Source organism: Paenibacillus sp. MT86, from assembly GCF_058792535.1.
Genome location: NZ_CM179499.1, coordinates 3,540,144 through 3,597,814, shown reverse-complemented (window position 1 = coordinate 3,597,814; position 57,671 = coordinate 3,540,144). Strand labels below are relative to the sequence as shown.

At 51.4% G+C, this 57,671-nt stretch carries 45 protein-coding genes (2 of these 45 cut by a window edge); 40 read left to right on the top strand and 5 right to left on the bottom strand.

Annotated elements, in window-relative coordinates; translation table 11 throughout:
- From AC3RCL_RS15905 to AC3RCL_RS15870, 8 genes are all read left to right on the top strand, one after another.
- Window positions 1-466: the 3' portion of an alpha/beta hydrolase gene (locus AC3RCL_RS15905; protein WP_492530606.1), read on the top strand. The gene continues 314 nt to the left of window position 1, outside the view; only the last 466 of its 780 coding nucleotides appear in the window; its start codon lies off the left edge, out of view; its stop codon occupies window positions 464-466.
- 104 nt (window positions 467-570) lie between these two features.
- On the top strand, window positions 571-2,838 hold the full coding sequence (locus tag AC3RCL_RS15900) for an ABC transporter ATP-binding protein (RefSeq protein ID WP_492530604.1): 2,268 nt from the start codon (window positions 571-573) through the stop codon (window positions 2,836-2,838).
- Entirely contained in the window at window positions 2,835-3,365 is a 531-nt protein-coding gene (locus AC3RCL_RS15895; protein WP_304146093.1) for a DUF1854 domain-containing protein, read from the top strand. Before AC3RCL_RS15900 ends, AC3RCL_RS15895 begins: the two co-directional genes overlap by 4 nt.
- A 23-nt stretch (window positions 3,366-3,388) precedes the next feature.
- Window positions 3,389-5,602, top strand: a complete 2,214-nt coding sequence (locus tag AC3RCL_RS15890; protein ID WP_492530601.1) for an ABC transporter ATP-binding protein — start codon at window positions 3,389-3,391, stop codon at window positions 5,600-5,602.
- A gap of 391 nt (window positions 5,603-5,993) precedes the next feature.
- Window positions 5,994-6,281, top strand: coding sequence for a hypothetical protein (locus tag AC3RCL_RS15885; RefSeq protein WP_492536381.1), 288 nt, complete (start codon window positions 5,994-5,996; stop codon window positions 6,279-6,281).
- A 37-nt stretch (window positions 6,282-6,318) separates the two neighbouring features.
- On the top strand, window positions 6,319-8,187 hold the full coding sequence (locus tag AC3RCL_RS15880) for a beta-L-arabinofuranosidase domain-containing protein (RefSeq protein WP_492530599.1): 1,869 nt from the start codon (window positions 6,319-6,321) through the stop codon (window positions 8,185-8,187).
- Between the two features lie 283 nt (window positions 8,188-8,470).
- Window positions 8,471-10,282 (top strand): family 43 glycosylhydrolase, encoded by a 1,812-nt coding sequence (locus AC3RCL_RS15875; protein WP_145036819.1) that lies wholly within the window; start codon window positions 8,471-8,473, stop codon window positions 10,280-10,282.
- 352 nt (window positions 10,283-10,634) lie between these two features.
- Window positions 10,635-12,026 (top strand): ABC transporter substrate-binding protein, encoded by a 1,392-nt coding sequence (locus AC3RCL_RS15870; protein WP_036660567.1) that lies wholly within the window; start codon window positions 10,635-10,637, stop codon window positions 12,024-12,026.
- Window positions 12,027-12,121: 95 nt separating this feature from the next.
- Here AC3RCL_RS15870 and AC3RCL_RS15865 read toward each other — a convergent pair whose 3' ends face one another.
- Window positions 12,122-12,904, bottom strand: a complete 783-nt coding sequence (locus tag AC3RCL_RS15865; RefSeq protein WP_051425300.1) for a helix-turn-helix domain-containing protein — start codon at window positions 12,902-12,904, stop codon at window positions 12,122-12,124.
- A 133-nt stretch (window positions 12,905-13,037) separates the two neighbouring features.
- Between AC3RCL_RS15865 and AC3RCL_RS15860 the strand changes: the two genes are divergently transcribed.
- The 10 genes from AC3RCL_RS15860 to AC3RCL_RS15815 all read left to right on the top strand — a co-directional run bounded on the left by AC3RCL_RS15860 (window position 13,038) and on the right by AC3RCL_RS15815 (window position 24,855).
- Window positions 13,038-13,862: a sugar phosphate isomerase/epimerase family protein gene (locus AC3RCL_RS15860; protein WP_492530595.1), complete on the top strand. Its 825-nt coding sequence runs from the start codon at window positions 13,038-13,040 to the stop codon at window positions 13,860-13,862.
- 86 nt (window positions 13,863-13,948) lie between these two features.
- Complete coding sequence (gene xynC / locus AC3RCL_RS15855; RefSeq protein WP_492536379.1) at window positions 13,949-15,217, top strand: glucuronoarabinoxylan endo-1,4-beta-xylanase XynC; 1,269 nt, start codon at window positions 13,949-13,951, stop codon at window positions 15,215-15,217.
- Between the two features lie 348 nt (window positions 15,218-15,565).
- Window positions 15,566-17,881 carry a helix-turn-helix domain-containing protein gene (locus AC3RCL_RS15850; protein WP_015735510.1) on the top strand — a complete coding sequence of 772 codons (2,316 nt, stop codon included), beginning with the start codon at window positions 15,566-15,568 and terminating at the stop codon, window positions 17,879-17,881.
- A gap of 274 nt (window positions 17,882-18,155) precedes the next feature.
- Window positions 18,156-19,130: an ABC transporter permease gene (locus AC3RCL_RS15845; protein WP_492530592.1), complete on the top strand. Its 975-nt coding sequence runs from the start codon at window positions 18,156-18,158 to the stop codon at window positions 19,128-19,130.
- A 24-nt stretch (window positions 19,131-19,154) separates the two neighbouring features.
- Window positions 19,155-20,075 (top strand): carbohydrate ABC transporter permease, encoded by a 921-nt coding sequence (locus AC3RCL_RS15840; protein WP_145036617.1) that lies wholly within the window; start codon window positions 19,155-19,157, stop codon window positions 20,073-20,075.
- Window positions 20,076-20,128: 53 nt separating this feature from the next.
- Window positions 20,129-21,787 carry an ABC transporter substrate-binding protein gene (locus AC3RCL_RS15835; protein WP_145036615.1) on the top strand — a complete coding sequence of 553 codons (1,659 nt, stop codon included), beginning with the start codon at window positions 20,129-20,131 and terminating at the stop codon, window positions 21,785-21,787.
- Between the two features lie 208 nt (window positions 21,788-21,995).
- Window positions 21,996-22,187, top strand: coding sequence for a hypothetical protein (locus AC3RCL_RS15830; RefSeq protein WP_492530589.1), 192 nt, complete (start codon window positions 21,996-21,998; stop codon window positions 22,185-22,187).
- A gap of 54 nt (window positions 22,188-22,241) precedes the next feature.
- Window positions 22,242-22,367 (top strand): hypothetical protein, encoded by a 126-nt coding sequence (locus tag AC3RCL_RS15825; protein ID WP_267132967.1) that lies wholly within the window; start codon window positions 22,242-22,244, stop codon window positions 22,365-22,367.
- Window positions 22,368-22,411: 44 nt separating this feature from the next.
- Window positions 22,412-22,555 carry a hypothetical protein gene (locus AC3RCL_RS15820; RefSeq protein WP_192571796.1) on the top strand — a complete coding sequence of 48 codons (144 nt, stop codon included), beginning with the start codon at window positions 22,412-22,414 and terminating at the stop codon, window positions 22,553-22,555.
- 32 nt (window positions 22,556-22,587) lie between these two features.
- Window positions 22,588-24,855: a glycoside hydrolase family 95 protein gene (locus tag AC3RCL_RS15815; RefSeq protein WP_492530586.1), complete on the top strand. Its 2,268-nt coding sequence runs from the start codon at window positions 22,588-22,590 to the stop codon at window positions 24,853-24,855.
- A 35-nt stretch (window positions 24,856-24,890) separates the two neighbouring features.
- On the opposite strand, the gene AC3RCL_RS15810 is transcribed toward AC3RCL_RS15815, so the two are convergent.
- Window positions 24,891-25,814, bottom strand: coding sequence for an AraC family transcriptional regulator (locus tag AC3RCL_RS15810; protein WP_492530584.1), 924 nt, complete (start codon window positions 25,812-25,814; stop codon window positions 24,891-24,893).
- A 172-nt stretch (window positions 25,815-25,986) separates the two neighbouring features.
- Here AC3RCL_RS15810 and AC3RCL_RS15805 point away from each other — a divergent pair, with 172 nt between their 5' ends.
- The 4 genes from AC3RCL_RS15805 to AC3RCL_RS15790 are packed head-to-tail and all read left to right on the top strand — an operon-like array spanning window position 25,987 to window position 31,970.
- On the top strand, window positions 25,987-26,862 hold the full coding sequence (locus tag AC3RCL_RS15805; protein ID WP_277745911.1) for a fumarylacetoacetate hydrolase family protein: 876 nt from the start codon (window positions 25,987-25,989) through the stop codon (window positions 26,860-26,862).
- A gap of 25 nt (window positions 26,863-26,887) precedes the next feature.
- Entirely contained in the window at window positions 26,888-28,354 is a 1,467-nt protein-coding gene (gene gucD / locus AC3RCL_RS15800; RefSeq protein ID WP_492530581.1) for an alpha-ketoglutaric semialdehyde dehydrogenase GucD, read from the top strand.
- 16 nt (window positions 28,355-28,370) lie between these two features.
- Window positions 28,371-30,347, top strand: coding sequence for a YjhG/YagF family D-xylonate dehydratase (locus AC3RCL_RS15795; protein WP_492530579.1), 1,977 nt, complete (start codon window positions 28,371-28,373; stop codon window positions 30,345-30,347).
- A gap of 48 nt (window positions 30,348-30,395) precedes the next feature.
- Window positions 30,396-31,970 carry a glycoside hydrolase family 43 protein gene (locus AC3RCL_RS15790; RefSeq protein ID WP_492530577.1) on the top strand — a complete coding sequence of 525 codons (1,575 nt, stop codon included), beginning with the start codon at window positions 30,396-30,398 and terminating at the stop codon, window positions 31,968-31,970.
- A 222-nt stretch (window positions 31,971-32,192) separates the two neighbouring features.
- On the opposite strand, the gene AC3RCL_RS15785 is transcribed toward AC3RCL_RS15790, so the two are convergent.
- Window positions 32,193-33,680 (bottom strand): alpha-N-arabinofuranosidase, encoded by a 1,488-nt coding sequence (locus AC3RCL_RS15785; RefSeq protein WP_492530575.1) that lies wholly within the window; start codon window positions 33,678-33,680, stop codon window positions 32,193-32,195.
- A 279-nt stretch (window positions 33,681-33,959) separates the two neighbouring features.
- Between AC3RCL_RS15785 and AC3RCL_RS15780 the strand changes: the two genes are divergently transcribed.
- The 11 genes from AC3RCL_RS15780 to AC3RCL_RS15730 all read left to right on the top strand — a co-directional run bounded on the left by AC3RCL_RS15780 (window position 33,960) and on the right by AC3RCL_RS15730 (window position 46,366).
- Entirely contained in the window at window positions 33,960-35,669 is a 1,710-nt protein-coding gene (locus AC3RCL_RS15780) for an extracellular solute-binding protein (protein ID WP_096773828.1), read from the top strand.
- Between the two features lie 88 nt (window positions 35,670-35,757).
- Window positions 35,758-36,660 carry an ABC transporter permease gene (locus AC3RCL_RS15775; protein ID WP_015735498.1) on the top strand — a complete coding sequence of 301 codons (903 nt, stop codon included), beginning with the start codon at window positions 35,758-35,760 and terminating at the stop codon, window positions 36,658-36,660.
- Window positions 36,661-36,672: 12 nt separating this feature from the next.
- A complete protein-coding gene (locus AC3RCL_RS15770) occupies window positions 36,673-37,551 on the top strand; it encodes a carbohydrate ABC transporter permease (RefSeq protein WP_492530572.1) in 879 nt (292 codons plus the stop codon).
- 152 nt (window positions 37,552-37,703) lie between these two features.
- Window positions 37,704-39,323: a sensor histidine kinase gene (locus tag AC3RCL_RS15765; protein WP_249732721.1), complete on the top strand. Its 1,620-nt coding sequence runs from the start codon at window positions 37,704-37,706 to the stop codon at window positions 39,321-39,323.
- A gap of 3 nt (window positions 39,324-39,326) precedes the next feature.
- On the top strand, window positions 39,327-41,045 hold the full coding sequence (locus tag AC3RCL_RS15760; protein WP_492530569.1) for a response regulator transcription factor: 1,719 nt from the start codon (window positions 39,327-39,329) through the stop codon (window positions 41,043-41,045).
- Window positions 41,046-41,691: 646 nt separating this feature from the next.
- A complete protein-coding gene (locus AC3RCL_RS15755; RefSeq protein ID WP_492530567.1) occupies window positions 41,692-42,957 on the top strand; it encodes an FAD-binding protein in 1,266 nt (421 codons plus the stop codon).
- Window positions 42,958-43,532: 575 nt separating this feature from the next.
- Window positions 43,533-44,084 carry a dihydrofolate reductase family protein gene (locus tag AC3RCL_RS15750; protein ID WP_277745904.1) on the top strand — a complete coding sequence of 184 codons (552 nt, stop codon included), beginning with the start codon at window positions 43,533-43,535 and terminating at the stop codon, window positions 44,082-44,084.
- Between the two features lie 145 nt (window positions 44,085-44,229).
- Window positions 44,230-44,793: a dihydrofolate reductase family protein gene (locus AC3RCL_RS15745; protein ID WP_492530564.1), complete on the top strand. Its 564-nt coding sequence runs from the start codon at window positions 44,230-44,232 to the stop codon at window positions 44,791-44,793.
- 459 nt (window positions 44,794-45,252) lie between these two features.
- Entirely contained in the window at window positions 45,253-45,393 is a 141-nt protein-coding gene (locus AC3RCL_RS15740) for a hypothetical protein (RefSeq protein ID WP_492530562.1), read from the top strand.
- An 18-nt stretch (window positions 45,394-45,411) separates the two neighbouring features.
- Window positions 45,412-45,798, top strand: a complete 387-nt coding sequence (locus AC3RCL_RS15735; RefSeq protein WP_192571805.1) for a DUF1259 domain-containing protein — start codon at window positions 45,412-45,414, stop codon at window positions 45,796-45,798.
- Window positions 45,799-46,078: 280 nt separating this feature from the next.
- Window positions 46,079-46,366 (top strand): hypothetical protein, encoded by a 288-nt coding sequence (locus AC3RCL_RS15730; protein ID WP_492530560.1) that lies wholly within the window; start codon window positions 46,079-46,081, stop codon window positions 46,364-46,366.
- 73 nt (window positions 46,367-46,439) lie between these two features.
- Here AC3RCL_RS15730 and AC3RCL_RS15725 read toward each other — a convergent pair whose 3' ends face one another.
- Window positions 46,440-47,282, bottom strand: a complete 843-nt coding sequence (locus AC3RCL_RS15725; RefSeq protein ID WP_277749045.1) for an AraC family transcriptional regulator — start codon at window positions 47,280-47,282, stop codon at window positions 46,440-46,442.
- A 116-nt stretch (window positions 47,283-47,398) separates the two neighbouring features.
- Here AC3RCL_RS15725 and AC3RCL_RS15720 point away from each other — a divergent pair, with 116 nt between their 5' ends.
- The 6 genes from AC3RCL_RS15720 to AC3RCL_RS15695 all read left to right on the top strand — a co-directional run bounded on the left by AC3RCL_RS15720 (window position 47,399) and on the right by AC3RCL_RS15695 (window position 56,683).
- Window positions 47,399-49,651: an FAD-dependent oxidoreductase gene (locus tag AC3RCL_RS15720; protein ID WP_492530557.1), complete on the top strand. Its 2,253-nt coding sequence runs from the start codon at window positions 47,399-47,401 to the stop codon at window positions 49,649-49,651.
- A gap of 54 nt (window positions 49,652-49,705) precedes the next feature.
- Window positions 49,706-51,250: a response regulator gene (locus AC3RCL_RS15715; RefSeq protein ID WP_277745899.1), complete on the top strand. Its 1,545-nt coding sequence runs from the start codon at window positions 49,706-49,708 to the stop codon at window positions 51,248-51,250.
- Between the two features lie 41 nt (window positions 51,251-51,291).
- Complete coding sequence (locus tag AC3RCL_RS15710) at window positions 51,292-53,073, top strand: sensor histidine kinase (RefSeq protein ID WP_192571808.1); 1,782 nt, start codon at window positions 51,292-51,294, stop codon at window positions 53,071-53,073.
- Window positions 53,074-53,355: 282 nt separating this feature from the next.
- Complete coding sequence (locus tag AC3RCL_RS15705) at window positions 53,356-54,258, top strand: ABC transporter permease (RefSeq protein WP_228468989.1); 903 nt, start codon at window positions 53,356-53,358, stop codon at window positions 54,256-54,258.
- The gene (locus AC3RCL_RS15700; RefSeq protein WP_096773818.1) at window positions 54,252-55,112 is read left to right on the top strand and encodes a carbohydrate ABC transporter permease; all 861 of its coding nucleotides are present in this window, start codon (window positions 54,252-54,254) and stop codon (window positions 55,110-55,112) included. The genes AC3RCL_RS15705 and AC3RCL_RS15700 overlap by 7 nt, the downstream gene beginning before the upstream one ends.
- Window positions 55,113-55,144: 32 nt before the next feature.
- Window positions 55,145-56,683 carry an extracellular solute-binding protein gene (locus tag AC3RCL_RS15695; RefSeq protein WP_213578706.1) on the top strand — a complete coding sequence of 513 codons (1,539 nt, stop codon included), beginning with the start codon at window positions 55,145-55,147 and terminating at the stop codon, window positions 56,681-56,683.
- Between the two features lie 50 nt (window positions 56,684-56,733).
- On the opposite strand, the gene AC3RCL_RS15690 is transcribed toward AC3RCL_RS15695, so the two are convergent.
- Window positions 56,734-57,531 (bottom strand): AraC family transcriptional regulator, encoded by a 798-nt coding sequence (locus tag AC3RCL_RS15690; RefSeq protein ID WP_015735483.1) that lies wholly within the window; start codon window positions 57,529-57,531, stop codon window positions 56,734-56,736.
- A 120-nt stretch (window positions 57,532-57,651) separates the two neighbouring features.
- Here AC3RCL_RS15690 and AC3RCL_RS15685 point away from each other — a divergent pair, with 120 nt between their 5' ends.
- A protein-coding gene (locus tag AC3RCL_RS15685; protein WP_492530554.1) for a phytanoyl-CoA dioxygenase family protein crosses the window boundary here: on the top strand, window positions 57,652-57,671 show its start. Its footprint extends 784 nt past the window's final position; the window shows 20 of its 804 coding nt (coding positions 1-20); its start codon is at window positions 57,652-57,654; the stop codon falls past the right edge of the window.

Here is a 57,671-nt window from a genome sequence, read left to right as displayed (position 1 = left end):
GGCTGAAGGGGACCTGTTTGATCCGGACAAAGTGAAAGCATTCGAGACGTTCGAATTCGATTTGCTAAACGATCTGATTCCCTTTATCGAGTCGCGTTATTCGGTATCGACAGGTCGGGAAAACCGTGCGATTGCGGGGTTGTCCATGGGCGGGGGGCAATCCTTGAATATCGGCTTGAAGCACCTCGACCGTTTCGCATGGATCGGCGCTTTTTCCCCGGCTCCCAATACGAAATCTCCTGAACAGCTCGTCCCGCATCCGGAAGAAGCGTCGGCCAGGCTCAAATTGCTGTGGCTTTCATGCGGCGACGAAGACAGTCTTAAGCCGATTAGCGACCGGACGCATGCGTATTTGGCGGAGCACCAGGTTCCACATATTTGGTTTGAGGAACCTGGCGGACATGATTGGTCCGTATGGAAGAGCGATTTGTATCATTTTTCTCAGCACCTTTTTAAAGATAGCTAATGTGCAAGGAAGCCTTGTCCGTTTATGGCCGGGCTTTTTACTTTCAGCCAAAATGACCGAAAGGCGAAAAGATCATGACGTTACTGCCGAAGGAAATCATGTCCATGTTGGACAGAAAAGGTACAAAAGCCGCTGATCTGGTGCACTGGATGGAGTGTGACCGGTTGCCGGACGGCGGCTATACGGACGGATATCTCGTCTTGTCCCGGGAATATCTTCACATCTTTCGTGGCAGCGTCACTTCGAAGGAGAAGACGTTTTCGAGTGATGCAGCCCGCCGGAGCAAGGACGCTGGCAAGCCGGGGAGAGACCGTTCCGTCGATTGGGCATGGGAACGCATTCCCGTCGAACGATTGGAATCCCTGGTCATCGTTAATCTGGTCGCTTCCGGCATGGTCGTGGCCAAGGAGCGGGAAGAGCGAGTGATCGGCGCATTCACGAGCGGTCAAATGAAACAGGCCGTCCGATTTGCGGGAGCCTTCGACAAAATGAAGAAAAACGAGCGGTTGCAGGCCTTCGAACAAAACGAGGAATCGGAAGGGGCTTCCTGTCCGACATGCGGATTGATGTACCCTGAAGAAGGCAGGCCATTCTGCCCGAAATGCATGAAGAGGCATGCCGTCTTCGCACGTTTGCTGTCGTTTGCGGGCAAGTATAAGCTGTCCATCTTCTTTATCGTGTTGTTTATGCTGCTCAACTCGGCGACCGGTCTCGTCATTCCTTATTTTCAAGGCACGGTGCTCTTTGATCAGGCGCTTGCCGGAAGTGGCGCTTTCGCGGGGAAGATCGGTCTTGTCATTGTGATCATTCTCGCATTCCGAACGCTATCGCTGTTATTCGGGGTCTTGTTCGGCACCATTATCGCAAAACTGGCGGCAAAGGTCGCATTCGATTTGAAATCGGCCGTATTTACCGCGTTGCAGCGGTTGTCGCTCGATTTTTTCATGCGTAGGCAGACCGGTCATCTCATGACCCGAGTGAATAACGACGCACAGGAACTGCAATATTTATTCGTAGACGGGCTTTCTTATTTCATCGTAAATGCGTTGAACATCATCGGCATCACCGCCGTGCTTCTTTGGATGGATTGGCGGCTTACGCTGATTTGCCTGCTGCCGATGCCGCTGGTCCTCTGGCTTGTCCGGAGCGCGTTTCCGAAGCTGTGGCGCTTGTCCTGGCGAAGGCACCGCAGGGTGAGCGCCCTGAATTCAATCATCAGCGATTCGGTTCGCGGCTCGCGGGTCGTCAAGGCATTCGGTAAAGAAAAGGTGGAGATCCGCCGCTTTCAGCGGGCGAACGATGCATTCTCCGGGGCCGAACAGCGTTTCAACAAATTGAGCGGAACCGTGTTCCCGGTGCTCAATTTTCTGACGCAGGCGGGCGGGATCTTGATCTGGGCGTTCGGCGGTTGGTACGTGATGCAAGGCCGGATGTCGTTCGGCGCCGTGCTGACGTTCGTCAACTATATGATGATGCTGTACGGGCCGATTCAGTTCATGAACAATATCGTCGGCTGGTGGTCCAATTGCATGGCGGCGGCGCAGCGTATCTTCGAGATCCAGGATGCCGTGCCGGATGTAGCCGAGCGTCCTGGCGCCGTTCATTTGCCGGCGATGAAAGGCGATATCGTGGTCGATAACGTTTCGTTCGGCTACGAGCCGAACAAACCGATTTTGAAGCAGGTGTCCTTGTGCGCGAGACCGGGGCAGATGATCGGCGTCGTCGGCCATTCGGGTGCGGGGAAATCGACGCTTGTCAATCTGGTGTCGCGATTGTACGACGTAACCGAGGGGGAAATCCGGATCGATGGCGTCAATGTCAAGGATCTTTCGACAGCTTCACTACGGCGTCATATCGGGATCGTATCCCAGGATGTCTATGTGTTCTCGGGCAGCATCGCCGAAAATATCGCGTACGCCGATCCCGATTGCCAGGCGGAGGACATTCTGCATGCGGCCAAAATCGCGAATGCGCACGATTTCATCGAAAAGCTGCCGGACGGCTATGATACCCAGGTCGGATCGGGCGGTTACAGCTTGTCCGGCGGGGAGAAGCAGAGGCTGTCGATCGCCAGGGCCATGCTGCACAACCCAAAGGTGCTCATTCTAGACGAGGCGACCGCCTCGCTCGATACGGAGACGGAGCTGCAAATTCAGCAGGCGCTCGATTCGCTTGTCAAAGGACGGACGACGATCGCGATCGCCCACCGGCTGTCCACGTTAAGGCAAGCCGATTTCTTGGTTGTGATGGATAAAGGCGTCATCGTCGAAGCGGGCACACACGACGAGCTGATGGCGATGGAGGGCGTCTATAGGGAACTGGTCCGCAAACATGACGAAGCGCTCAGAATGAAGGGGGAGATCATCGCATGACGACGATGGACGAACATCGGGGGACAGAGCTGGCGGATGCGGCAGGCATCCGATATTTGACCCCGGGCAATACGGATTTTACGGAGACGAACGGACGTATGCTATCGGTCTGTACCGGGGGCGAAGTGCATTCGCCGGTTTACGTGCATTGTTCCTTTCCGCATACGAACCAGCGCTCATTCTTGTCGATTCGTACGGCGGATAACAAGGAGATCGGCATGATCCGCCATCTTGACGATTTTCCCCAAGGCACGGCCTCCCTGATTGAAAGGCAGATGATAATCCGCTATTTCACGCCGGAAATAACGAAGGTTATTGCCGTAACCGAGGAGTTCGGCTATTCCTATTGGGAAGTTGCAACGACTGCCGGACTGTGCAGGTTTACGGTGCGAAACGGCAGCGGCAACGTCAAGTTCGCGGCGGAGAACCGCCTGCTGATTATCGACGTCGACGGAAACCGATTCGTCATCCCTCAGGTGGACCGTCTGAGCGAAAAGGAATACCGAATGGTCGAAATGAGATTGTAAACGGCGGTAACGGAGGACAATCGATGAATTTGAATTTCACGCTTTCAGAGCAGGATCTAGCGGCGGTGCGGCAAGTCGTCGGAGCGGAGATCGCTTATTGCGTCCCGGCCGACCTGTCGCTGGAAGGGCGGCGGGTGGAAGGCTATCTTGCGATCGGCGGTGGCAGGTGGGCCTATGTGCAAGACGGCCAGGTGCGAGACGAGGGAAACATCGCGGACGCCAGCGATTATAAGCTGGTGCCGTTCGTTGGCAATGCAGTGCTCGAAGCCACGGAGAACGAGACGAAGCGAATCGTCGTCCGAGTGACGATGCAGCATGCGGCCAGGTACGGCTATATCGCCCAAATCTTGAATGACATGGCTGCCAATCGCCCCATCCGTATTTATCATGATGAAGCGGATCCGGTTTGTGCAGCTTGCGGACGATCGCTCGTCCCGGGTACGCGGGTGTGTCCCCGATGCATGAGCAGAACAGCCGCTTTCAAACGACTGTTTCTCGTGTCGAGAAGGCACTGGCGAGGCTTAATGCTTGGGCTTGGCGTTCTGATCGTCGCTTCGGGACTGGCGATGGCTGGACCCTATTTCCAGAAGCTACTCGTCAACGCTGCGCTGCTGCCCCCCGCCGGGCAAGAAGCGAACGTTAGGGTGTTCTTCCTTGCCCTCGCAGGGATGCTGTTCGCCCTGGCCTTCGGCGAGCTGCTCGGCATCGCCAAAAACCGGATCATGGCCAGCGTCAGTACGGGCATTGCGGCCGATTTGCGCAAAACGGTATTCGATCGGATTCAGAACATGTCGCTCGGATTTTTGACGTCCCAGCGGGCAGGAGACCTGATGAACAGGGTGACGGCCGATACGGACCGCATCCGTCATTTGATTCAGGAGATGTGCACAACGGCCATCTACCAACTGATCATCCTGGTCGCGTCAGCGGCGCTGCTCTTTACCGCCGATTGGCGGCTAGCGCTGGTCGTGCTCCTTCCCGCTCCGTTCGTTGCTTATCTGCACTACTATATTTGGAGACGCGTGCTGCACAAGCTGTTTCACAAGCAGTGGCGAATCTCCGATAAGGCGAACTCATTCCTTCACGACGTTATAAGCGGCATCCGGGTCGTGAAGGCGTTCGGCCAGGAAGAGCGGGAAATCCGCAGATTCCGGAAATACAACGGCGAATTTGCCGCAGCCGCGATCAAGAGCGAGAAATTGTACAGCGTTTTATCGCCGATCTCGAATTATTTGATTCAGATCGGCCAATATCTCGTCCTCATGATCGGCTGCTACATGATTATCGGCCGGGAAATGAACGTTGGCGAACTGATTCAGTTCAGCGCTTACGCCGCAATGATATTCGGGCCGATCTCCTGGTTGATGTTCATGCCGCGCTGGATCGCGAATGCCGTCATATCTATGCATCGTGTATTCTCGGTGATCGACGAGCAGCCGGAAGTCATCGATGCAAAGAACGCGGTGGGCCACCGGATTCGGGGCTCGATCGAGTTCCGCGACGTTTTTTTCGGTTACCGATCGTATGAGCCTGTTCTGAAGGAAATCAACCTCACCGTGAAGCCGGGGGAGATGATCGGACTCGTCGGCCATTCCGGATCGGGCAAATCAACGACGATCAATCTGATTTCCCGTTTTTATGATGTGAACGAAGGGGAGATTCGGATCGACGATATCGATATCCGGATGATCCGGCAGGAAGATTTGCGCTCGCAGATCGGAGTCGTGCTGCAGGAGACGTTCCTGTTCAGCGGGACGATTGCGGAGAACATTCAGTATTCGAAGCCGGGCGCGAAACCGGAAGAAGTAATCGAGGCGGCCAAAATCGCGAACGCGCATGATTTTATCATCAATTTGCCCGATGGTTACGATACGAGGCTCGAAGAGAACGGGAACAATTTGTCTGGTGGCGAGCGTCAACGCATAGCGATCGCACGGGCCGTGCTGAACGATCCCCGAATCCTCATTCTGGACGAGGCAACGGCTTCGCTTGACATCGAGACGGAAGCGACCATCCAGGAAGCGCTGAAACGGGTGACGAAGAATCGCACGACGATCGCTATCGCGCATCGTCTATCCACGCTGCGAAATGCCGACCGACTTATCGTCCTTGATAAGGGGCGGATCGCCGAAATCGGCACGCATCGAGAATTGATGAAAAAGCAGGGGATCTACTACAATCTGATCTCCGCCCAGCGCGGCATGTCCCGCAAGAGCGACCCTTCCGTGGTGGTATGACGCCGCCAGAAGCTTACTGTGAAATAGACGATATGGAAAACACAAAGATGGATCTTTATGAACGTTGGAGAAATTGAGCCAAGTTTCCTATTCTGAGCTGCTGCCCGACATAGTAAAGATTACACTGAACTGTTCATCCGGGTGACCCTTAGTCTGCAAGATAGCTGTGAAAAAACACGCTGTCGACCGGAGACAGGCTGGAACGGTTTAAGGGAGGGCTGAGAGGATAAGGGGCTGATCGAACCTATTTTCAATTCGGCCGATATTTACTTATTACCTCCAGCCAGCCGGGAGTGGATGGATGATTATGAGAAAGCGGTGCCGGGTCATCGCATAGAACGATCCCCCAAATGACGAAGCAGCTCTTGTTGACGGAGAAGGTTATTTTTACATTTTCACGCATGTTATTTTTCCTTTATCCAAATCGGCCGTCATTGTGGTTGCGCTGTTTCAGTTTCTGGGTGTGTGGAACGATTTTTTGGGCCCTCTTGTTTACATCAACAATGAATCTAAGTTCACGCTGGCGCTTGGCCTGCAGCAATTTATTGGCTATTACACAGCTCAATGGGAGTTGTTGATGGCGGCGGCCACGTTGGTTCTCGTTCCGCCTATTATGCTGTTTATGTTAGGACAAAAGTACTTTATTAAAGGCATTGCGGTATCCGGGCTGAAAGATTAAAAGCTCGTTCTGCCGACATATCGAAGGGAGGAACTCAATGAAAGCATTGAGAGGCAAACAGGTCATTTTGAAAGAGCAAGAACTGATTCGCAGGGAACGAGCGAACAGAAGCTATCTGATGAAGCTGGACAGCGGTCATCTGTTGTTTAATTATCATTTGGAGGCCGGAAGATTTCATGGAAGAACGATTCCCGAAGGTGCGCACGGCGGTTGGGAAACGCCGGTCTGCCAATTGCGCGGCCATTTTCTTGGTCATTGGTTGTCTGGTGCGGCGTTGCATTATGAAGAAAGCGGCGACATCGAATTAAAGGCCAAACTGGATGCTATTGTGCATGAATTGCATGAATGCCAACGCGATAACGGCGGTCAGTGGGTCGGTCCGATACCCGAAAAATATCTGCACTGGATTGCAAGCGGAAAAAGCATCTGGGCGCCCCAATACAATTGTCACAAAATATTAATGGGGTTGGTCGATGCCTGGCAATATGCCGGAAATCGGCAGGCCCTGGATATCGTGGATCGGTTCGCGGACTGGTTTGTCGAATGGAGCGGCACATTCACAAGAGAGCAATTCGACGATATTCTCGATGTGGAGACAGGCGGAATGCTTGAGGTTTGGGCCGATCTGTTGCACATAACCGGAGCGGACAAATATCGTGTGCTGTTAGACCGGTATTATCGCAGTCGGCTGTTTCAACCCTTGCTGGAGGGCAAGGATCCGCTTACGAATATGCATGCTAACACTACGATACCGGAAGTGCTCGGCTGTGCGAGAGCTTATGAGGTTACCGGAGACGACAGGTGGCTGTCCATCGTCCAAGCGTATTGGAATTGCGCTGTAACGGAAAGGGGAAGCCTTGCGACAGGCGGTCAAACCGCTGGAGAGGTCTGGATGCCGAAGATGAAGATGAAGGCCCGCCTAGGTGACAAAAATCAGGAGCATTGTACTGTCTATAACATGATCCGACTAGCAGATTTCTTATTTCGTCAATCTGGCGACCCTACCTACGCGCAATATATCGAGTACAATCTATACAATGGCATTATGGCGCAAGCCTATTATCAGGAATATGGTTTGACTGGTAGTCAGCATAACTATCCTAGAACCGGCCTGCTGACCTATTTCCTCCCCATGAAGGCCGGTCTGCGCAAGGAGTGGAGCACGGAAACCGACAGCTTCTTCTGCTGCCACGGCACGATGGTTCAGGCGAATGCGGCCTGGAACATGGGAATTTATTATCAGGACGGGGATATCGTCTATATCAGTCAATATTTCGATTCCGAGTTGGACGCAAGTATCGCTGGAACCCTCATACGGATCGTACAGACGCAGGACAAAATGAGCGGTAGCCTCCTATCCTCGTCTAACACGGCCGGGTACCAAGCTATTAATGATACAGCGTCGATAAATGAAAATATACCTACTTTTCGCAAATACGATTTCATTGTATCTGCTGCCGCACCGACAACGTTCACGCTCCGCTTCCGCATACCTGAGTGGATCATGGCGGGAGCATCCGTGTACGTCAATGACGTTCTGCAGGGGACGACTCTGGACAGCGAGAACTTCTATGACATTCACAGAGCATGGAAGGAAGGCGATACCGTCTCGATCATGCTGCCAATCGGCATTCGGTTTGTTCCGCTACCGGACGACGAACGAATAGGTGCCTTCCGATACGGTCCAGAAGTGTTGGCAGGCTTGTGCGAATCAGAACAGCAGCTCTATATGAGGGATGAGGATATTGCGTCCGCTATCGAGAACGAAAATGAACGTGAATGGGGGAGTTGGCGGTATTTCTTCAAGACAGTCAACCAGGAACCTGCCATCACGTTCAAACGAATTCGGGATATCGGGTACGAACCTTATCAAATTTACTTCAAAGTAACGCGTACAAAATTATAGTGAAGAGAGAAAAATAAAATATTCTGTGTGTCCAGCTGATCAACATCCATTCCTGCGATAGATCTAGGCTGATGACTAGTACGATCAAACAGGCGGATACTGAGATCGGTAAAAATGCCATTTCCGTAATGGAGATTTGAGAGATGTAAGCTGTCGGAGGTCTCATATAACGTTCCTGTTCGGCGGGACGATCGGAGTGAATATTCATTACTCGAAGCCGAGTGCAAAGCTGGAAGAGATTATTCTTGAAAAGCCTTATCCGTTAGGAGGGAAGGAGCAGCGTATGGAAAATGAAATTCTCAGCGTTCTCTGCTATACGAGAGAACCGCTTGAACCGGAAATCTATTCCCCGAAGCTTGCATATAGCATGCATCTCGCTTACACCGAAGACGGGATGAGTTATCGGGAGCTTAATCACAACTCGGGGGTGCTGTTCGCTAAAGCCGCCGAGCTCTCAAACGCCACGCTGTCCGCCAAGAGTTTGAAGAATCCGTACCTGTTCCACATGGCTGACGGAAACTTTGGCGTACTGGCCATTCGGACGGAAGCGGACGGTTCTCCCGATCAGCAGAGCAAGGGCTCAGTGCTTTTGTTCACTTCCCCGGACTTGCTGCAGTATCGGGAGCTCGGTCTGTTGAACCTAACGAACGGGCTTCATGTACAAGATATCATGTGCGAATATGAACATGCTTCCCGAAGGTATATCCTTCGTTGGCGTGAAGAAGACGGAAGGTATTATCAAAGGGAAATGGCGGATGTGACATGCCCGGACGACGCTGCCAAGCCGAAGCCGTGCGAAGCTTTCACGCTAAGCCCGAGACGCGTCGACATTGAAGGAGCAGTGCCCCGCAATGCGATACGTGTATCGCGAGGCGTGGCTCAGAGGCTGATTCATAAGCTTACGGTACCGGTTCATGTGCGTAATGAACTGCCGGAGCGTGTGGCCGTTACGTCCAAAGAACAGTTACAAGCCGTTAAAGTGACGGCGATATACAGTGATGGCACAACCACGATCAAGCCGATTGAGTGGGATGCGTCCGAGATCGATTGGAGCCGTCCCGGAACTTATCGCATTTCTGGAAGCATTCGGCAGGATCGCTATACGTTTCCGATGGCGACGAACCGTGCCGACCCTTGCATTGCGCAGTGGGACGGAAGGTATTATTTTGTCGCGACCAATGATGCCGACGGCAACCATACGATATCGATCCGGGAGGCGGATTCCATATTCGGTCTGGTCTCGGCAGAAGAAACCAAAATCCTGGATACAGGCATGCATGATCATCTGAAGCGATTTCTGTGGGCGCCTGAACTTCATGGCATCGGCGGCGATCTGTATATTTTTCTTGCCGGCTGCAGCGGCGAATTCAAAGACATTCAATCGCATGTTATGCGGTTAAAGAATGGCGGCAATCCGAGAATGGCTGCGGATTGGGGGACCCCAATCCGGGTCGCCAGGAATGACGGAAGCCCGCTGTTTCAAGCCGGCATAACGCTGGACATGACCGTATTAGAGCGGAAAGGCCGTTTATATGTGCTCTGGGCGCAAAGGGAATTGGTACCGCATGACCTGGGCTCGTGGATCTATATCGCCGAGGCGGATCCGAGGGAACCGTGGAGACTGTTATCGGAGCCTGTCCTGCTGTCCAAGCCCGATTACGGCTGGGCGAACAATCAAACGTTCGTGGAGGAAGGGCCCTTTGCACTCATGACAGACCGGAAGATCTTCGTGACGATATCCGGTGCTCTGGTCGATGCCACGTATTGCGTCGGCATGCTCAGCGTCAATTCTGACGCTGATTTGCTTGACCCGAACCAATGGACGAAGCGAAATTACCCGCTGCTAACCTCCAGAAGCGTGCCGGGCGAATACGGGCCAGGACACAATTCTTATGTGAAGGACGAGGAAGGAACGATCTGGAGCGTATATCACGCTCGTCCAGGCATCGGCCAACCCCGCTGCTCGGGTCTCCGTCGCGTGCATTTCGACGTTGACGGTGAACCGATGCTGGGCTTGACGGAAGAGAAGGACCTGAATCCAGCGCTTGCGTCCGTATACCTGGATGTGCAGGTGGAAGCATTGGTGGAAGGCTGACGGAACAACAACTTTTCTGGGTTTGTGCGAATTGTTGAACATGAAGAACAAAAGAAGCGCCGTGTTCCCGTGTGCGGGTACGCAGCGCTTCTTTTGCGTTTTGACGACGTGAACCCGAGGTTAATCCTTTGCCAATGATGAATTCAGTTTGGGCACACCGTATAGCCGATGCTCAAGCGCTTTCCACTTTCTGGCCCTTTGCGTTGCCCAGAGCATCAACACTTTTAGAATTTACAAATCATGTTTAGTTTCTCTCTGGTCCGTTAACGCAAGCAGTTATATGATCTTGGTAGCTACAAAATGTAAGCGCTGCAACATGAATGCAGCCATGACCAAGGGAGGGGAATAACGCATGTGGATGCGAAAGATCAGCCTGCTGTTCTGCAGTCTGATTCTGGTGTTCATGATGGCATGCAGCAGCGGTTCGGGCGGTGATCTGAAGTCGAGCGAACCCGGCATAGCGAATGAGGCCGTCAACGAGCCTGCAGTGAAAGACGAGGAACCGGCAGACGAACCAAGCGGCCAGGAAGACATATCCGGTTCGCCGGAAATGGATTTTGATATGGGCGGCAGCACCATCAAATGGGTGTCCTGGTATGACGAGTCCATTCAGGAAGACAACCCTGACAACATTAATCGGAAACGAAATTTGGAAGAGTTAATGGAAAAGCATAATTTTAAAATGGAATACGTAACCGTGGATTTCGGCGAGTATCAGGACAAGGTGACAGCTTCGCTGGTAGCGGGCGAACCGATCGGCGATATCATCCGGGTTGCAAGGCCATGGATGATTCCGACGCTGGTCAATCAAGGTTTGTTCGCGCCAGTGGATGAATATACCAAGAATGAGAAGGTATTCATACAGCAGTACACGAACGAGTACTCCCAATACGAAGGAAGAGGCTACGGATTTCGGACCGGCATCAACGGCGCATCATCCGGCATTTTCTATAATCGCACGCTAATGAATCAATTGGGCATAAAGCCGTTGCAGGAATACGTCAACGAAGACAACTGGAACTGGGACACATTCATTCAAGTCGCGAAAGAAGCGAACAAAGATTCAAATAACGACGGCAAGTTGGATATTTGGGGGCTTGCAACCGCTTCCCTTCTGGTTCCTGCCATGGCTTCGAACGAGGCGAATCTGGTCATTCTCGATCAGCAAGGACTCGAGGATCCAAAAACCTTGGAAGTATTGAACTTCTTATCGCGACTTGCAACCGAGGCGGTTGGCAGGCCTACGGAAGGAGGGGACTGGACTGAGGCGGGCCAATTTTTCCGCCAAGGCAACACATTGATGCTTGCCGGCAGCGACTATGAAATGGAGAACTTCAAGCAGGACATGCCGGATTACGATATCGGCTTTCTTCCATTCCCGAAAGGGCCAAGCGCCACAGGGTATCATTCGCATAATACGATCCCGAACTATCTGACGATTCCAAGCGCGGTAGAACACCCCGAACGCCTGGTTTACATTTACGAGAAAATCAACGATATCGACTCAATCTACGATTATCCGAAACAATCCACGCTGGAAACACTATTCAGCAATGAGGACGATATTCAAAATGCCAAGATGGCCGGTGAGAGCATCAAAGTAGTTGATACCAACGCCGGGTATCCATCGATGCCTTATTACGAATTTACAGGGGAAATTCAGGAAGGCATCCCGGTATCAACGGTTGTCGAGAAATACAAAGCGCCGTTCCAGGCCGCGATTGATACAGTTTGGAAAAAGTGAGCAGGGATCGTCAACCATAACAGCTGCCCTCGCATCCTCTTTCGATTAGGAGGGCGGCTTCAGGTAAAGCCATTCGTGTTGGAAAGCGATTTCGATTAATGCCTCTTAATGGCAGAGGGAGGATAGCCTTTCGATTCCTTGAACACTTTGCTGAAATAGGAAAGGTCATAAAAACCGCAGCATTCCGCGGCTTCCGTAACAGTACAATTGCCCGTCGCCAGCATGATTTCAGCATTATTTACGCGAACGCGCTGCAGGTATTCCTTGTAGGTCGAACCGGTGTTCAGCTTGAATAGCTTTCCAAGGTAGACGGGGTGGAGATTGAGCTGCTCGGCAAAATCGTTTAACGTCAAGTCTTCCGCATAGTGCTCTTCGATGAATGCTGTCAGTTTCTTGATCCGCGGATCCATCAGCATCGTCGTTTGGCGATGCATGCAGCGGAGCAGCCGATGGAGAATGAGTTCGAACAATGCGCGCGCATGGATCATATAAAACGGTTGTTTATTCATCCACACGAGGTTGAACTCACGGATGTAGGAAAGAATCTCCTTGGTGATCAATTTCTTTGTGACCACGCCAAACGGAAGCCGGATATAATTATGCGGCTCGGCCCAGAAAAAATTGAACGGATACGCATGCATGGGCGACTCCTTACATGTATGGGCTTCTCGTACGCTTCCTCCGGGAACGTATACCAGGTCGCCTGCTTCAACTGCAAATTTTTTGCCGTTAATGTAGTAGTTTGCCCGGCCCTCAACAACGAACGTCAAATCATGAAATCCGATTCGGGACTTCTGAATTTTCCAATCCGGATAACATTTACGGTCTACGAACAGAAAGATATTCGGTACGAGATGAGGGTGATATTCAAGCTCCATGCGAAAATCGCCTCCTTTTAAAAAAATTGTAACGTCCTAATGAACTTTTACAACCTGTGATTGGATTGTAATTTTACCATGGAATCGCCGCTTGCTATTATCGAAATTTTCAGCTAAGAAAGGGAATGATTGAATGATCACGTTAACCGGGTTTGCGGATGAGATCTCCCAGGATTTAAAGGAACAGCTGGATGTCCTTGAATCCGAAAGCATCCGTTATCTTGAGCTTCGAGGCGTATGGGGGAAAAACGTGCTGCAGTTGAGGGAAGAAGAGTTGTCTGGCATAAAAGAACGATTATCGCAGCGGGGGGTCGGAGTCTCCTCAATCGGATCGCCGATCGGGAAAATCCAAATCACCGACGACTTTGAACCTCATCTCGAACATGCCAAGCATGCCGTTCGTTTGGCTAAGTATTTCCAAGCGCCTTATGTCCGCGTGTTTTCCTTTTACATTCCCGACGGAGACCACGAGAAGTATCGGCCAGAGGTAATACGGCGCATGCTTCGGCTCGCTCAGTTGGCAGAGCAGGAAGGCATTGTACTGCTTCATGAGAACGAAAGCCATATTTACGGAGACACCGGCGAGCGATGCTTGGAGTTGCTTCAATCAGTTTCGTCCCCCCATTTGCGGGCGGCGTTCGATCCTGCGAATTTCGTGCAGTGCGGCGTGAAACCCGTAGGCGAGGCCTACCCATTGGTCGGCGACTATACGGCGTATATCCATGTCAAAGACGCCATAATGGGGAAGGGGATGGTCGTGCCCGCAGGCGATGGAGACGGCGAACTACGTCTGCTCCTTCAAGAGCTTTGCCGCAGGCGGTATTCCGGCTTTCTGTCTTTGGAGCCGCATCTGCGGGCCGCCGGAAGGTTCGAGGGATTCACCAATCCCCAACTATTCGTCGAGGCTTCCAAAGCGATAAAGCGATTGCTAGCTGTGGAAGGGATGGAGTGGAATTGAAAGGTCGGATATGAATTCAACCGAGTGCATCCTGACACGAATCCAAAAAAAAAATTTTTGGGAGGAGCAGTCTCATGAATCGTTTCTTGATTTCACGTTATAAGAAAGCCATAAGTGCATGTTTGGCCCTTGTCCTTGCGTTGTCCCTTTTGCCGGCACCTGGCGATGTTGCCGCAGCCAGCGACGCCGTTGTGAATGTATCGTCGGAGAAACAAGTGATACGCGGTTTCGGAGGCATCAACCACCCGGCATGGATCGGAGATTTGACGGCAGCACAGAGAGAAACCGCATTCGGAAACGGAAACAACCAGTTAGGATTCTCGATATTAAGAATCTACGTGCACGAAGACCGAAATCAGTGGTACCGTGAACTGGATACGGCCAAACGAGCGATTGCCCTTGGAGCTATCGTATTCGCTTCGCCATGGAATCCGCCAGCCGACATGGTCGAGACCTTCAACCGCAACGGCGATACGTCGGCAAAGCGACTTCGCTACGACAAGTATGCCGCGTATGCCCAGCATCTTAACGATTTCGTAACCTACATGAGAAACAATGGCGTGAATCTTTACGCGATTTCCGTCCAGAACGAGCCCGATTATGCGCATGACTGGACGTGGTGGACGCCGCAGGAAATGCTTCGCTTTATGAAAGAAAATGCCGGATCGATCAACAGCAGAGTGATCGCACCGGAATCGTTCCAATATCTGAAAAATATGTCGGACCCGATTCTAAATGATCCCCAGGCGCTTGCCAATATGGATATTCTTGGCGCTCATCTGTACGGTACCCAAGTTAGCAATTTCGCGTATCCACTATTCAAACAAAAAGGAGCGGGAAAAGACCTCTGGATGACCGAGGTGTATTACCCGAACAGCGACAACAACTCGGCGGATCGCTGGCCAGAAGCCTTGGATGTGTCTTACCATATCCACAATGCGATGGTAGAGGGAGATTTTCAAGCTTACGTATGGTGGTATATCCGCAGATCCTACGGTCCGATGAAAGAGGACGGCACGATCAGCAAACGCGGCTACAATATGGCTCATTTCTCCAAGTTTGTCCGTCCCGGCTATGTCAGGGTGGATGCTTCGAAAAATCCACAAACGAACGTTTACGTATCCGCCTATAAAGGCGACAACAAAATCGTTATCGTTGCCATAAACCGGAACAACTCCGGGGTCAATCAGAACTTTGTCCTTCAGAATGGATCCGTTTCGCAGGTATCAAGGTGGATCACGAGCAGCAGCAGCAATCTCCAGCCAGGAACGTCTCTCAATGTAACAGGGAGCAATTTCTGGGCTCATCTTCCCGCGCAAAGCGTTACGACTTTTGTGGGTGAACTCGGGCGGTAACACATCGTCTACGGTACTGTTAACAAAGCGTATGATAAGGGCTGTCTTCAAGTCACAAGGGTGACTTGGAAGGGCAGCTCTTTGTTCTGGGCTGGTAATCAGTAAGGAAATCCACGAAGTGCCGACACACAGCTCGCAGTGGTTCCTGCCAAACCCCTTAATGTTTATATTAACTCCGATTGATCATATTGCCTCGTAAAGGAATTTGCGTCCTTTCGCTCCTAGCCTATTCCCATATCGTATGCAATTGTACTCCGAGGAAGGAATTGTACCTTTTTCTTGCGAACAGTCAAGTGTATCATCGAATTGCTTCATATTTGAAAACGCTTTCTATTGAGGAGGGTACATATGCAGCGTTTATGGTCCAAGTTCTCCCCGGTGTTCCGCAGATTTCTGATTTCCTACCTGATTGTGCTGTTAATCCCCCAAATCGCAGGTTATGCATCGTACAGGGCTTCGATTGAAGTAGCAAAATCAAGCTCGATCGAAAACAGTCTGAGTTCATTGAATCTGGGAAAAGAGATCATCGAGCGGCATCTGGTGGAGGTGGAAGCCTTCACGAAGCAGCTTGCGATCAATCAGGATTTATATCGTCTGATCGCCGATCCCAAGCCGCTCGACAGCAACAACGTTTACGGCTTGGGGAGGATGCAGCGCAGTCTGTCCATGTACAGCAGCACGAACGATTACCTGTCTAATTTCTTCATCTACATACGCAATTATAACGCCATTATTACGCCGAGCACCGTCTATTACCGGCCTGAGCATTATTACGAGGCGAATCGGCTTGAAGGAATGACGTTCGAGGAATGGGAAGAGGCCGTATTAAAGAAACCTCATCTAAATGAGTTGATTCCGCTTAAGAAATATAGGCGGGAAATCCGCGATACGGTGTTTGTCGAAATGCCGGCAGTCACGTTTCTGCAGTCGATACCGCTTAACAGCTTCAACAATCCACAGGCGATGATCGGCGTTATGATCGATGAAGATCATATGGGCAGCCTGCTGCAAAACATCGTGGACCAATACGGCGGCTGGGCGGTGGTTGCGGACCGGGAAGGCAGCTTGATCCTGTCCCGCGGCATCGGCGAAGAGGAAGCCAAGCGCTTCTCCGAAGCTCCGGGAGACGAGAACGGAGAAGTCAGCCCCACGGGCGACGGCAAACTGTTGATTACCATTCGGTCCGACCTGAACGGGTGGACCTATATGGCCGGAATACCCGAGCAGGTGCTGTTGACGAAGGCCGACAAAATCCAGCGGGTCACGACGACGTTTACGCTGGCTGCGCTGGTCATCGGTTTGCTGATCGGACTTGTGCTCGCGTACCGGCACAGTGCTAAGCTCCATTCGCTCCTGTCCGTGTTTCGCGAGCAAAACCACATTTCTCGGGAGAAGATCGGTAACGAGTATGATTTCCTGGCCGGCAATATCGCGGCGCTGATCGCAAACAATGAATTGCTGGAGTCTTCACTGAACGATCAGCTCCCGCTGCTTAGGGATGCGTTTATCAAGCGGCTGCTGACAGGCGACTTCTATACGCTGCGCGAGATCGAGGCGGTCTCCGGTCAAACCGGAGTCCGCCTCCGCGGCGAGCATGGACGTGCAGGCATTCTAAAGGTTGCCGGATATGGCAGCGCTGACAGTGAGGAAATCATCCAGGAACTCAGCGTCGCAAGGTTGATCGTCCGGCAGGGCTTGAGCCGGCTGGAATCCGATGTGCTGGTTACGGACTGGGGTTCGGACCAGATCGCTTTCGTGCATGCGCTTGCCGGAGAGCCGCTGGACGATTTACATCGTCGCCTGGAAGCCGGTTTGCTCGAACTAGTCGATACCGTATATCGGCAGCATCGATTGTCGATCACGATCGGGCTGGGTTCGGTGTTCGACGCGTGGAACGGCGTAGCTGACTCGTTCAACGAAGCGCAGCAAGCGTTGGAATATGCCGTCCACACTGGGGCAGTCGGCATCACCCGGTTCGAGGATGCGATGAAAGCAACGGAGCTGTACTATTATCCGATTGAATCCGAACAGCGTATGCTCAATACGCTTAAGGCGGGTGAACTGGAGGAAACAAGCCGCCTTCTTGACCAGCTGTTCAGCCGGAACTTTGAAGAAAGGGAGCTGTCGTACGATATGACGCAGCAGTTTGTGACGGAACTCAAGGGAACCTTTTTGAAGCTGGCCGAACAAAAAATATTCCACGACGAGTCGTTGACCGACCATATCAAGGAACAGATCGCGGCCGTTACGACGACGGACGGGGTCGATCAGCTCAGGGACAGATTCGGGAAGCTCATTCATGATATCTGCATGGACGTCCGGAAGAAAAAATGCGACATGCATGCCGAGACCGTGGGTGAGATCATCCGCTATATCCACGAGCGTTACTCCGACGCAGAGTTGACGCTTTATCGTATCGCGGAGCATATTGGCAAGCCCGAAAAGTATATCTCCCAAATGTTCAAGGAACATACGGGAACGAATCCTTCGGACTACGTTGAGCTGGTGAGGATCGGCAAGGCGGCCGAGCTGCTGCAGGAGAACATATTGACGATTGACGAGATCGCCGCGCAGGTGGGGTATAACAGCGCCCATTCATTTCGGAGGGCCTTCAAGCGGGTTCGCGGCGTGTCGCCGAGCACATTCCGGCAAATGGCCGATTAAGGAGACGGCGATCTCGCCAATCTTTTGCGTAAAAGGGAGGTCAGCCGTCTGCTTAATCAAAGGGGATCGAACGTGTTGGCGGACGTTTTTTAATCGAATCCGCCTAATGAAAAACCTAGTAAAATCAAGGCTTAGAAAGCATCCGTTTCCGAAATTGTACGGCAAGGGAGAAAGTGTGCCTTTACGAAGCCGAGCGTGCAATTTTATGATTACGCACAAGAAAGCGCTGCCAAATAAGTTCTGGCTTCATTGGCAGCTACTCATCGAAGGAGGGATGGAACTGAGTACTCTATTTTCCAAGTCCAAAACGGTCAGAGCCCCGAGCGGCAAGCGCTCGGAAATCGGAAGAGCCGCCTATCGAAGCTTCAGAAGACATTGGCAACTGTATCTGCTGGTCATTCCGCCGGTCTTGTACTTCATCATCTTCAAGTACTTGCCCATGGCAAACGCCGTGCTAGCATTCAAGAATTATAACGTAATGAAAGGGATTTGGGGGAGTCCATGGGTCGGCACACAGTATTTCGAGATGTTTTTTCGCAACCCTGCGTTCGTGACACTGATCAAAAATACGCTGTACATTTCGTTCTATCAATTGATCGTCGGGTTTCCGATCCCGATTCTGCTGGCGTTGGCCTTGAACGAGGTGAAGAGCGCAAGGTTCAAAAAAACCGTGCAGATGGTCACCTATGCGCCATATTTCATCTCCACGGTGGTCATGGTGTCCATCATCATGCTGTTCCTGTCCCCACGTCTTGGGATCGTGAATACCATTGCTGGCGCGCTTGGCTTTGAAGCGGTCAATTATCTTGGAGAGCCTGGCATGTTCCGCACGATCTACGTGCTGTCCGATGTATGGCAAACCATGGGCTATTCCGCGGTGATTTATCTTGCTGCTCTGGCGGGAGTGGACCCGTCATTATATGAAGCGGCCAAAGTGGATGGCGCCAATCGGTTCCAGAAAATCCTGAACGTCGATCTTCCCGGCATTCTGCCGGCCGCGGTCATCATTCTGATTCTCAGCGTAGGCAACATCATGGCACTCGGCTTCGAGAAAATGTACTTATTGCAGAATCCGCTGATCTTGTCCTCGTCCGAGATCATTTCCACGTATGTGTACAAAATCGGATTGCTGAACGCGAACTACAGCTTCGCCACGGCGGTAGGATTGTTCAATTCCTTGATCAATCTGGTGCTGCTCCTAGTCGTCAACGCCATTGCCAAGCGGGCATCCAATACCAGCCTCTGGTAAATTTTACGAAAGGGGGGAAGTGACATGAACGCATTGCGGGCCCATTCCGGAAGCCGACGGAGCGTGAGGATCAAGGAGTCGCTGGGGGACCGTATTTTTCTGAGCGTAACCTACATCTTGCTGATCTTGGTTTTAATTGCCGTCCTGTATCCGCTTATTTACATCGTAAGCTCGTCCCTGAGCAGTCCAAGCGCCGTCTCTGCAGGCAAGGTGTGGCTGTGGCCGGTCGACGTATCGCTGGCAGGGTACGAGGCGGTGTTCCGAAACGGCCAGGTGCTGACAGGCTATGCCAATTCGCTGTTTTATACCGTTGCCGGTACGTTCATCAGCGTATCCCTGACCATCATGGTCGGTTACCCGCTGTCGAAGAAGTCGTTTTTCGGCCGCACGCCGCTTATGGTTTTCATTACTTTCACCATGCTGTTCTCCGGCGGGTTGATCCCGACCTATCTGGTCGTCAAATCGATGGGCATGATCGATACCCGCTGGGCGCTGCTCATTCCGAATGCCGTTTGGGTATGGCAGGTCATTATCGCCAGAACCTTCTTCCAGACCTCAATCCCGGATGAGCTTTCCGAGGCGGCAGACATCGACGGGTGCAGCGACATCCGCTACATTTTCAGCGTCGTTCTTCCGCTTGCCAAACCGATTATCGCCGTGCTCTCGCTTATGTACGCGGTGGGGCAGTGGAACGCCTATTTCGATGCCTTGATCTACTTAAAATCGCAATCGCTCTATCCGCTTCAGCTCATTCTCCGCAGCATTCTCATCCTGGGAAGCGGAACGGGCAATATGGACGCCGGGGAGATGGTGAAGCAGCAGCAAATGGCCGAGCTCATGAAATACTCGCTTATTGTGGTGGCAAGCCTTCCGGTGCTGGTGATCTATCCGTTCGTGCAGCGCTATTTCGTGCAAGGCATGCTGATCGGCTCCGTGAAGGGCTGATCGTGGGCAGAGCCCGTTATGTTGCATTACCAATTCATGAGGGGGAGATTGATTTGAGAAAAACAGCAACTCGTCTGCTTGTTCTCATACTGATGCTTAGTTTTGTGCTTGCCGGATGCTCCGGCGGAAATGACAACCCGGGAAGCGCAGGGAAGGAAGGCGGCATGCCGGACTCCGGCGAGAAGGTAACGATCAACGTTTTTGCCCATCAAGGATCGGATATGGATCTGAAAACCAACAAGTTTACGAAAAAAATGGAAGAGCAATTCGGCATCAAATTCAATTGGACAACCGTTCCGTTTGACGGCGCGGCCGAAAAACGGCAAATCTCGCTCGCGTCCGGCGACTATCCGGATTTGTATATGCTTATTCCATGGGTAGACCGTTTCTCGCAGACGGACTTATTGAAGTTCGGACAGCAGGGGGTAATCATCCCGCTGAACGACCTGATCGATGAGCATGCTCCGCACATTAAGGAAGTGCTGGAGAACAACGATTATTATAAAGCAATGAACACCGCGCCGGATGGCAACATTTACGGCTTGACCGGCTTAAACGAATGCTTCCACTGCTCCTACCCGAATAAAATGTGGATCAATACGAAGTGGCTTGATCAGCTCGGGCTTGCGCAGCCGACGACGCCGGAAGAATTCAAAGCGGTTCTCGAGGCCTTCAAGACACAGGATCCGAACGGCAACGGCAAGGCGGACGAAGTGCCGCTCAGCGGATCCGTCGAAAATTTCGGCGTTCACGTAATCCCTTACCTTATGAACGGCTTTATATACAACGACGACAGAACATATCTCATCATGAAGGAGGGCCAGGTAGACACCGCCGCGAACAAACCGGAATGGCGGGAAGCGCTGGCCTACATCAAATCGCTTTATGATGGGGGGCTCATTGACCCGGGAGCCTTTACGCAAAATGCAGGCGCGTACAAAAAAATCGGGGATAACGCGGACGCACAGCTGTTGGGCGCCGGGGCCGGCATGCATCCCGCCTTGTTCCTGACGACGGGAGAAGACGCGCCGTACAGCAAGGACTATAACCCGCTTTCGCCTTTGCGAGGACCGCATGCCGATTATGCAACATTCAACTATCCGATAGATCCGGGCGCATCCTTCGTCCTGACGAATAAAGCGAGCAAAGAGGCCCAAATTGCCGCCATTCAAATGCTGGACTATTTCTACACGCAAGAAGGCGCGATGCTTTCCTACCTCGGTGAAGAAGGCAAAAGCTGGCGCAAGCCGCAGGATGGAGAAATCGCGCTGAACGATAAAGTGGAGCCGCTCTATAAAGCGATCCCGCTTGAACCCGGGGAGCAGCCCCGCAATGACAATTGGGGAGCATTAACCCAATATAACCATCACCGGGCATACCGCGATGCCGAGGTTCAGGGCACAGATATTTACGCCGATGACGGTTACGAACGCCGCCTGTACGAGGCAACGCTATTGATGGAAGGCAAGGAGCCGCAAGATATCTTCCCGCACTGGGCGCTATGGGTCGACCCGCTGGTTGCCGACGAAGCCAGCATGATGCAGACGAACATCAAGGACTATATTGACCAGAACGCCTTGCTGTTCATCACCGGTGCCAAGAGCCTGGATAAGGATTGGGATGATTACGTGAAAGGGCTGGAGGGTCTGAACATGCCGCGTTATATTGAAATCATGCAGGCTGCTTACGATTCATCGACCATATCGAAATAAACCGTGGCCCGATAAGCCCGGCTTCTTGGAGGCAGGAGTTTTCGCTCAGGACGCGGGGACTCTTGTCTTCATTATTTTTAAAGTTCGGCGTGTAAGTGATCTTCGATTTGGGACCGTGACATCAAAAAAAGGTACAAATATGCGGGATTCGGCAATTTCTAATTCTGTTATCAGATGTTACAACAAGGTGGAATGGAGGTTGTGTTCGATGCGCATTGACGCCCATCAGCATTTTTGGAAAATCGAACGCAACGATTACGGATGGATTACGCCCGAAATTCCGGTGCTTTACCGCGACTATTGCCTTCCGATCTCAAACCGCATTTGCAGAGACACGGCATCGGCCATACGATTCTTGTTCCGGCTGCGCCGACGATCGAGGAAACCGAATTCATTCTGAAATTAAGCGAAACGGCCGATTGCATCTAGGGTCATGGAACCCTGGAGAAGCCATATGGCAGAAATCGCCCAATATCCGAACATCTTCTGCAAGCTTTCGGGGACGGTAACGGAGGCCGACCGTAAGGGCTGGAACAAGGTCGATTTTCTTGCATACGTCCATGAAACGCTTGCGAAATGACGGTGCAGGGCAGCCGTAATGCGACGCGGGAGGACTTCGAGCGGGTGATTGCGGCCATAACCGGCGGCTGCATTGACATCGGCGATTACATTACCCACCGAAGCTCGCTCGAGGACATGATCGACAGGTTCGACAGCTGGCTCTTGCCGGAATCGAAGGTGATCAAGGCGTTGGTGGAGCTGAACTAGTTCAAATAGCGATAGCGGATTGGAGGAGAAGCATGACAAGTTTGAATGGCATGGAACTGAAGCATCGCTTGTGGTATAGGAAACCGGCGGCAGAATGGAATGAGGCGCTGCCGATCGGAAACGGCCGGCTGGGCGCGATGATCTTCGGCGGCACGGCCGAGGAGAAGCTGCAGCTTAACGAGGATTCGGTATGGTACGGGGGCCCGCGCGACCGCAACAACGAAGATGCGCTGCCCCATTTGCCCGAGATCCGCAAGCTGATTATGGAAGGCAGGCTGCAGGAAGCGGAGGAGCTGGCGGCGATGACGATGGCGGGGCTGCCCGAAGCGCAGCGGCACTATGTGCCGCTCGGCGATCTGCTGCTGTCGTTCGGTCAGCATGGCCAGGTTGCCGAGGATTACATGCGGGAGCTTGATTTGGAGCGCGGTGTATCCCGGGTCAGCTATCGGATCGGCGGGATCAGGTATACGCGCGAGCTGTTTGCAAGTTATCCGGATCAGGCGATCGTCATCCGCATCACCGCCGACAAGCAGGAGGCGGTCACGTTTAAAGCCCGGTTCAACCGCCGGAACTGGAGGTACGTGGAAAAGACGGACAAATGGGAGGCGAGCGGGCTGGTCATGCGCGGGGATTGCGGCGGCGAAGGAGGCAGCTCCTTCAGCGCCGTCTTGAAGGCGGTCCCGGAAGGCGGCGTCTGCCGCACGCTTGGCGAGTATTTGCTGGTGGACGGCGCAAGCTCGGTCACATTGCTGCTTGCCGCCGGAACGACGTTCCGGCATCCCGACCCGGAGCTTGACGGCAAACGGCGGCTGGAGGAGTTGAGCCGAGTTCCGTATGCCGAGCTGTTAGCCCGGCATGTCGCCGATTACCGCGAGCTGTACGGACGGGTCGAACTGAAGCTGCCCGAGAATCCGGACAAAGCCGCGCTCCCGACCGACGAACGGTTGAAGCGGTTCCAACACGGCGAGGAAGATCATGGCCTGATCACGACCTATTTTCAATTCGGGCGCTACCTGCTCATTGCCTCCAGCCGGCCGGGCTCTCTGCCCGCGAATCTTCAAGGCATCTGGAACGACAGCTTTACCCCGCCGTGGGACAGCAAATTCACGATCAATATCAATGCGCAGATGAATTATTGGCATGCGGAAAACTGTAATTTAGCCGAATGCCACGAGCCGTTGTTCGATTTGATCGAAAGGATGCATGAGCCCGGGCGGGTCACGGCCGGCGTCATCTACGGCTGCCGGGGCTTCACCGCGCATCACAATACGGATATTTGGGCGGACACGGCCCCGCAGGATACGTACCTTCCTGCTTCCTTCTGGCCGATGGGCGCCGCCTGGCTGTGCCTGCATCTGTGGGAGCATTACCGATTCGGTCAGGATCGATATTTTCTGGCGCGGGCATACGAGACGATGAAGGAGGCGGCGTTGTTCCTGCTCGATTATTTAATCGAGGACAACGAAGGTGGTCTGGTGACATGTCCGTCCGTCTCCCCCGAGAACAGCTACATGCTGCCCAATGGCGAAACAGGTGTTCTCTGCGCCGGGGCCACGATGGATTTTCAGATTATCGAAGCGCTGTTTGAGGCTTGCATCCGCAGCGGAGAAATCATCGAGAAGGATGAGGCGTTCCGCGAGGAGCTCGCTGCCGCCTTGAAACGGCTGCCCAAACCGCAGATCGGCAAACATGGGCAAATTCAGGAGTGGATGGAGGATTACGAGGAAGTGGAACCGGGACATCGCCACATCTCCCATCTGTTTGCGCTTTATCCGGGCGAAGGCATTAACGTGGATTCCACGCCGGAGCTCGCCGCAGCCGCTCGAACGACTTTGGAACGAAGGTTGGCTAACGGCGGCGGACACACCGGCTGGAGCCGGGCGTGGATCATCAACTTCTGGGCACGACTGTTGGATGCCGACAAAGCTTACGAAAACGTAAGAGCGATGCTTCACCACTCTACGCTGCCTAACCTTTTCGACAACCATCCGCCGTTTCAAATCGATGGTAATTTCGGCGGCACGGCGGGCATTGCCGAGATGCTGCTGCAAAGCCACGCTGGTTTGATCCGTTTGCTGCCCGCTTTGCCTAACAGCTGGAGCGATGGGGAAGTCAGAGGGCTGCGGGCACGTGGCGGCTTCACATTGAATTTCACCTGGACGAAGGGACAGGTTACTGAAGTGGTCGTGTCCTGCGCACTTTCCGGTCCATGCCGTTTACAAGCACCTGGACTTGACCCTGTTTCCTTTACGGGGGAAGCCGGCCGCTCCTACACGTTCACCAAGAAAAGGGAGGAGTGAACATCAATTAACTTTATTGCTCGTGATACGCATTCTTAATGAGGCTGCGGATCCGGCTCATAATCTAATGACTGCTGCTGGACTCGGTTTCTGTATTCACTGGGCGCCATCCCCGTCCACCGCTTGAACTGGCGGCTGAAATGCGCATTGGTCTTATATCCTAGCATCATCGCGATATGGTCCATGCTTAAATCCGTTTGCTTTAACAGCCGCTGAGCTTCGCCCAAAAGGGTTTCTGACAAGAACTTGCGAGGTGCTTTGCCGTACACTTCACGAAAGATCCGATTCACCTGCGACGGACTAAGGTTCAGCTCCTTGGCGATGTCTTGGATCCAGGTTCGCTCGGTCTCCTGAATTTCACCGTGAAGATGGATATATTTTACGGAGTCTTCAATTTGCTCGGCGATCTGTCGGGCGATAGCTTCTTTTTTCGATAAGGTGACGGATGGGGTCTGAGACAGCTGTCCGACCAGGGAGCCGAGCAGTTCAAAGACGGCGGCATGCACTTTCATCTGTTTGAAGGCCGGCGGTGGGCTGGATAAGTGCTCTGTGGCCAGACAGTAGAGTGTAGAGAGAGAAGAAGACAGTCCCTGGGCTAAAACCGAATCAGCCGGATAATAAATGTCCTTGCAGCGGTTGAGTTCTCTGCAAAAGGATGTATCGTGAACGCTGAAATGGACGGAAAAGTAAGTGAAACCTTGCGGACCGGCGCCAGTGCAGGAATGCGTCATACCGGGGCGGATGAACAACAAGTCTCCAACGGACTGTTTGTACAGCTGTCCATTTACCACCATATTCATCTCTCCGTCCATCATCCAATGAATTTCGTACATGGAATGCTCGTGGGACGGATAAGTCCAGCGGGAACCCACTTTTCTTGCATGCAGCCCCAATAATTGAAAAGACATGCGAACATCGGGCAGACGGCCTAAATATACGGCTTCGGAAAACTTGTTCACAGCAAACCTCCTCGGTATGTCCTGTTTTCCAGTAACGGTTAGACTCATCTTAACAGAAAAATCATGCGTGAAAAGGGTAAATCGTCGTAGAGATTAGCGCATCGTCATAGACGATCGGTGGTGCTATCGTAGTAATATCAACCCGAAGGGGAAGAAATGGGGGCAAGCCTGAATGAGAATTATTCGATTTCTAGACAGGCAACAGAAGCGGCTGGCAGCCGTTACGGATGATGAAGCAGCCTATCGTCTGCCGCAGCCGGATTTTATGACTTTGATCCATCAAGCCAGGGAGCGCGGGATCTCTCCTGTCCAACTGGTTGAAAGCGCTTTTAGTCCTGCGAATGAGTTGGCTGGTGACTGGACTTCTCTGCACCTTGTCACGCCAGTGGAAGCACCGGAGGTATGGGCGGCAGGCGTTACGTATCAACGAAGCCGCGAAGCACGAAATTATGAAGCTACGGATGGAAAACTGGATGCGGAGACATTTTACGACAAAGTTTATGAGGCAGAAAGGCCGGAAATCTTTTTCAAATCCACGGCCGCCCGCACCATCGGACCGAACGAGGCCGTCACGCTGCGCAGTGATTCCACATGGCAGATCCCTGAGCCTGAGCTGGGATTGGTGCTTGGCGCAGATGGCAGCATTGTGGGATATATCGTCGGCAATGACATGAGCTGCCGCGATATTGAAGGGGAGAACCCGCTGTATTTGCCGCAAGCCAAAATATGGCGCAAATCCTGCTCCATCGGACCGGCCATCCGGCTTGCGGAAACGGTGCAGAATCCATATGCATTCAGCATCGTCTGCGAGATTTACCGCGAGGGGCGCATGGTCGTTAAGAGCGAGGCCAGTACGAGTGAATTAAACCGAAAGCTGGATGAACTGGTCTCCTTCCTGGCAAAAGACAATGATTTGTTTGACGGTACGGTGCTTTTGACAGGCACGAGCATTGTGCCGCCTAATGAGTTCACGCTTGAGCCCGGGGACCGGATTGAAATTTCGATCAGCAGCATCGGTACGCTGGTGAACCCTGTTTTATCAAACTAGTTTTGAATAAGGAGGACGTACTTCCATGACGGCATTTCAAGGAGAACAAGTATACAGGAACTATATCAACGGAGAATGGATGAAGGCTGCGTCCGGAGAAACCGAACCCAGCATCAATCCGGCAAACCGGAATGAGGTAGTCGGGTATGTACCGGTTTCCGGTTTAGAGGATCTGAACCGTGCTGTCGAAGCGGCCAAAGCAGCAGGCCGAGCCTGGCGGCGGTTAACCGGCGCGGAACGCGGCAATGTTCTGTACAAGGCGGCGAATGTGCTGGAACGCCGGGCCGACGAGGTCGCCGAGGCGATGACGAGGGAAATGGGAAAAACGCTCGCAGAAGCTAAGGGAGAGACGATGCGCGGCGTCGCGATCCTAAGGTATTACGCCGGCGAAGGGATGCGAAAAATCGGCGATGTCATTCCTTCCACGGACAGCGAAGCGCTGATGTTTACGACTCGAGTACCGCTTGGCGTCGTGGGCGTCATTGCCCCATGGAATTTTCCCGTAGCGATTCCGATTTGGAAGACGGCCCCGGCATTGATATACGGCAATACGGTTGTGTTAAAGCCCGCACAGGAAACGGCGGTCACGGCAGCCAAAATCATCGAATGCTTTGAGGAAGCGGGAATTCCGGCAGGTGTTCTCAATCTTGTATGCGGCAGAGGATCGGTGATCGGATCTGCGCTTTCCGAGCATCCGGATGTCAACGGGATTACGTTCACAGGTTCCAACGAAGTCGGAAAACGGGTCGGCGCCGCCGCTTTGGGTCGGGGGGCCAAGTATCAGCTTGAAATGGGCGGCAAAAATCCGATCATTATCGCGGCGGACGCCGACCTGGACTTGGCGGTTGAGGCCACCATCAGCGGCGGCTTGAAATCCACCGGCCAAAAATGCACCGCCACCAGCCGGGTCATCGTTGAGCGGAAAGTATATGAAGCCTTTAAAGAAAAGCTCCTGTCGCAAATCCGGGAAATCCGGCTGGGCGATGGCATGTCATCTGAAAGCTGGATGGGACCGTGCGCGAACGAAGGACAGCTCGAAACGGTGCTGAACTATATTCAAAAAGGGCAGGATGAAGGTGCCGTACTGCTGACCGGCGGAAAAAGAGCGGACGCTCCAGGGCTTGAAGAGGGATTCTATGTCCAGCCGACTGTATTTGAGGGTGTAGCATCGCATATGTCCATTGCACGGGAAGAAATCTTCGGCCCCGTGCTTGCGTTGATCGCGGTGGATTCCTTGGAGGAAGCCATAGAGGCGGCCAATGACAGCGACTTTGGGCTGAGTGCTTCCATCTATACGCAAAATGTCGGTGCAATGCTGTCTTTCATCCGGGATATGGATGCCGGATTGGTCAGGATCAACGCGGAAACGGCCGGCGTAGAGCTGCAGGCACCGTTCGGCGGGATGAAGATGTCAAGCTCGCATTCCAGGGAACAGGGTCAAGCGGCGATCGAGTTTTTCACTTCCATCAAAACGGTCTTCGTGAAGTCATAAGATGCGGGAGGGTGCCATGCACGAACAGATTATGTCGATAATGGGAGAGATGGACTCAAGCCGTTTCGATATTAAAGCACATGCTCCGGGGGCGGCGGGACGGCTGCCTTTAACGGATGATTTGCTGCGGAACGCTCCGAGCGGCGACTTGTTCGGCATGTCCCAGAATGTCGGAATGGGCTGGAAGCCCGGGGAATTGAACGGAAAACAGTTTCTGATCCTGAGCACCCAGGGCGGAATTCGCAATGAGGACGGCAGTCCTGCAGCCCTCGGCTATCATACGGGCCATTGGGAGGTCGGCCTGCTGATGAAGGCTGCGGCGGAAGAGATATCAAGCCGCGGAGGGATCCCGTTTGCCGGATATGTCAGCGACCCTTGCGACGGCAGATCACAGGGAACGACAGGCATGTTTGACTCGCTGCCGTACCGAAACGATGCCGCTCTCGTGTTCCGCAGATTGATTCGCTCCCTGCCGACGCGCAAAGGCGTGATCGGCGTCGCCACTTGTGACAAAGGTCTGCCGGCGATGATGCTTGCGCTTGCAGGCATGCCGCAGCTGCCAGGTGTTATCGTTCCCGGGGGCGTCACCCTTCCGCCTGTCGATGGAGAGGACGCCGGCAAAATTCAGACGATCGGCGCACGGTACGTCAGCGGCGAGCTCTCCCTGGAAGCGGCGGCGGAGCTCGGCTGCCGGGCATGTGCTACACCGGGGGGAGGCTGCCAGTTCCTGGGCACGGCGGCAACGGCCCAGGTCGTCGCCGAGGCGATGGGCATGACGGTGCCGCATGCCGCACTTGCACCTTCCGGGCAGCCGATCTGGATCGAAATGGCGCGCCAATCCTCACGCGCACTGATGGCGATGGAGTCCGATGGGCTGAGAATGGCGGACGTTGTCACCGATGCGGCGATTCGCAATGCGATGGCTGTTCATGCCGCATTCGGCGGCTCTACCAACCTGCTGCTGCACATTCCCGCCATTGCCCATGCAGCCGGTTTAACCGTGCCTGCGGTGCAGGACTGGATCCAGGTCAACAAACATGTGCCGAGACTGGTCAGCGCCCTGCCGAACGGCCCGATCTTCCACCCGACCATTCGGGTGTTTCAGGCTGGAGGCGTGCCCGAAGTGATGCTTCACCTCAGGCAGCTTGGCGTACTGGATGAGTCCGTGCTTACCGTAACAGGTACGACACTGAGCGAGGTTCTCGACTGGTGGGAATCGTCGGAACGCCGTCATCTGCTGCGGAAGCAGCTGAAGGAGAAGGACGGGATAGATCCGGACAGTGTCATTATGAGCGTTGAGTACTCGCAGCGTCTTGGCATTACCTCTACTGTGACATTTCCAACAGGGAATATCGCTCCGGAGGGCTCTGTGATCAAATCCACATCGATCGACCCTACGGTACTGGATAACCATGGCGTGTATCGTCACAAAGGAAGAGCAAAAGTGTTTACAACCGAACGCAAAGCGATCCGTGCAATTAAGAACGGCGGTGTTCTGGCAGGCGACGTCGTCGTACTTCTCGGGCGGGGGCCGTCAGGGACCGGGATGGAGGAGACTTACCAACTTACGTCTGCGCTGAAGCATTTGTCTTTCGGCAAATACGTATCGCTCATTACCGATGCACGGTTTTCCGGTGTTTCCACCGGGGCGTGCATTGGCCACGTTGGCCCCGAAGCACTGGCAGGCGGGCCGATCGGCAAGCTTCGGAACGGTGACTTGATCGATATCGTCGTGGATCGCAACACGCTGGAAGGCAGCATGAACTTTGTCGGCGAAGGGGAAATCGAGGTTTCGCCGGAGGAGGGAGCTCTCATCCTTGCACAGAGGCCCTTCCATCCGGATATGCGGCCGGATGAAGCTCTGCCGGATGACACCAGGCTGTGGGCTGCACTGCAGTCCGTCAGCGGAGGGACATGGAGAGGGAATGTGTACGACGTGGAACGGATCATAACCGCTCTGGAAGCCGGCAAAAAAGCACTGGGCTGGCACTGAAATCAACCATTTTGTACAATCATCATTTTCATACCGGAGGGAACTTAAATGAATATGATCACAAACCCCGTTCTTCGCGGTTTTCATCCCGATCCGTCCATATGCCGGGCGGGGGAAGATTATTATATCGCCACGTCCACCTTCGAATGGTTCCCGGGCGTACGGATTCACCATTCCCGGGACCTGGTTCATTGGAAGACGATACAATCTCCGCTGACCCGGACATCGCAGCTGCATATGGAAGGCAACATCGATTCCGGAGGAGTATGGGCTCCCTGCCTTAGCTATGACAACGGCGTGTTTTACCTGATTTACACGGATGTCAAAAGCCGGATCGGCGCTTTTAAAGATACCCATAATTATCTTGTGACGGCAAAGGATATCGAAGGCCCGTGGTCCGAGCCGGTGTATTTGAACAGCAGCGGATTCGATCCATCCTTATTCCATGATGAGGACGGACGCAAGTGGCTGGTCAATATGATTTGGGATCACCGTAAGGGAAAGAATCGGTTCTCGGGCATCGTGCTCCAGGAATTTTCCGTTCAGGAACAAAAACTGATCGGGCCAGTCGTCAACATATTCAAAGGCACGGAATTAGGGCTGACGGAAGCGCCGCATCTGTACAAATATAAGGATTTTTATTATTTAATAACGGCTGAAGGGGGAACCGGTTACGAGCATGCGGTGACGGTAGCACGCTCCCGCACGTTACAGGGCCCTTATGAGGTCGATCCTGCCAATCCGATCCTTACTTCATACGGCAGGCCGGATTTAATGCTCCAGAAGGCCGGTCACGGCAGTCTCGTCGAGACGCACACCGGCGAATGGTACTTGGCCCACCTGGTCGGCCGGCCCGTCAAAGGACAATTTTGCACGCTTGGCCGTGAGACGGCGCTGCAGCAGTGCACTTGGAGCGAGGACGGCTGGCTGCGGCTTGCGAGCGGTCACCGATATCCCGAGTTTCAGGTGCCTGCACCGAAAATCAAGCCGCACCCTTTTGAACACTCACCGGAGATGGACCACTTTGATCAACCCATGCTTCGGAGCGATTGGGATACGCTTCGTATTCCGCCGGATCCGACGTGGCTGAGCCTTACGGAACGTCCCGGTTACTTGCGCCTGTGCGGCATGGAGTCGATGAGCTCGACGCACAGGCAGAGCATGGTCGCCCGAAGACTGCAGGCTTTTGCGTGCGAAGCCGAGACTTGTCTGGAGTTTGCACCGGACCATCCGCAGCAAATGGCAGGGCTGATTCTGTATTACGATACGAAAGACTATCTTTATTTACGGGTAACTTATCACGAAGAGAAAGGATTGTGCCTGGGAATCATTCAGTCCAGATACGGGGTTTACGATGAGCTGCTGGAGGATATTCCGCTGAAATCGGTGAACGGAATCCGGTTAAAGGTTGTGGTTGATCATGACCGTGCCTGCTTCTACTATGCGTTACAGGATGATCCGTCCTGGCACCCGGCAGGCGGATGGTTCGATATCACGCATCTGTCGGATGAATCTCCTGAATATATCCGGTTTACGGGAACCTACATCGGTCTTTGCGTGCAGGATCTTGGCGGGACCCGCAAACACGCTGATTTTGATTATTTTGTATATAAAGAAATGTGAATGGCAAAAGCGGTATCAGACCATTAAGTGCACCCCTTAGAATAGACATTGGAATCTCCTGGCTATTCCGATGATTTCTAGGGGTGCATTTTATGATGCAAATAAAGAACAAAATTCAAGCATTTTCAGAAGACTCAAGCAAGAAGCCATCCGGCTTCATCTGTAGGGGAAGTGGAGCTATCGACAAATCAACGAACTCGGCCACAAGCTAGCCTGGGTGCATTAAGACAACACGATTTCAGCAACGCAGCAGGCGGGAAGGTGCATATCCAAACGGTTGTCCTTAATTGGAATAATCGGCATCTTATTTATTTCGACTTGCGGGGGACGGCCGAACGCGTTGTGGCTCGTCATGGTCCCAGAAATGTAACGAACTTCGGCAGAGGAAAACGCTTGACCATCCAACACGCAAAGGAGCTGCTGGGACTCATCTGCGGACAAGTTCACTACTGTCGCGTGAACGCGGCCGTCCGCCCGTTTCGATGCGCTGACGTGCAGAGTCGGCACCTCGGCTTCGGTTGTCCCCATCAGCTGCGGTTGTATATAGCTTTCGATCCGTGTCGAATCTTGATGCCCTTTATAGAGATCGAATACATGGTACGTCGGTGTGAGCACCATATCCTCGCCTTCCGCCAGTATGACCGATTGGAGCACATTGACCAGCTGTGCCAGATTGGCCATCTGAACCCGGTCGCTGTGGGCGTTAAATATATTCAGGGACACTCCGGCGACAATGGCGTCTCGCATCGCATTTTGCTGAAACAAGAATGCCGGGTGAGTCCCAGGCTCCGCCTCGTGCCAGGTTCCCCACTCGTCGATAATGATCGACACCTTCCCTTTGGGGTCGTAGCGATCCATGACATGTTTATGCCGGGTAATTAATTCATCCATATACAACGCTCGGCGCAGGGTGCGATAATAGGTCGCCTTGTCGAACTCCAGAGCCGGACCTTTGCGCTCCTCGGGATATTCGTCAGATTTGTAATATCCCGGCATGGTGTAATAATGCAGAGACAATCCATCCATATTTGTGCCCGCTTCGCGCATCAAGGTTTCCGTCCAGGCATAATCGTTGCCGTCGGCACCGCAAGCAACCCTGAAAATCCGATGATTGCTGTAATTGCGAACATAAGTGTTGAATTGCTTGTACACATCGGCATAATATTCCGGCCGCATGTGCCCGCCGCATCCCCAATTCTCATTTCCGATGCCGACATATTCAACCTTCCACGGCTCGTGCCTGCCGTTCTGGCGCCTCCAGTTCGCCAATGGCGAGTCTCCGTCAAAGGTCATGTATTCAATCCATTCGCTCATTTCTCTAGGGGTACCGGAGCCGACGTTGGCGGCGATATAAGCCGAGCAGCCGATCTGTTCGCATAGATCCAAAAACTCGTGGGTGCCGAATGAATTGTCCTCCACGACGCCGCCCCAGCCTGCATTCACGATGCGCTTGCGCTCGGCACCTACGCCGTCTTTCCAATTGTAATATTCAGCGAAGCATCCGCCGGGCCAGCGCAGCACCGGCACCCGGATATGCCGCAATGCCTCGACAACGTCGGTGCGTATCCCGCGGATATTGGGAATGGGGCTGTTTTCGTCGACATAAATGCTGCCATAAATACCTCGTCCCAAATGCTCTGAAAAATGCCCGTAAACATTTTTGTTGATTTTTCCGTACTTCCGCCCTGAATCGATGAACAGTAACGCCATGGCCTTCCTCTCCATTCGGAAAAATTATAATTGCTAGACCTGTGAACTTCCTTGCGATGTTCCATTATAGCGCTTTCATTTTAACGGTTCAACCCGATTTCATGCTCCCAAACGAGGTCGTAAAGAAATGATAAACTTGTTGAAAACTGCGAGCATGGGGTGAGACAAAAGAGTAAACAAATGTTAGAAATGTAACAGCTCGTCTGTATTCATTCCTAATTTTCAGGGTTAAAATGAAACGTGATTCAAGGCAAAAACGATTTCAAGGGGGTTATTAGCATGAAACGAAGGGTTTACCCGAAAGTCGTCCTCATCTTAGCGACAATACTTTTAACAGGATTGATCACCGCATGTAGTTCCGACTCAAACAATCAACAGTCAGCCAATCCGTCAGGAAACAGTTCAGGCAAATCATCTGAAGGGGGAGCCGTCGCAGCGGAAGGACCTTTCGGCAAATATGAAGAACCGCTTACGATTCGATTTGCCCGCGATGTAGACAACGATATGCAGGATAACATCATACCCAAAACACCTGGCGAAACAGTGGAAGACAACCGCTGGTTGAAAGCGTTCTCGGAAAAACTGGGAATCAACGTAAAATACGATTGGACGGTCAGCGGCGGGGATGCTTACACCCAAAAGGTTAACGTTACGTTAACATCTGGGGATATTCCGGACATGATCCGCGTCACAGCCGCACAAATGAAACAGATGGCTGAAGCAGATATGATCGAGGATCTCACACCGTACTGGGACGAATATGCTTCTGACCAAATGAAGGAGCTGTACGCGGTGCAAGGGCCTGCGGTCCTCCAGGCCGCTACGGTTGATGGTAAGATGATGGGCCTTGGTCCGCCGGAGGTATACGGAGACGGCGTATTTATCTGGCTTCGTGCCGACTGGTTAGAGAAACTCGGGCTTTCAGAGCCCAAAACGATGGATGATGTGATTGCAATCAGTAAAGCGTTTACCACGCAGGACCCGGACGGGAACGGGGTCAACGACACCTACGGTCTAGCAATTACGAAGGATCTGTACGGCGGAGCCATGGGGCTGGAAGGTTTTTTTGCCGGCTACCACGCGTACCCGAACATGTGGATCGATGACGGATCGGGAAATCTGGTTTGGGGCAGTACGCTTCCTGAAGTAAAGGAGGGATTGAAAGCGCTGTCTTCAATGTATAAAGCCGGTGAAATCGACAAGGAATTCGGAGTTAAGGACGGCGGCAAGGTGGCTGAGACGATAGCCGCCGGCAAGGTGGGCATGGAGTTCGGGCAACAATGGAATCCGATGTATCCGCTCATCAGCAACTATCAGAACGATCCGGGTGCTGATTGGAAAGGCTACGCCTTGGTTTCGGTGGACGGGGAACCGGTGCTGTCACCGCAGAAATTTGCCGCTTCGGAGTTCTGGGTCGTCAGAAAAGGATTTTCCAATCCGGAAGCCCTGGTGAAAATGTTTAATTTGCACATTGAGTTGAACTGGGGAGAAAGCGGAGATTTCGATTATTATTATATGCCCTCCGCCAATGACAGCGTAGGCGTGTGGAAATATTCGCCGGTACAACCTTACCCGCCATTTAAAAACGTGAATGCGTTCCAGGAAATCGAGGAGGCGCGTAAGAATAAAACCTTGGATCAGCTAACCGGCGAGGCACTGTCGATTCAGAAAAATATGGAAGCCTTCAACAATGGAGAAACCACTTTATGGGGATGGCCTAAAATTTATGGGGAAGACGGCGTGTTCCAGCATAGCGTGAAGTACCTGGAGAACGACCATTTCATGCTTGAGGCGTTTGCCGGACCGCCTACCCAAACGATGGCGGAAAAGCAGTCTACACTAAAAGCACTGGAAACCGAGGTATTTGTCAAAATCATTATGGGCGCCACTTCGATTGATGAGTTCGACAAGTTCGTAGAGAACTGGAATACGCTTGGGGGAGCCGATATGACCAAAGAAGTCAATGAGTGGTACGCATCTGTAAAATAAGTACCTAGGACCATGAGAAAGGATGCTGCATTGATCAAGGGCATCCTTTCCCTTCCTCATTCTCATCTTAAGAAACGGGTGATTTATTATGCAAAAAAGAAGCTGGAAAAGGGAATTGCCTCTGCATGTTATGATTTTGCCGGGTTTTCTTTTTTTGCTGGTATTCAATTACCTTCCTATTGGCGGAATCATTATTGCGTTCCAAAAGTTTATACCGGCGAAAGGTTTGTTCGGCGATCAGGACTGGATTGGTCTGCGCAACTTCGAATATGTGATGAACCTGCCCAACTTCGATAACATCATGTGGAATACGTTTTATATCGCGATGATGAAAGTCATTCTAGGACTGCTTGTGCCCATTGTGATTGCGATTCTATTAAACGAGGTCCGGCATATGGCATTGAAGAGAGGAGTGCAGACCGCGATTTACTTGCCCCATTTTTTATCCTGGGTAGTATTGGGCGGAATCTTTATCGAAATTCTGTCACCGAATGACGGCTTGGTCAACCGGGCGCTTCAATCGTTCGGGATTGAACCGATCTTTTTCCTTGGGGACAATCGGTGGTTCCCAAACACCATGATTTTGACAGACGTATGGAAAGAGTTTGGATACGGAACCATCATCTATCTGGCCGCGCTTACAAGCATCAACCCGAACCTGTACGAAGCGGCGCAAATCGACGGAGCGAGCCGTTGGAGGCAGACGCTTCACGTGACGCTGCCGGGGATGCAGATGGTTATCGTATTGCTTATGGTTCTTAATTTGGGGAATTTGCTGAATGCCGGATTTGACCAGATTTTTAACATGTACAGCCCGATGGTATATGAAAGCGGGGATATTCTCGATACCTTCGTGTACCGCATCGGACTGCTGGATGCGCAATTCGGGGTTGCAACCGCAGTAGGATTATTCAAGTCCGTTATCGCGCTTGTTCTCGTGTCCGTCTCCTATTACATCGCGTATAAAGTTGCGGACTACAGGATTTTCTAAGGAGGGACCGATATGCCTGTAAAAAAGAGGCTGGATTGGTTTGTTGTGTGCAATAGTATATTCTTGATCGCAGTCGGAATGCTGTGTTTGATTCCGATGATACACATCCTGGCCGTGTCATTAAGCTCCAGCGCTGTCGCTGCAACAGGAACCGTAACCTTGTGGCCGAAGGAATTTACGTTGAAATCCTATGAATTTGTCGCACATCGTTCAGCCTTTTGGCAATCGATGCTCGTTTCCTTGGAACGCATCGCATTGGGAGGGACGCTGAATCTCGTTTTGATCGCTACAGTCGCATATCCGCTTTCGAAAGAAAAGGGAGAATTCCGGCTGCGCACCTTTTATTCATGGGCCTTTTTTATTACAATGATATTTGGGGCCGGATTAATTCCGACGTATATGGTTGTCAAGCAGCTCGGGTTGATCGACACGATCTGGGCGCTGGTCTTCCCAACTGCAATTCCTGTATTCAGTGTCATTTTGCTGTTGAATTTTTTTCGAGCAGTGCCAAAGGAACTGAGTGAGGCCGCGTTTATCGATGGTGCCGGACATTGGCGAACGCTGTGGCAGATTTACGTTCCGGTATCCTTGCCGGCTCTTGCGAGCATTCTGCTATTTTCACTGGTCACGCACTGGAACAGCTGGTTCGATGGGTTAATCTATATGAACGATCCCAGCCATTACCCGATCCAGAGCTACATTCAGACGATCGTCGTTCAGCGCTCGTTAGCCACGATGACGCCGGAAGAGGCCAAGCTCATGGCGGACATTTCGGATAAGACGCTGCGTTCGGCCCAGATTTTCCTTGGAGCTCTGCCGATCATCTGCGTGTATCCGTTCCTGCAGCGTTTCTTTGTCAAAGGAATTGTACTCGGGAGCGTGAAAGGATAAACACGAAAGGCCGACCTCGTTTCCCGCAATAATAATCGTGAATAAGGGAGGGAGGGCAGATCAAGAACAGCATTTTCGCACGATTGATCGCGTCCTTCTTATTGGCGATCGTCCTAATTATTTTCTTGGGCATCTATTTGTACAATTGGAGCTTGAACACCGTAAAAAATGAAATTATTAATTCTTCGACCGCACAGGTTTCGTTCTACCTTACCAGCCTGGAGGAGGAGATCGAACGCATTAAAATTTTGCAACACGAAAGCTTGACTGATGAATACCTGGGCAAGCTCGCGGTACGTTATTCCATCATGGACGAGTATGAAATCATGGAAAGCATGCGAAAGCTCCATCAGCGTCTCGTCACTATTCATAACAGCAGCTCCTACACCTCGAATGTAAGCGCACACATATTACCGATTCAAAAAACCATTTCCTCCACGGCTACCGTAAGTCCGATCGATATGGACAAATTCGATCAGATTCGCGTTCCGGCGGGGGAAACTGGCGCGCAGCTGGTACAATACAAGAATAATCTTTACATAACCACTCTTCATTCCGGAAATGCCGGCTTGCCTCAAAAGTACATGATCGAGATTGAACTGGATACGGCGGCGTTTCAAGAGGCGTTGGGCCAGTTTCATACCTACGACAACAGCGGATCCTTTTTAATTGATCTCACGCACGACATCGTCATTAGCGGCAAAGGTAACGATGCAAATGTACGCTTACAAGATTTGGCGGGAAACTACCATGAACTGAAGAACGGGAACGTCACATACAGCAACATAAACGGTCAGAAAATGTATGTGGTGTCTGTCAAATCGGAATATTTGAATATGCTCTTACTGCGTTATATTCCCCAAGAGCTCATCTTTGTGCCGTTGCAGGATTTTTATATCTGGCTGTGGGTATTCACCGGTGCAGGCGCAATGATTATGTTGTTTTACTCTATCTACACCTATAACTTAATTCACAAGCCCATGCGTAAGCTTGTCGGATCGTTCCGACACGTCGAGAGCGGAAATTTTAACGTTTCGATCCACGTAAACAGCAAAAACGAGTTCGGTTATCTTTATCAAGGCTTTAATTCCATGGTACAGAACGTATCTGCTTTGATCGAGCAGGTATACAAGCAGAAAATTCTAAACCAGAGAGCGGAGCTAAAGCAATTGCAATCGCAAATTAGTCCTCATTTTTTATATAACAGTTTGTTTTTGATTAACACGATGGCCAAACTAGGGGACGATAATTTAATCCCGTTTACTAAGCTGCTGGGCGATTATTTTCAGTTTATTACAAGAAATGCTTCGGATTTTTTGCCGCTGCGAGAGGAAGTGGAGCACGCACGGACCTATAGCGAGATCCAGTTCATGCGTTTTCCAAGCCGGCTGACGATCCAATTTGAAGATCTTCCGGATGAGGTCAAGGAAATTCAGGTGCCTAGATTGATTCTTCAACCGATTCTTGAAAATGCATTCAAATATGCTGTGGAACAAACCAAAGTCAAAGGCTTGATCACAATGCGCTTTCAGCAGGACGACCACGCATTGCGTATAATCGTAGAGGACAACGGAACGGATCTGTCGGAGTCCAAATTATCCGCGCTCCAAAAGCTCCTTTACGATACGTCCAATATCGAGACCTCAGGTCTGATTAACATTCATCGCCGGCTTCGCTTGATATATGGTGACGAACACGGCCTGATTTTGGAACGAAGCGCAATGGGCGGCTTGAAGGTGACGCTGCAACTTGACCCGAAAGCGAGTGTGTAAGGGATGTACAGACTCCTGATTGTCGATAACGAAGAGATTATAGTGAATCATCTTTATGAAATTTTTCGAGGATTTGACCATTTGGATCTCGATGTCTATAAAGCATATGGGGGAGAAGAAGCCATCGAGTGGCTCAACCGTACAAGAATTGATATCGTGTTGACCGATATCGACATGCCCCACATTGACGGTCTGCAGCTCATGGAGGAGATTTTTCGAAGCTGGCCTCAGTGCAGAGTGATTTTTTTGACAGGGCACAGTGAATTCAGATATGTATACAAAGCGATTCAGTATCAGGATGTCAGCTATATTCTGAAGACCGAGAATATCGACAAAGTGATTCAGGTGGTCGAAGAGACCGTATCAAAAATCCGCCAGGAAATCAAAACGGAAGATCTGATCCGGGAGGCCAAAGAACAAATAAACATAGCGCTGAATTTGTTTCAAGAAGATTATCTTCTAGGCATGTTAAAAGGCAGCCGCGGGTTACAAGCCAGCCAATCACAGTTCGAAGAATTGTCGATCCCTCTGAATGTTAAGTGGCCGGTTGCCCTGGTCGTGGGCAAGATCGATAAATTCCCCGACTCTACCGGTTATATGCAGAAGATGCAGCAAATCTATGCCGTACGTCAAATCATGCATAGGTACTTAGCGACCCGTGTCAATTTTGTGATTGTGCTGGATGATAGTCGCAGATTCGTGATTTTTATTCAGCCTAAGGAGTCGTTGTCCGCTACCGGTACTGAGAATGCGGAGACGATCCTACAGACGTTCAATAAAACTGTGTCGTTCCTTAAAGGAATATTGGAGGTCATCCAGTCGGCATGCCAGGAAAATATCGGACTTCCGATCAGCTTTACAATCGGCAGCCAAGCGGATGGGTGGGAATCGGTTTCCAATAAGTATCACTCGCTCCACCACTTGCTCAATTACCGGATCGGACTCGAAAATACAGTTCTTCTGATCGACGATGTGGTTAGTCATGATGAACCCGATGAGGCAGGCAATGTTCAGGGTTTGAAGGAAGAGGATCTCGAAGGAGAAAGGCTTGCGCGGGTGCTTAAGTCCAACGATCTTTCGCTTATCGAGCAATATCTGGAGGCAGGACAAAGGAGTAAGTATTTTGAAGCCTTGGAGCTGCTTCTTGGTCCTATCAGAGACGTTCGCACAAAAAATAATGCTTTTGCCCAGGAAATTTATTACACCGTGTCCCTGTATTTGATGTCCTATATCAATCGATGGGCACTCAATGAGAAGATTGAAGCTCAGTTGGGTCAAAACAGACTGATGCGGATCGATTTTTTTGACAGTTGGAGCGAAGCTTCCTTATATTTGACGGAGTTATCGTCTGTGTTGTTCGACTTGCAAAAAGTAGAGCAGAAAAAACGCGCGGATCATATCATCGATTTTTTGCAGGAATTCATTCGGAATCATTTGGATGAAGACCTGTCGTTGGTGCGATTGGCGGAACAAGTATATTTGAATCCGTCATATTTATCCCGTATCTACAAACAGGAAACCGGAAACAATCTGACGGAGTTTATCGACTCCTCCCGTCTTATGCAAGCGAAGCGTTTACTTCATAGCGAGAATCTCCGAATCGGTGAAGTTGCCCGCCGTGTGGGCTACGAAACCGCAACCTCTTTTACTCGTTTTTTCAAAAAGGCTACCGGCTGTTCACCGCAGGAATACAAGGAAAAGCATATGATCCAAAAGCAATAGCCGGCATGCCAGCGCTGATTCGAAACATGCCGATTCTTATTCTTGACGAGGGCACCTCGGCTGTGGATATGCAGACTGCTATCAAATTGAAACGACATAATGCCCATGCTTGCAACTACAAGATCAGAGTTCCCGGATACTATCGATGTGGCTCGCTGAATGAATCGCCACAATACCCCTGAAATGTCATCGAGAAATCAGGATCATAAGAATAATTTTGAGATGATAGAAGAGGGAACTGAAGCTAGCTTACTCGACAACCATGAGAAATTACTATTTTGCCGGGCAAAAGAACATAATCCCATTAAAAGTCGCTAATTTAGCGGCTTTTTTTTCGGTACAAGTTCTTGGCCTGAGCCAAGGACAAGAACATCGTCCGGTTGCCGATCAGATAAGTTTCTAACTACGGATTCCATGCAATTTCATTATGCTAATGGGCAGGAAAGCGGGGCGCTATGCCGAATACCTAGTTTTAAGTTGATTTTCCTGTAAGGTAATGGTAAATCAACACAAACGTGCGATAGCCTCTGTTCGTGAAAGTTTATGAGTACCGTTTGACGGAAGTGAGGAGTATTTGGATAATCAGGTAAACCAATGATCAAATAGATTCAGAACAAAAACCAGCATATTAAATAGGAGCGTATATATGGGAGATAAACTGAACTGGGCCGGGAATTATCGCTACTGTTCGATGGAGTTGCTTGAGCCTAAAAGTCTAGCAGAAGTTAAGGACCTAGTTGTTAGCCGCACAAGCATTCGCGTGCTTGGCTCGCGCCACTCTTTTAACGGGATTGCCGACACCGGGGGCAGCCATCTTTCGCTTCGAAAGATGAATCGGGTAATCGATCTCGACCGTGTACAGAGAACTGTAACCGTCGAGGGTGGCATTCGGTATGGCGATCTGTGCCGCTATTTAAATGATCATGGATATGCGTTGCATAATTTAGCATCGCTGCCGCACATAAGCGTGGCTGGCGCCGTGGCGACAGCCACGCACGGCTCGGGCGATCTGAATGCAAGCCTGGCGTCTTCTGTACGTGCTATCGAGCTAATGAAATCGGATGGAGAAGTTACGGTACTCACACGCGGGATAGATCCCGAGTTCGATGGGGCGGTTGTCGGACTCGGCGGACTTGGAGTCGTCACAAAGCTTAAACTGGATTTAGTACCCTCGTTCCAGGTAAGTCAGACCGTATATGATCGTCTTCCTTTTTCTGCACTGGATCACGGCATAGACGAAATTTTTTCTTCCGCATACAGTGTCAGCTTGTTTACGGATTGGGCAGAGCCCATATTCAATCAAGTGTGGGTAAAACGAAAAGTAGGAATAAACGGGGAGGATGAGATATCTCCCGATTTCTTCGGGGCTTTGCCAGCTCCGGAAAAACGGCATATGGTAACTGGCCAATCTGTGGTGAACTGTAGCGATCAGATGGGCGCTCCTGGACCATGGTATGAACGGTTGCCTCATTTCCGCATGGAATTTACCCCCAGCGCGGGCAACGAACTGCAAAGTGAATATTTCGTTCCGAGGCGTCATGCGGTCGAGGCAATGCGTGCGCTAGGAAAACTGCGTGATAGAATTGCGCCTCTGCTCTTTATCTCCGAGATTCGAACAATTGCATCGGATACCTTCTGGATGAGCCCATGCTACCGGCAAGACAGTGTTGGTTTTCATTTTACATGGAAGCCGGATTGGGAGCGCGTGCGCCAATTACTTCCGCTTGTAGAACGTGAACTCGAACCGTTTGGAGCACGCCCACATTGGGCGAAACTGTTTACGATGGAGTCGGAAATGATACAAGCTCGGTATGAGCGGTTAGCGGATTTCCGTCAGCTGCTACTTCGATACGATCCAATAGGGAAGTTTCGAAATGCGTTTCTGGATCATTACATTATGCATAGATGTTAAGGATTAATCACCATTTTAGAAAAAGTGATCAAATGGAATGAAACAAAAATGTTAATTTGTTGCATTCGCTAAGACCTCCAACACTGAAATATAGGGTTGGGGGTTTTTAGATGGTAACATAATATATATTCCGTTAACTTCTTCAATAGTTAAGGAAAGAGGAAACGTATGGATATACAAAGTATCTCAGAAATGATAGATACAGATTGACTTCGTACCCTATCAAACAACGATCTTCACTCTGAAAAAAGGAAGCACTTTTAAGATAGTCAAGTATACGAACTAACTTGGGACTGTCTCGTTGAAGTTTATCTGATATTGGGAATCAAAGAGGGGGATGAAAATTTGTTTTGATGAACTAGAAGTAGACTTGGAAAATAGACTGGAACGTAACAGAAATCCTCAATGACTAAAACACAAACCTACTTAATAAGTTAACGGGCAAAATCTTTTAATTTACTATCCTCCATTTTACTAAAGTTGTATTCGGTCTGGCCAAGACTGTTCATATCAGCAATCTATGAGAAACATGGCCTGCTTTTGGATGATAAAATGTAGGCATAAGGAGGTTGCATATGGGACGTATAATCCTGATGATGAATGTGACACTGGACGGTTGCTGTGACCACACGCAGGTAATTGCGGATGAGGATCTCCACCAGTATACGATGGACTTGATGGACGAGTCGGATGGTCTGCTTTTCGGACGTAAAATCTACCAGTTGATGGAAAGTGCTTGGCCATCCATTGCCAGCAGCGGCGACGGACCTCAGTTCTTGGTCGACTTCGCGCGGAAGCTCGATCGGAAACCCAAGTACGTCTTTTCGCGGACACTGGATCACGTGTCGTGGCAGAACTCTTTCTTGTTGAAGGGGCCTGTTTCCGAGGAGGTGCCGCGACTTATGGCAGAAGGGAAGAACCTAGTCGTTAACGGCGGTCCCGGACTCGGGTCCACCCTGGCAAAACTAGGCTTAGTGGATGAGTATCACTTTCTGGTGCAGCCCATCGTTGCCGGACATGGCCCCCAATTATTGGGAGGAGTTCGTGATCGACTGAATCTGAAGCTGACCGAGACCAAGCCTTTCGGCTCCGGCGTCGTCGTGCTCCACTACACGCCCGTTCGATAATACTGCCTGGCTGATCACCGCGGCTTGGCGCTGCTATACGAGCCATAATACATTTGTCGGCTGCTTCGTTTATATCACAAGGAGTGCAAATTCAGAAGACATACTTGGTCTGGCTGGAAACTGAAAATTGGAGGGCATTATGGAAATGGCTAAACTGATCTATGCAGCCAACGTTTCTTTGGACGGTTACATTGAGGACGAACACGGCAATATCGAGTGGACGATCTCCGATGACGAGGTATTTGCGTTCTGGACTGACTTCGAGCGGCCGATTGGCACCTACCTATACGGGCGCCGATTGTACGAGTCGATGGTGTACTGGGAGACGGCGAGCGCCAAGCCCAGTGATCAACCAGAGGTAATACGGGAATTCGCACAGATTTGGCGAGCAGCTAAGAAGATCGTGTTCTCCCGGACACTTCTGGCGGTTTCAAGCGCCAGGACTAGGATCGAGCGCGAATTCGATCCTGAAGCGATCCGGATGCTGAAGGAGTCTTCAGGAGCCGATATCACGATTGGCGGCCCCGAGCTTGCTGGGGAGGCGATGAGAGCGGGACTGATCGACGAGTGTCATCTGCTTCTTAATCCGATCGTCTTGGGTGGAGGTAAACGAGCATTGCCGGACAACCTCAGCATGCGGCTCGAGCTGCTCGGTGTGCGCCACTTCCCAAGCGGCGTTGTTCATCTTCACTACCGCATGATTGTCTGACAATGGCGCTGGATTGAATACAAGAGATGTCATGTTATCAGATACCGGTATGGCGATAGGCTGATATAAACAAAGTCGCACAATGTGCGGCTTTTTATTGTGCATAAAGCATCACGTTGGCAGGAACGATCACAAACCCACGATGACCTTGTTACTCGTAATCATGTCTATCGTGCTCGATGTCACGCATGACGAAGACCCTGCCTGCATAATTCAGGTGGGGTCTCTTCATATGAATTAATATATAGGCGTACCCCCACTGAGCTTATTGATCAATGGTCTCCAAAACACAGCCTAATCAAAATCTTCTCTTTCGCAAGTTTAGCGTAATAAAATAAATGGTATCCGTGGGCTGCTGTACGTATCGCGTTTCTCCGATGCGGCATTAGACTATATCAGGACTTCAGGGCGAATGCCTTGAACCTACAAATGTCTAGTCTTCAGTAGGAGGATATATCTGTGCCGCTCAAAAAATATGTTACCCCGTTGGCCATTCCCCCGATTCTAATGCCGAAGCTCAGCCGAGCCAGGGGTACCTGTTACGAAGTGAAAATGAAGCAGGTCAAGCAAAAGCAGTTCCGGAATCTGCTACGCTTTTAAGGAGGAATTCGGTTGAGCATGAGTAGAAATGAACGTATTTGCGGAAGGTTTGCCAAAATCATTGGAGGAACCCCCGGATTTGCAGGCGGAAAATGCGTCGCAACCATTTCGCGCAATCGAGTAAAGGCAACGATTTTAAAGAAAAGGTTTATGTTAACCTCATCATTCTCGTTTGAATCGTTAAATGCTGTGACTGGTAGAGCGTTGTGTTTGGGAAGAGTTGCCCTGTTGCAAAAGGAAACGGATCGGTTTATCGCAAGCCTTCTTAAACAGGGCATCATCGTTTCGTCCATTCATAACGAATGGCTGTTCGAGCGCCCCAGATTGATCTATGTCAACATCGAAGCGGTACAAAAGCCGCTCATTTTCGCCAGAAAAGTCAGAAGAGCGCTTGACTTGCTGTAACCACTAGGCTCGCCTCCGCTTGGTCAGTTTAGCCGTGGTGGCTACTAGATATAACAAAAATCCAACTACACCGCGCGTGGTACCGCTTTTTAGTTGTTCTAGAAGGGGGAAGAGCAAGTAAAGCCACCTGCAGTGCAAGCGGCCTTCGCTCTACCAGTTCAGGACATCATCTGTCCCAGTTTTGTACCCGTCTCACATACACTGCCTCATGTGGCCTTGCAAGCAATAAAAATGATTTGAAACGTTGATGAACAAAGGGATGAAACGGATATACAGGCAAATGAGGAATTCAAAATGGAAGAATGACTGGAAGACATTACGGGTTTTACTCAATAAAATCGTACAGTCCCTTCATCCGAATCGGCCGCTAAGCATCCCCGTCTCCCTAAGCGAAAGAGACGATGCGTGGTGTCTGACAACGGTCAAGGCATACCACTGCCGCAACAGGAAGAATATCGTCGAGCGGTTCATCCGCGGCGAGAACAAGAAGCATGCCGTTCGCGGCCAGGCCTTGGCCATACGTTCGCAGGCAGTTGGCTCAAGCTCAAGGCAGGCTGCTAACGGTTAGGGAAAGCTCGGAACAATGAAGTGTATTTGTCCTGTCGCTTCCTACTATTGAATAGAGGGGATTGTTGCAGGCATTAGACCCGGTTCGTTTTCCGGTAAGCGGAAGGACTGACTTTCATCAGCTTCGTGAACACGCGGCTGAGGTAGAAGCCATTGTTGAAGCCGCAAGCTAATGCGATCTGCTCTAAATTCAGATGGGTATCGACGAGCAAGGACTTTGCTTGCTCCAGCCTAATATGGCTTAAATAGCGCGAAGGAGTCATCCCCACGCTTCGTGTGAATCTGCGGGTGAGCTGAACGGGACTGATGCCCAGCTCGTCCGCTAGCAGCAGCATGCTCATGTCCTTATAGGCGTTTTGCTGGATATAGAGTCGAGCCTGCTCCATCAGAGGATCGGCAGGTTCTTTGTCTACGCCAACCACGCCGGCCGCTATCGACTGCAAACAAAAGAACCAAATATCGTTCAGCGCATGGTTTTGCCAATAGCTCCGCTGATCGATCTCCGCGGCAGCTTCGTCCTGCCTCTTGAAATATCTCAAATTATCGGCAAACCTCTCCTTATGCGCGACTGTGGGCTTGTAGGCAGAAGCCGCTAAACGATGATGGACGTCCTGCTCTGCCTCTTGCCCTGCAACCGCATCTCCCGATATAGAGCCTAACGAAAATCCGATGAAATGAAAGGACGGCGCATGGATAACGTCGCGATGAAAATCGACGCCCGGTGGGCAAACGATGACGTCGCCTATCTGCGCCACTCCCTCGCTGTCGCCGATCCCATAACGGAAGCTGCCGCCCTCCACAGCAAATAGAACCCAATGTCCGTAGGTGTCCACGCTGTATTGAAATTTCTTCTTATGATTCCAAAAGACATGATGCATTAGGCTAGGATATAGGATGGGGCTTCGATTCAACATCATCACCGCAATCAGCTCCAGAATGAAATAAAGTATATGCCAATATGATAGCGCAGTGCATGTTAAATAACGACCCCCTCGATTAAGATGATAGTAATTCTAGACTTGGGGGGATTCGATTGAAGTTTGAATTCGTAAAATCCGACATTACCGTTATTGGTGGAGGATTGGCCGGCGTATGCGCTGCCGTTGCAGCCGCTCGTCTCGGCCAAACCGTGTCGCTCGTGAACAACAGACCCGTACTCGGAGGCAATTCTAGCAGCGAGGTACGGGTGTGGGTATGCGGCGCTACGGCGCATGGCACTCAGCGTTACGCGAGAGAAACCGGCATCATGGGAGAAATGTTCGTCGAGAATCAATACCGGAACCCGGATGGAAATCCGTATTTATGGGATCTCGTAGTACTCGAGACGGTCCGAGCTGAGCCGAACATTGCTTTGTTTCTCAATACGGATGTGCACGAGGTCGAAGCGGAGGGCGCGGAGGAGGAGCGCACCATTAAGTCGGTCACGGGCTGGATGATGGGCTCCGAGCGGAAAATCCGGTTTGAAAGCGATATGTACATAGATTGTACAGGAGATGGCCTTGCGGGTTTCCTGGCAGGCGCTAAATACCGGATCGGCCGCGAGGCAGCAGAGGAATACAACGAGGACTGGGCTCCGGAGACGGCGGACGATATTACGCTTGGCAGCACGCTCCTGTTCTATACGAAGGAGGCCGATCGGCCGGTCAAATACATTCCGCCGAGCTTTGCGAAGGACATTACCCAAACGGCGATCCCGATGAAGCGGGTCATTCGCAGCGGCGACTCAGGCTGCCACTATTGGTGGATCGAATGGGGCGGCGAGCTGGATACGGTGCATGATAATGAACGAATACGCGATGAGCTCTGGTCGGTCATTTACGGGGTATGGGATTATATCAAAAACTCCGGCAATTTCGATGCCGATCGCATGACGCTGGAATGGGTCGGATCGCTCCCTGGCAAACGGGAGTATCGCCGATTCACGGGAGATTATATGTTGAACCAAAACGATATTATCGCGCAGGAGCCCTTCACTGATCGCATCGCCTTCGGAGGCTGGTCGATAGATCTTCATCCGCCGCAAGGCATGTATTCGACAGAGAGCGGTTCAAAGCATTTATTTTCGGACGGCATCTATCATATTCCATTTCGGTGTCTGTACTCCAGCAACGTCAGCAATCTGATGTTCGCAGGCCGCGATATCAGCGCAACTCACGTCGCATTCGGTACCACGAGGGTAATGGCAACCTGTGCGGTCATCGGCGAAGCAGCCGGAAGCGGTGCCGCACTGTGCGTGCAGAAAGGGATATCGCCGCGTGCGCTGCACCGTGACCATATGAACGACCTGCAGCAGACGATGCTCAGGCAGGATGCGTCGATTATCGGGATCGCGGCAGACGACCCTAACGATCACGCCAAGTCGGCCCGTATTACGGCATCCAGCACAATGACCAAAGTTTCGCTGACGGACTCAACCTATACGCACCCGTTGGATAAAGAACTGGGCATCCTGTTTCCAGTGAATCCCTCGCTTGAATCGGTGAAGCTGCTGATCGATGCGGCAAAGGCTGCTACTCTTGAAGTGGAGCTGTGGCATACGGATAAAGGTGAAAACTACGTGCCAAAGCAGATGGTAGCTGAAGCATCGGTGTCAGTAGCCGAAGGTACCGGGCAATGGGTTAAGCTGGACTTATTTTGGCAGCCCGATGCAGCCTGTAATGCATTCCTTATTATTAAGGCGAACGAAGCGATTCAGCTGCACGGATCGGATTATCCGATGACCGGCGTGCTGTGCTTTGAGAAGGGGCCAAAGCCGATCGTCTCTACGCTTTTAGAGGATCGTCAACCGGATCAGCCGGTCGTACAGTGGAGCATGCGCCGTTGGAACCGCAAGCCGCTGTGTCTGCAGGTTACGCCAAATACGGAAGCGTACGCTGCCGCAGCGGTGACTGACGGGTATATTCGGCCGTTTGCCGGTCCGCATTTATGGATGTCCGAGCCGATGTCTCCAGGCAAACCGGAATGGCTGCAGCTGGAGTGGGCTGAAGTGCAATCGATCGCCGAGATCCACGTCACCTTTAACGACGACGTTAATGAAGATTTAATCAATTTGCACCATCATCGCACGGCTTTCGAAGCGATTCCCGAGCTCGTCCGAGCTTATCGGATAGAGGCGCTCATCGGTGAGGAATGGGTTACACTGGCTGAAGAGAAGCACAACCATAAGCGCAAAAAAGTGCATAAGCTCAGCCGTTCCATCTCGTCACATACGATTAGACTATGGATCAACGAAACGAACGGAGGACCACGCGCGGAGGTTGCCGAAATAAGAGTTTATGCTCTATAATGGAATAAAATAAATGATAGCGCTTACATTTTGAGACGTAAAGGAGAGGATATCATGGTCATAAAGCCGCTTGGCGTATTGATCGTTGAAGATGAAATTCCTCTGCGGCAAGAGCTTCGGCTATTTCCATGGGAGGCGTGCGGAGCCGAATGGATAGGGGAAGCGAGCAACGGCTCGGAAGCGATGCAGCTATGTGCTGAACGCACGCCAGATGTCGTGATAACGGATATTACGATGCCGGTTATGGACGGCATTGCTCTCATTCGGGAACTCCGGAAGCGGCACCCGCACGTTCAGATCATATTGTTAACCTGTCACAGCGATTTTCATTACGTACAAGAAGCGCTCCGTCTTGGAGCGCTTGAATATATTTTGAAGGTGTCATTGGAGGAAGAAGAGCTTAAGCAGGCGATGGACAAAGTGAGAGCTGCGGTCGTCAAGGAGCGCATGGTGCAGGAGCATGCGAGAAGGGAACAGAGGCAGCTGCAAGCCGCCTTATTCGGCAAGCTGCTTCATGGGCAAGAGCCAGCCGGCTCCGATTGGCAATCGATGACGTTAAGCGTAGATCGTCCGATTCGGCTGGTACGACTTCAGCTAGACATTCCTCCATTAGCCTATCTACCCGTGAAGGAAACAGTTCGGCAGAGATTGACCGAGCAGGAAAAAAGGGATCCAACTTGGCTGACTTGGCTGACGGTACGGGAGCGGGAATATTTTGTTCTGCTTGAAGGCAGAACTTCTGCCAATGCTGTTCTTGAGTCACTCCGCACGGTCGTTCAGCATTTGACGGAGCTGTTGAATAGGGAAGAGACCAAGCAGGGACGGTGGGCGACAGTATGTGCCCTATTTAGCAAACCGGTCGCATCGAAGGAAGAAATTGCATCGGCGCTCGCCTATTCGAACGAGTGGAAAGATGCGCTGTTTTACGACCGATGTCCCGAGGAAAGCGCTGTGTACGCGCAGCATTCGCTGCCTCTATCGGATCTGACGGAAAAGAAAACGAAGGAATTAAACGAGATGCTGAGAAAAGCATCATTGTCTCTTGCGAGCTTGAAGGAATGCTTGCTTGGCGAGTTCAGGGATTGGTGCATCGCTGAGCGAGTGAAGCCAAGTCAACTGAAGGAACGGATACTCCATTGGCAGGTTGACTGGCACAGGCAGCAAGAGGGCGCTGAGCTAAGCGCAGTCCGTATGGGGCTATTAATGGACGCAGGAACGTTAGCCGAGATGATTGCCAATATTGTTCAGGTTATGGAAGCTGTCGAGCTAGGGAAGTCGCGTTCGCGCTTTGAGATTCGGTTGGCCGTGCAATGGATCAAAGACCATCTCAAGGAGCCGATCTCACTGCCCGTTATTGCAGAGCAGGTAGGATTGAGCCCACACTATATCAGCAAATTGTTTCGCGAGGAAACGGGGAGTACGGTCAATCAGTATATTACCCGTCTTCGTATGGAGAAGGCGATTGAGCTTCTTAGGCATTCGAATAAGAAGGTATATGAGATCGCGGAAGAGGTCGGCATTCCGAGCTACCGCTATTTTACCGTTACGTTTCGAAATTGGACCGGGGTATCGCCGACGGACTATAAACGGAATGGCTGAAAGCACAGGTGAGAGAGAACGAGCGCGAAGGAAGGGTGGAAATGAGGAAACTGTTTCATTGGTATGCCAGCCTTGGTCTCGCTTCCAAGCAGTTTATTTATTTGTTCATCGTGACGCTGCTGCTCGTTCAAGTGCTTGCATGGCGAAACCTCCACGAGGCGGAAAGTGTGCTTCAGAATCAAGTCATTCGCGATGCCATGCTGCTCGTCAGCCGGACGAATCAATATATTGATGCAAGTTTGGATAATGTGGAAAATATGCTGCTGCTACTCTCGACCCGCGCCGATTTGCTGGAGGAAGGGAATGAGGAGGCAGCCGTCGAGACGCTTCGCAAGTTCGCGGGGATTAACAATTCCATTGCCAGAACTTTGTACATGATTCGAGCTGACGGCCAAGTATTTGCAAGCTCGCAGGTCGTTTATGACATCATCGGCAATCCAAAGCTGAACCAGCTCTATGAGCTAGCGCTGATTAACTATGGGGCTATTAACGTGAGCGAACCTTATGATTCGCCGATGTCGGGGCGAACGCTTGCTTACGTATTGCCTATTGCGGATGCAGACAATAAGGTGAAGGGTGTCGTTGTCGCCGAACTTAATCTCGATTTGCTCACAGAGCGTATTGCGCCAATGATCTATCAATCTTACATACTGTTCACGAAGGAAGGCAGCGTCATTAATCGGCTGGATTCCCGCGATAAACTGCTCCCCTTCCAATCGGCCTCGTATCCGCCGAAGCTGGAGGAGAGCTTTCGAGGGCAGCTCGCCTTGCTCAAAGTCGGCGTCAGCGGCATAGAAGGGGATTCCTTGAATCCGCTCGTTGCCGTGAAGTCGACCAAAAACCGTCTAGGCTGGTCGCTTGCGGCGTTCATCGAAGAGGATTATTTCTATCAGGACCTGCAGAAGCTGAACAGCAACTACCGGACCGCGAGTATCGTATGGATCATTATGCTACTAATCAGCGCGTATCTGCTCAGTCGATCGTTCACGCATCCGATTCGCCGATTTGTCGAGAAGATGGACCGTCTTAACAACTTTCAGGTCGTGGCGAAGCTGCCTGTCACGAGAATGGACGAAATCGGCAGGCTAACGCAGAGCTATAACGCTATGCTCGAGAGGATTCAGAGCCTGCTCCAGAAGACGAAACATGCGGAGGAGCAGAAGAAGGAATACGAGCTGAAGATGCTGCGAAGCCAGATTGCGCCCCATTTTCTGTATAATACCCTTGCCTGCATAAGCAGCTTGGCAAAGCAGCAGCGTATCGACGAGCTGCGCGATACGATTCGTTCGCTGGTCAAGCTGTTAAGCTTCAGCTTCGACAAGCAATCGGAATACGTATCGCTTGAGGAGGAGCTGGAAGGGCTGCGAATGTACATGCATATTCAGCAGGTGCGCTTTGGGGAACAATATCAGTTTATGATTGATATCAATCCTGACCTTTTGCAGTATCGCATACTTAAGCTTACGCTGCAGCCGCTTGTAGAAAATGCACTCTTTCATGGATTAACGCCGAATCACGGCGGGCTTATCGTCGTGAAAGGCGGGCTGAGGAAGGGTGTTCTGAGACTCTATGTGCGCGATAACGGAATAGGCATCAGGCGGGAGAAGCGAAGCAGGCTGCTGTTGGAAAATCAGGACGGTGGGCAGGGCTCCATGTACCGGTTTACGGGCATCGGGCTGCGGAACGTGCATGAGCGAATTCGGATCCATCACGGCGGGACGTACGGCTTGCGGATCGGAAGCGCGGAAGGGGCAGGAACTGTGGTCCGCGTCGATATGCCCGTCCTGACGGAAAGCGACGAACGATTAGGTATTTGGCGTTAACCAAAAACGATACCAAGGCTGTCACGTGGTTTCTTCAGGCCATTCGTGACAGCCTTTACTCATTTATCGTTGATATTGATGCAGATGGATCCATATTCGATGTTAATGATGATGAAGGAAATGCTTACATTTTTTACGTTTTTGTGTATATCGAGGAGACTTCAGGACCTTTATACTTACCTTATTGGAAGCGCATTCAAACTAGGGAGGGATACGATGGAAACCAATCATAGCCTAACGCCAGCCCCTCGGATACGGTTTTCTCTGCGGACAAGGCTGCTCATGATTTTAAAGTTAGCATGGCGGTTTAAAGCCTTTTACATCATGCTGCTGCCCGGCATTATTTATTTTGTCATATTTCGGTACTTCCCGATGTACGGAGTCATTATCGCTTTCAAAGATTTTGCAATCCTGGACGGCATAACGGGCAGCTCGTGGGTTGATCCGTGGTATAAGCATTTTCAGAGCTTTTACGAGTCGCCTTATTTCAGCCAGCTGCTGACCAATACGCTGTTGATCAGCCTCTACAAGCTGTTATGGGGGACGCTGCCGCCGATCATGCTGGCCGTACTGCTGAACGAATGCCGCATTCGCTGGCTGAAGTCGATTGTACAAACGCTGACCTACATGCCGCACTTCTTGTCTTGGGTCATTATTTTCGGCATTCTTTTGACGCTCTTCTCCCAGAACGGCGGTCTCATCAACCGCTGGATTGTGGAAGCGGGGGGAAGCTCGATCCCGTTTCTGACCTCGACGGAATATTTCCGCAGCATACTGGTTGGATCGGAGGTATGGCAAAATCTCGGCTGGGGTGCGATTATCTATTTGGCCGCGATGGCGGGCATCGATCCGACGCTTTACGAGGCGGCGAAGGTGGATGGTGCGAGCCGAATGCGAATGATTTGGCATATTACGCTTCCTGGCATTAGAAGCATTATCGTCCTGCTGTTCGTTCTGAAGCTTGGCCATCTGCTTGATGCAGGCTTTGATCAAATTTACATTCTGTACAATATTCAGGTATACCCGGTTGCGGACATCATCGACACATGGGTTTACCGAACCGGTCTGCAGCAGCTTAATTTCAGTTTGGCGTCGGCAGTCGGATTGTTCAAATCGGTCATCGGACTTATCCTTGTGCTAGGAGCTAACCGTGTGGCGAAGAAATGGGGTGAGGGCATATGGTAAGGGGCCTCGATGATAAAATTTTCAACGCAATTATATACGTCATTCTCGGAATATGCGGACTTGTCGCCATTCTGCCGATCCTTTATGTCGTATCCGTATCCATCACTCCGTTCGGAGAAGTGCTGCGTAACGGCGGATTCATATTGTTCCCGAAGGAAATTACGTTTTCCGCTTACCGCACGCTGCTGACGGAGTCCAATATTCCGAAGGCGTTCCAAATAACCGTTCTCATTACGGTGATCGGAACAGCGGTCAATCTCGTCTTGACGGCACTGATGGCGTACCCGCTTAGTCGCCGGAATTTGCCGGGAAGAAACTTTTTTCTTCTCATGATCGTGTTCACCTTGTTGTTCAGCGGAGGGCTTATTCCGACCTATCTGGTCGTTAAGTCGATGGGGCTGCTCGATTCTATCTGGTCGATGATTTTGCCGAATGCAATCTGGAGCTTTAACGTTCTTATTATGAAAAGCTTTTTTGAAGGGCTGCCGGAGGAGCTGTTCGAGTCGGCCCGAATGGATGGAGCCAAAGAGTTCCGCATCCTGCTGCAAATCGTTACGCCGCTTTCCGTTCCTGTCTTGTTGACGGTTGGATTGTTTTACCTGGTCGGCCATTGGAACGAGTTTTTTCAAGCGATTTTTTATGTGACCGATCGCACGCTGTATCCGCTGCAGGTCGTCGTCCGGGAGATTCTGATGCAAAGCCAGCAGCCGCTGGAGAACGCGGAAAATATGATGCCGACGCAGACGATGCAAATGGCATCCGTCATGATTGCGAGCTTGCCGGTCATCGTGATCTATCCGTTTCTTCAAAAGCATTTTACAAAAGGGATGCTGCTTGGTTCGATTAAAGGTTAACCGATGAAACCATTCAGAGAGGGGTTAAGATCATGAAGAAATTAGGGACTTTGCTCGTAGCCGTTTCATTAGCGGGGGCCATGCTTACGGCGTGTTCGGGTGGAAACAGCAGCGATAATCCGGGAAATCCTTCGGGCGCTACCGCAAAGCCCGGAACGGAAACGACGGAGCAGTCTAGCGGCAAACCGGTTAAGCTCGACATTATCGAGACGGGGAACAATCTTCCGTCACCCGATAAAGACATCATTAAGCAGGAATTGGATAAGGCGCTGAATATCGACCTGAACCTGACGGTATATCCAGCAGCGGACGATTACAACAATCAACTAAACGTTCGGATGTCCTCGGGGAACTTTCCCGACTTGTTCATGGTCGACCGGCAGCAGTTAATTCAATTTTCCAAGCAAGGGCTGCTGCTCGATCTGACGCCGTATATGGATAAATTGGAGCAAACGGTGGCGTTCATCGGGGAGGACAGCGTCAAGAAGGGGATGGTCGACGGGAAAGTATATGGCATCTCCAAATCTCCGCAAATCCCATACAATACCTTATGGATCCGCAAGGATTGGCTCGACAAGCTGAAGCTGGAAGTGCCGACGACCGTGGAACAGTTGGCTTCCGTAGCGGATGCGTTCACTAAGAACGATCCGGATGGAAATGGCAAGCCGGATACCTTTGGTCTAACGGGCAGCAAGCTGAGTGCATTCTCGACCGTTTTCGGAGCCTTCGGCGTCGGAATGCCAGGCAATTTCTACGAGAAGGACGGCAAAGTCGTCAATGCGCTTCATGAGCCGGCAATGAAAGATGCTTTGGCCTTTATTAAGGACATGATTGGTTCCGGATCGGTTGATCCGGAGCTGCTGGCCAACAGCGGTTTGCAGCATCAGGAGAAGGCGATCAAAGGGCAGGCGGGCATCGTCTATATCGATTGGCCGAACATGACGAAGGAGCAGTTCGTGGAACAGATCAAAACCGTTAATCCGAATGCGGAATGGCTGCAAATCGCCGCTCCTTCGGGTACAGGAGGACAATTCGACGGTTCGTGGGATATCGGCGCGGCGCCTGGGAGATATGCCATTCCGAAAGCGCTTGAGAAAGACCCGGAGAAACTGCAGCGGGTGTTCGATCTGCTCAACTATATTTCGAATCCGGACGGAGGCTCGCTGCTCGTGCAGTTCGGGGTGAAGGATACGCACTTCACACTTGAGGACGGCAAGCCGATGATGACGGACAAGGCGGGCGAAGTCGGCCATTCTTGGCTGTACCAATTCACCGGCAGACCGGAAATGGAGTATTTGCAAGCGAAGTTCGCCGCACAATCGGCTGCAATCGAATTCGCGAACGATCAACCCCGTATTGAAGCGTTGAACGGATTTGTCGACAATCCGGAGGGGTATAACCCTGCCGATGCGAATCGGTACATGGAAGAGGAGATCGCGAAGTTTATTTACGATAAACGTCCATTGACCGAATACGATGACTTTATCAAGACGCTGGAAACGTCCATGAACTACAAAGCGTTAGTGGACAGCGCCATGGAACAGCTCAAGGCGCTTGGTTACGGTGACTAAATAACGGGAACGAAAGGCCGACCTCATTCGATGCAGGTCGGCCTGTTCTATTATACGCTATGCGTTTTTCGGTAAGACGAAGGATTGACCCCGCACAGTTTTTTGAAGCTTTTGCTTAAATGATGTTCGTCGGTAAATCCGCAATGCTCGGCGATCTGGGCAAGGGTAAGCGAAGAGTATACAAGGAGTTGCTTCACCTTGTCCATTCTAAGATTAGTCGCGTAGGCGCTTGGCGTTATGCGGAACTCGCGTGTAAACAGTCTTGTCAGCTGCACCTGGGTTAGACCAAGCTCCACAGCGATCGACTTCAACGATAGGCCGAATTCTGCTTGCTGCTGAAGCAAATGCAGGGCTCGCCCAAGGGTCGGATCCTCGCTGAACAAGGTCATCGTATGCTGCTCGGATTGCTCGATCTGAAGCAAATAGAGCAGATCCCTGAGAAGATGTTTCTTGTACGTATGACCAATCCCTGCATGCAAGTATTGGGCTTCGCGAAATTGAGAGAGGGTGGATTGGAAGCGTTTGTGGTTCAATAGCCGAAGCTTGCCGAAAGTCGGGAAATCCGCCGCACGCGGCGGCCCCTCTAGGGAATTGATCCATTGAAACCCCATGAGATGGAATGATAAACCGTCCGTTTGCCGGTAGAAGGTTAGATCGGGCGGGCATAATACGATGTCATCCTTGACCGCCCTTCCGCTTTGGCTGCCCATTCTGTAATTAAAAGCGCCTTCTTCGACGATGAACAACGCCCAATGATCATATGTATCATGCGTTTTCTGAAATTGAGGGGTATCCTTTACGTAGACATGGTATTGCAAATCGGGATCCAGAAATCCGCTGAACTCCATTGCATGACATCACCCTTTCGCAAATTGAAATTATTTACAAGGAAAATCGATTTTTCTTACATTATAACATGATGGTTCGCCAAATATAATTAAATTAAATACAAGTAGGAGGTATAAAGGATGAAGACAGCCCATTTGGA

Coding starts and splice junctions, on each gene's coding strand:
- AC3RCL_RS15900 (WP_492530604.1), top strand. CDS start 571: ATGTTGGACAGAAAAGGTACAAAAGCCGCTGATCTGGTGCACTGGATG.
- AC3RCL_RS15895 (WP_304146093.1), top strand. CDS start 2,835: ATGACGACGATGGACGAACATCGGGGGACAGAGCTGGCGGATGCGGCA.
- AC3RCL_RS15890 (WP_492530601.1), top strand. CDS start 3,389: ATGAATTTGAATTTCACGCTTTCAGAGCAGGATCTAGCGGCGGTGCGG.
- AC3RCL_RS15880 (WP_492530599.1), top strand. CDS start 6,319: ATGAAAGCATTGAGAGGCAAACAGGTCATTTTGAAAGAGCAAGAACTG.
- AC3RCL_RS15875 (WP_145036819.1), top strand. CDS start 8,471: ATGGAAAATGAAATTCTCAGCGTTCTCTGCTATACGAGAGAACCGCTT.
- AC3RCL_RS15870 (WP_036660567.1), top strand. CDS start 10,635: ATGTGGATGCGAAAGATCAGCCTGCTGTTCTGCAGTCTGATTCTGGTG.
- AC3RCL_RS15865 (WP_051425300.1), bottom strand. CDS start 12,904: ATGGAGCTTGAATATCACCCTCATCTCGTACCGAATATCTTTCTGTTC.
- AC3RCL_RS15860 (WP_492530595.1), top strand. CDS start 13,038: ATGATCACGTTAACCGGGTTTGCGGATGAGATCTCCCAGGATTTAAAG.
- AC3RCL_RS15850 (WP_015735510.1), top strand. CDS start 15,566: ATGCAGCGTTTATGGTCCAAGTTCTCCCCGGTGTTCCGCAGATTTCTG.
- AC3RCL_RS15845 (WP_492530592.1), top strand. CDS start 18,156: ATGGAACTGAGTACTCTATTTTCCAAGTCCAAAACGGTCAGAGCCCCG.
- AC3RCL_RS15840 (WP_145036617.1), top strand. CDS start 19,155: ATGAACGCATTGCGGGCCCATTCCGGAAGCCGACGGAGCGTGAGGATC.
- AC3RCL_RS15830 (WP_492530589.1), top strand. CDS start 21,996: ATGCGCATTGACGCCCATCAGCATTTTTGGAAAATCGAACGCAACGAT.
- AC3RCL_RS15825 (WP_267132967.1), top strand. CDS start 22,242: ATGGCAGAAATCGCCCAATATCCGAACATCTTCTGCAAGCTTTCGGGG.
- AC3RCL_RS15815 (WP_492530586.1), top strand. CDS start 22,588: ATGACAAGTTTGAATGGCATGGAACTGAAGCATCGCTTGTGGTATAGG.
- AC3RCL_RS15805 (WP_277745911.1), top strand. CDS start 25,987: ATGAGAATTATTCGATTTCTAGACAGGCAACAGAAGCGGCTGGCAGCC.
- gucD (WP_492530581.1), top strand. CDS start 26,888: ATGACGGCATTTCAAGGAGAACAAGTATACAGGAACTATATCAACGGA.
- AC3RCL_RS15795 (WP_492530579.1), top strand. CDS start 28,371: ATGCACGAACAGATTATGTCGATAATGGGAGAGATGGACTCAAGCCGT.
- AC3RCL_RS15790 (WP_492530577.1), top strand. CDS start 30,396: ATGAATATGATCACAAACCCCGTTCTTCGCGGTTTTCATCCCGATCCG.
- AC3RCL_RS15785 (WP_492530575.1), bottom strand. CDS start 33,680: ATGGCGTTACTGTTCATCGATTCAGGGCGGAAGTACGGAAAAATCAAC.
- AC3RCL_RS15780 (WP_096773828.1), top strand. CDS start 33,960: ATGAAACGAAGGGTTTACCCGAAAGTCGTCCTCATCTTAGCGACAATA.
- AC3RCL_RS15775 (WP_015735498.1), top strand. CDS start 35,758: ATGCAAAAAAGAAGCTGGAAAAGGGAATTGCCTCTGCATGTTATGATT.
- AC3RCL_RS15770 (WP_492530572.1), top strand. CDS start 36,673: ATGCCTGTAAAAAAGAGGCTGGATTGGTTTGTTGTGTGCAATAGTATA.
- AC3RCL_RS15760 (WP_492530569.1), top strand. CDS start 39,327: ATGTACAGACTCCTGATTGTCGATAACGAAGAGATTATAGTGAATCAT.
- AC3RCL_RS15755 (WP_492530567.1), top strand. CDS start 41,692: ATGGGAGATAAACTGAACTGGGCCGGGAATTATCGCTACTGTTCGATG.
- AC3RCL_RS15750 (WP_277745904.1), top strand. CDS start 43,533: ATGGGACGTATAATCCTGATGATGAATGTGACACTGGACGGTTGCTGT.
- AC3RCL_RS15745 (WP_492530564.1), top strand. CDS start 44,230: ATGGCTAAACTGATCTATGCAGCCAACGTTTCTTTGGACGGTTACATT.
- AC3RCL_RS15735 (WP_192571805.1), top strand. CDS start 45,412: ATGAGTAGAAATGAACGTATTTGCGGAAGGTTTGCCAAAATCATTGGA.
- AC3RCL_RS15730 (WP_492530560.1), top strand. CDS start 46,079: ATGAGGAATTCAAAATGGAAGAATGACTGGAAGACATTACGGGTTTTA.
- AC3RCL_RS15725 (WP_277749045.1), bottom strand. CDS start 47,282: ATGATGTTGAATCGAAGCCCCATCCTATATCCTAGCCTAATGCATCAT.
- AC3RCL_RS15715 (WP_277745899.1), top strand. CDS start 49,706: ATGGTCATAAAGCCGCTTGGCGTATTGATCGTTGAAGATGAAATTCCT.
- AC3RCL_RS15710 (WP_192571808.1), top strand. CDS start 51,292: ATGAGGAAACTGTTTCATTGGTATGCCAGCCTTGGTCTCGCTTCCAAG.
- AC3RCL_RS15705 (WP_228468989.1), top strand. CDS start 53,356: ATGATTTTAAAGTTAGCATGGCGGTTTAAAGCCTTTTACATCATGCTG.
- AC3RCL_RS15700 (WP_096773818.1), top strand. CDS start 54,252: ATGGTAAGGGGCCTCGATGATAAAATTTTCAACGCAATTATATACGTC.
- AC3RCL_RS15695 (WP_213578706.1), top strand. CDS start 55,145: ATGAAGAAATTAGGGACTTTGCTCGTAGCCGTTTCATTAGCGGGGGCC.
- AC3RCL_RS15690 (WP_015735483.1), bottom strand. CDS start 57,531: ATGGAGTTCAGCGGATTTCTGGATCCCGATTTGCAATACCATGTCTAC.